Origin of the sequence: Streptomyces sp. NPDC056835, assembly GCF_042789485.1 — a bacterium.
Taxonomy (GTDB): Bacteria; Actinomycetota; Actinomycetes; order Streptomycetales; family Streptomycetaceae; genus Streptomyces.
In genome coordinates this window covers 1-43,084 of record NZ_JBHUBB010000051.1, presented here as the reverse complement: position 1 = coordinate 43,084, position 43,084 = coordinate 1, and the positions used below count along the sequence as shown (strand labels likewise).

At 70.9% G+C, this 43,084-nt stretch carries 38 protein-coding genes, 1 tRNA gene and 1 riboswitch; of the genes, 8 read left to right on the top strand and 31 right to left on the bottom strand.

Translation table 11 applies throughout. The features are described from left to right. Window positions 1-567 precede the first annotated feature (567 nt). From ACFRMN_RS36180 to clpS, 10 genes are all read right to left on the bottom strand, one after another. A complete protein-coding gene (locus ACFRMN_RS36180; RefSeq protein ID WP_383028167.1) occupies window positions 568-1,518 on the bottom strand; it encodes a PLP-dependent cysteine synthase family protein in 951 nt (316 codons plus the stop codon). Next, on the bottom strand, window positions 1,518-1,820 hold the full coding sequence (locus ACFRMN_RS36175; protein WP_383028164.1) for a MoaD/ThiS family protein: 303 nt from the start codon (window positions 1,818-1,820) through the stop codon (window positions 1,518-1,520). The genes ACFRMN_RS36180 and ACFRMN_RS36175 overlap by 1 nt, the downstream gene beginning before the upstream one ends. A 101-nt stretch (window positions 1,821-1,921) precedes the next feature. Next, the gene (locus ACFRMN_RS36170) at window positions 1,922-2,035 is read right to left on the bottom strand and encodes a putative leader peptide (RefSeq protein ID WP_326612102.1); all 114 of its coding nucleotides are present in this window, start codon (window positions 2,033-2,035) and stop codon (window positions 1,922-1,924) included. Window positions 2,036-2,104: 69 nt separating this feature from the next. Further along, a complete protein-coding gene (locus tag ACFRMN_RS36165; protein ID WP_383028161.1) occupies window positions 2,105-2,881 on the bottom strand; it encodes an ABC transporter ATP-binding protein in 777 nt (258 codons plus the stop codon). Next, entirely contained in the window at window positions 2,878-3,918 is a 1,041-nt protein-coding gene (locus ACFRMN_RS36160; RefSeq protein ID WP_383028159.1) for a FecCD family ABC transporter permease, read from the bottom strand. Before ACFRMN_RS36160 ends, ACFRMN_RS36165 begins: the two co-directional genes overlap by 4 nt. A 9-nt stretch (window positions 3,919-3,927) precedes the next feature. Beyond that, window positions 3,928-4,923, bottom strand: coding sequence for an ABC transporter substrate-binding protein (locus ACFRMN_RS36155; RefSeq protein WP_383028172.1), 996 nt, complete (start codon window positions 4,921-4,923; stop codon window positions 3,928-3,930). Window positions 4,924-4,971: 48 nt separating this feature from the next. Then, window positions 4,972-5,104: riboswitch (cobalamin riboswitch) on the bottom strand. Window positions 5,105-5,122: 18 nt separating this feature from the next. Next, a complete protein-coding gene (locus ACFRMN_RS36150; RefSeq protein ID WP_129769061.1) occupies window positions 5,123-5,536 on the bottom strand; it encodes a Mov34/MPN/PAD-1 family protein in 414 nt (137 codons plus the stop codon). Window positions 5,537-5,621: 85 nt separating this feature from the next. Continuing rightward, the gene (locus tag ACFRMN_RS36145; protein WP_383028156.1) at window positions 5,622-7,088 is read right to left on the bottom strand and encodes an amino acid permease; all 1,467 of its coding nucleotides are present in this window, start codon (window positions 7,086-7,088) and stop codon (window positions 5,622-5,624) included. A 335-nt stretch (window positions 7,089-7,423) separates the two neighbouring features. Continuing rightward, window positions 7,424-8,002 (bottom strand): DUF2017 domain-containing protein, encoded by a 579-nt coding sequence (locus ACFRMN_RS36140; protein WP_383028153.1) that lies wholly within the window; start codon window positions 8,000-8,002, stop codon window positions 7,424-7,426. After that, window positions 8,002-8,307, bottom strand: coding sequence for an ATP-dependent Clp protease adapter ClpS (gene clpS / locus ACFRMN_RS36135; RefSeq protein WP_030355090.1), 306 nt, complete (start codon window positions 8,305-8,307; stop codon window positions 8,002-8,004). The genes ACFRMN_RS36140 and clpS overlap by 1 nt, the downstream gene beginning before the upstream one ends. Before the next feature lie 140 nt (window positions 8,308-8,447). On the opposite strand from clpS, the gene ACFRMN_RS36130 reads away from it, so the two are divergent. Continuing rightward, entirely contained in the window at window positions 8,448-9,776 is a 1,329-nt protein-coding gene (locus tag ACFRMN_RS36130) for a nicotinate phosphoribosyltransferase (RefSeq protein ID WP_383028151.1), read from the top strand. A gap of 215 nt (window positions 9,777-9,991) precedes the next feature. Further along, complete coding sequence (locus ACFRMN_RS36125) at window positions 9,992-10,594, top strand: isochorismatase family protein (protein WP_383028148.1); 603 nt, start codon at window positions 9,992-9,994, stop codon at window positions 10,592-10,594. Window positions 10,595-10,703: 109 nt separating this feature from the next. Here the strand turns inward: ACFRMN_RS36125 and ACFRMN_RS36120 are convergent, their stop codons facing one another. Beyond that, the gene (locus ACFRMN_RS36120; protein ID WP_383028145.1) at window positions 10,704-11,021 is read right to left on the bottom strand and encodes a hypothetical protein; all 318 of its coding nucleotides are present in this window, start codon (window positions 11,019-11,021) and stop codon (window positions 10,704-10,706) included. A gap of 124 nt (window positions 11,022-11,145) precedes the next feature. Next, window positions 11,146-13,560, bottom strand: coding sequence for an immune inhibitor A domain-containing protein (locus tag ACFRMN_RS36115; protein ID WP_383028142.1), 2,415 nt, complete (start codon window positions 13,558-13,560; stop codon window positions 11,146-11,148). A gap of 415 nt (window positions 13,561-13,975) precedes the next feature. Here ACFRMN_RS36115 and ACFRMN_RS36110 point away from each other — a divergent pair, with 415 nt between their 5' ends. After that, a complete protein-coding gene (locus tag ACFRMN_RS36110) occupies window positions 13,976-14,266 on the top strand; it encodes a hypothetical protein (protein ID WP_383028139.1) in 291 nt (96 codons plus the stop codon). Here the strand turns inward: ACFRMN_RS36110 and ACFRMN_RS36105 are convergent. Beyond that, window positions 14,252-14,989, bottom strand: a complete 738-nt coding sequence (locus ACFRMN_RS36105; protein WP_383028137.1) for an RDD family protein — start codon at window positions 14,987-14,989, stop codon at window positions 14,252-14,254. The genes ACFRMN_RS36110 and ACFRMN_RS36105 overlap by 15 nt on opposite strands. A 220-nt stretch (window positions 14,990-15,209) precedes the next feature. After that, window positions 15,210-16,772 (bottom strand): RDD family protein, encoded by a 1,563-nt coding sequence (locus ACFRMN_RS36100; protein WP_383028134.1) that lies wholly within the window; start codon window positions 16,770-16,772, stop codon window positions 15,210-15,212. Window positions 16,773-17,084: 312 nt separating this feature from the next. Between ACFRMN_RS36100 and ACFRMN_RS36095 the strand changes: the two genes are divergently transcribed. Further along, entirely contained in the window at window positions 17,085-17,561 is a 477-nt protein-coding gene (locus ACFRMN_RS36095) for an SsgA family sporulation/cell division regulator (RefSeq protein ID WP_383028132.1), read from the top strand. 115 nt (window positions 17,562-17,676) lie between these two features. Here the strand turns inward: ACFRMN_RS36095 and ACFRMN_RS36090 are convergent, their stop codons facing one another. Next, window positions 17,677-19,044, bottom strand: coding sequence for an FAD-binding oxidoreductase (locus ACFRMN_RS36090; RefSeq protein ID WP_383028129.1), 1,368 nt, complete (start codon window positions 19,042-19,044; stop codon window positions 17,677-17,679). 98 nt (window positions 19,045-19,142) lie between these two features. Between ACFRMN_RS36090 and ACFRMN_RS36085 the strand changes: the two genes are divergently transcribed. Then, entirely contained in the window at window positions 19,143-20,675 is a 1,533-nt protein-coding gene (locus ACFRMN_RS36085) for a tetratricopeptide repeat protein (protein ID WP_383028126.1), read from the top strand. 66 nt (window positions 20,676-20,741) lie between these two features. On the opposite strand, the gene hppD is transcribed toward ACFRMN_RS36085, so the two are convergent. Then, window positions 20,742-21,896: a 4-hydroxyphenylpyruvate dioxygenase gene (gene hppD, locus ACFRMN_RS36080; protein WP_383028123.1), complete on the bottom strand. Its 1,155-nt coding sequence runs from the start codon at window positions 21,894-21,896 to the stop codon at window positions 20,742-20,744. A gap of 141 nt (window positions 21,897-22,037) precedes the next feature. Between hppD and ACFRMN_RS36075 the strand changes: the two genes are divergently transcribed. Further along, on the top strand, window positions 22,038-22,559 hold the full coding sequence (locus ACFRMN_RS36075; protein WP_383028120.1) for an Lrp/AsnC family transcriptional regulator: 522 nt from the start codon (window positions 22,038-22,040) through the stop codon (window positions 22,557-22,559). 141 nt (window positions 22,560-22,700) lie between these two features. Here ACFRMN_RS36075 and ACFRMN_RS36070 read toward each other — a convergent pair whose 3' ends face one another. The 5 genes from ACFRMN_RS36070 to ACFRMN_RS36050 all read right to left on the bottom strand — a co-directional run bounded on the left by ACFRMN_RS36070 (window position 22,701) and on the right by ACFRMN_RS36050 (window position 29,314). Then, window positions 22,701-23,489, bottom strand: a complete 789-nt coding sequence (locus ACFRMN_RS36070; protein WP_383028117.1) for a S16 family serine protease — start codon at window positions 23,487-23,489, stop codon at window positions 22,701-22,703. Between the two features lie 156 nt (window positions 23,490-23,645). Continuing rightward, window positions 23,646-24,287 carry a helix-turn-helix domain-containing protein gene (locus ACFRMN_RS36065; protein WP_351397610.1) on the bottom strand — a complete coding sequence of 214 codons (642 nt, stop codon included), beginning with the start codon at window positions 24,285-24,287 and terminating at the stop codon, window positions 23,646-23,648. Between the two features lie 375 nt (window positions 24,288-24,662). Then, a complete protein-coding gene (locus tag ACFRMN_RS36060) occupies window positions 24,663-26,450 on the bottom strand; it encodes a DEAD/DEAH box helicase (RefSeq protein ID WP_383028114.1) in 1,788 nt (595 codons plus the stop codon). 360 nt (window positions 26,451-26,810) lie between these two features. Next, a complete protein-coding gene (locus ACFRMN_RS36055; RefSeq protein WP_383028111.1) occupies window positions 26,811-27,659 on the bottom strand; it encodes an aldo/keto reductase in 849 nt (282 codons plus the stop codon). A gap of 92 nt (window positions 27,660-27,751) precedes the next feature. Next, on the bottom strand, window positions 27,752-29,314 hold the full coding sequence (locus ACFRMN_RS36050) for an MFS transporter (RefSeq protein ID WP_383028109.1): 1,563 nt from the start codon (window positions 29,312-29,314) through the stop codon (window positions 27,752-27,754). A gap of 173 nt (window positions 29,315-29,487) precedes the next feature. Between ACFRMN_RS36050 and ACFRMN_RS36045 the strand changes: the two genes are divergently transcribed. Continuing rightward, window positions 29,488-29,562, top strand: a tRNA-Cys gene (locus ACFRMN_RS36045). 21 nt (window positions 29,563-29,583) lie between these two features. On the opposite strand, the gene ACFRMN_RS36040 is transcribed toward ACFRMN_RS36045, so the two are convergent. The 10 genes from ACFRMN_RS36040 to ACFRMN_RS35995 form a co-directional block, all read right to left on the bottom strand. Further along, window positions 29,584-30,162 (bottom strand): AAA family ATPase, encoded by a 579-nt coding sequence (locus ACFRMN_RS36040; RefSeq protein WP_383028107.1) that lies wholly within the window; start codon window positions 30,160-30,162, stop codon window positions 29,584-29,586. Between the two features lie 67 nt (window positions 30,163-30,229). Further along, window positions 30,230-32,545, bottom strand: a complete 2,316-nt coding sequence (locus ACFRMN_RS36035; protein WP_383028104.1) for a xanthine dehydrogenase family protein molybdopterin-binding subunit — start codon at window positions 32,543-32,545, stop codon at window positions 30,230-30,232. Further along, the gene (locus ACFRMN_RS36030) at window positions 32,542-34,170 is read right to left on the bottom strand and encodes a 2Fe-2S iron-sulfur cluster-binding protein (protein ID WP_383028101.1); all 1,629 of its coding nucleotides are present in this window, start codon (window positions 34,168-34,170) and stop codon (window positions 32,542-32,544) included. The genes ACFRMN_RS36035 and ACFRMN_RS36030 overlap by 4 nt, the downstream gene beginning before the upstream one ends. Continuing rightward, complete coding sequence (locus ACFRMN_RS36025; RefSeq protein WP_383028099.1) at window positions 34,167-35,063, bottom strand: FAD binding domain-containing protein; 897 nt, start codon at window positions 35,061-35,063, stop codon at window positions 34,167-34,169. Before ACFRMN_RS36025 ends, ACFRMN_RS36030 begins: the two co-directional genes overlap by 4 nt. Before the next feature lie 277 nt (window positions 35,064-35,340). Continuing rightward, the gene (locus ACFRMN_RS36020) at window positions 35,341-36,984 is read right to left on the bottom strand and encodes a beta-N-acetylhexosaminidase (protein WP_383028096.1); all 1,644 of its coding nucleotides are present in this window, start codon (window positions 36,982-36,984) and stop codon (window positions 35,341-35,343) included. Between the two features lie 11 nt (window positions 36,985-36,995). After that, entirely contained in the window at window positions 36,996-37,829 is an 834-nt protein-coding gene (locus ACFRMN_RS36015; RefSeq protein WP_383028169.1) for a carbohydrate ABC transporter permease, read from the bottom strand. A gap of 2 nt (window positions 37,830-37,831) precedes the next feature. Beyond that, complete coding sequence (locus tag ACFRMN_RS36010; protein WP_383028094.1) at window positions 37,832-38,821, bottom strand: carbohydrate ABC transporter permease; 990 nt, start codon at window positions 38,819-38,821, stop codon at window positions 37,832-37,834. 5 nt (window positions 38,822-38,826) lie between these two features. Next, window positions 38,827-40,131, bottom strand: a complete 1,305-nt coding sequence (locus tag ACFRMN_RS36005) for an extracellular solute-binding protein (protein WP_383028092.1) — start codon at window positions 40,129-40,131, stop codon at window positions 38,827-38,829. A 222-nt stretch (window positions 40,132-40,353) separates the two neighbouring features. After that, complete coding sequence (locus ACFRMN_RS36000) at window positions 40,354-40,656, bottom strand: DUF3039 domain-containing protein (RefSeq protein ID WP_249953356.1); 303 nt, start codon at window positions 40,654-40,656, stop codon at window positions 40,354-40,356. Between the two features lie 204 nt (window positions 40,657-40,860). Further along, window positions 40,861-41,421, bottom strand: coding sequence for a YqgE/AlgH family protein (locus ACFRMN_RS35995; RefSeq protein WP_383028088.1), 561 nt, complete (start codon window positions 41,419-41,421; stop codon window positions 40,861-40,863). Between the two features lie 275 nt (window positions 41,422-41,696). On the opposite strand from ACFRMN_RS35995, the gene murA reads away from it, so the two are divergent. Further along, window positions 41,697-43,037, top strand: a complete 1,341-nt coding sequence (murA, locus tag ACFRMN_RS35990; RefSeq protein WP_249953358.1) for a UDP-N-acetylglucosamine 1-carboxyvinyltransferase — start codon at window positions 41,697-41,699, stop codon at window positions 43,035-43,037. Window positions 43,038-43,084 lie beyond the last annotated feature (47 nt).

Below are 43,084 nucleotides of genomic sequence, written 5' to 3'. Positions count from 1 at the left end.
TTTCCTCACCGCGCTTCGCGCGTGCTGCGACGCTTTACGTCCGGACACGCACCTCCTCCGACCCCGACCCCCTCCCCCCGGCGGTCGCCTACCCCGCCGCCCGGCTGGGGGGATTGGGGGTGGGTGCGGCCCGGTGGCCCCGGCCATTCGCCGCCCTGGCTGGGGGGTGGGGGTGGGTGCGGCCCGGTGGGCCCCGCCATTCGCCGTCCCGGCGGGGGTGAGTGGGCCGGGTGCCGGGGCCTCCCCCGCTCGCCCTCGCGCACGGACGCGTGGCTTGTGCGGGCGGTGAAGGGGGGCGCGCAGGGGTCGTGTCCGGGACGTAGAGCGTGATTTGTGGCGCGCGACCGCCAGTCTCTAAACGCTCGGCAGCTGCGCGCCGTAAATCATGCAGTCCCGGGCGCGAGCCCGGAGCGCACCCCGGCAACAACCCGCACCCCGACCACCGGCCCCACCCAAAGACGGCCGGACCGCACCCCCCGCCGGACGGCGCACCCCGGCAACAACCCGCACCCGGACCACCGGCCCCAGCCAAAACGCGCCCGAACAACGACCCCTCGCCGGGAGGCGTTACGCCCAGAGTTGTCCGTGCAGCGTTTCGATTGCCTCTTCCGTCGTCGCCGCCGTGTAGACGCCCGTCGACAGGTACTTCCAGCCCCCGTCCGCGACCACGAAGACGATGTCCGCGCTCTCGCCGGCCTTCACCGCCTTCCGGCCGACGCCGATCGCCGCGTGCAGCGCCGCTCCCGTCGAGACGCCCGCGAAGATGCCTTCCTGCTGGAGCAGTTCACGGGTACGCGTGACCGCGTCCGCCGAGCCGACGGAGAAGCGGGTCGTGAGGACGGACGCGTCGTACAGCTCCGGGACGAAGCCCTCGTCCAGGTTGCGCAGGCCGTAGACCAGGTCGTCGTAGCGTGGTTCCGCGGCGACGATCTGGATGCCCGCGACGTTCTCGCGCAGATAGCGCCCCACGCCCATCAGCGTGCCCGTCGTGCCCAGGCCGGCTACGAAGTGGGTGATGGAGGGCAGGTCGGCCAGGATCTCCGGGCCGGTGGTGGCGTAGTGGGCGCCCGCGTTGTCCGGGTTGCCGTACTGGTAGAGCATCACCCAGGACGGGTTCTCGGCCGCCAGTTCCTTGGCGACCCGTACGGCCGTGTTGGAGCCGCCCGCCGCGGGGGACGAGACGATCTCCGCCCCCCACATGGCGAGCAGGTCGCGCCGCTCCTGCGAGGTGTTCTCCGGCATCACGCAGACGATGCGGTAGCCCTTGAGCCTGGCCGCCATGGCGAGTGAGATGCCGGTGTTGCCGCTGGTGGGCTCCAGGATCGTGCAGCCCGGGGTGAGCCGTCCGTCCTTCTCGGCCTGTTCGACCATGTGCAGGGCGGGCCGGTCCTTGATCGAGCCGGTCGGGTTGCGGTCCTCCAGCTTGGCCCAGATCCGGACGTCGTCCGACGGCGAGAGCCGTGGGAGCCGGACCAGGGGCGTGTTGCCGACCGCCGCCAGCGGGGAGTCGTACCGCATCAGGCCGTGTACGTGTCGAGCGCGCCGCCGGCCACGGCCGGGAGGATGGTCACGCTGTCGCCGTCGGCGAGCTTGGTGGAGACGCCGTCGAGGAAGCGGACGTCCTCGTCGTTGAGGTAGACGTTCACGAAGCGGCGGAGCTGGTTGTCCTTGGCCGGGTCGATGAGCCGCTCCCGGATGCCGGTGTGCCGGGATTCGAGGTCGTCGAAGAGCTCGGAGAGCGTGTCGCCGCTGCCCTCGACGGCCTTGGCGCCGTCGGTGTAGGTGCGGAGAATGGTCGGAATGCGGACCTCGATGGCCATGACATGGGCTCCTGATCGGGAGATGGCGTGACGGGCGCGCGGCTCGGGCCCCCGCGCGAGGGGGTGGTGCGAATACGGAAAGCTGCGCTCCGGGTCGTCGCTCAGCCGGCGGCGCTGGGACAGATGGCACTGGCGAGGCGGCACAGGTCGACGTGCAACCGCGCCACGAGCAGCGGGGTGCTCGGCGTCTTGTCGCTCACGTCGTGGAAAACCATGCGGTCATCGTATCGATTCCCGGTTGGCGTTCCGGCATGTGATCTCGTATCCCGGACGGTCCGTATCCGTCAGGCGGACGGCGGGAGATAGACGACGGTGGGCGCGCCGGTGGCGGGGTGCGTGCTGACCTCGGCGGTCACCCCGTAGACGGTGGCGAGGAGATCGGCGGTCAGAACCTCGTGCGGGGTGCCGGAGGCGACGATCCGGCCTTCCTGGAGGACGTAGACGCGGTCGCAGTAGTACGCGGCGAGGTTCAGATCGTGCAGGGCGAGCAGGTTGGTGGTCCCGGCGTCCCTGATCAGGGTGAGGATGTCGAGCTGGTAGCGGATGTCGAGGTGGTTGGTCGGCTCGTCGAGTACGAGCAGGGCGGGCCGCTGGACCAGGGCGCGGGCGACCAGCGCGCGCTGGCGTTCGCCGCCGGAGAGTGAGGGGAAGGCGCGGTCCGCGAGGGCGGCGATCCCGACGCGGTCGAGGGCGGCTTCCGCGAGGGCCGCGTCTTCGGCGGTGTCCGCTTCCCAGAAGCGTTTGTGCGGGGAACGGCCCATCGCGACGACCTCGCGGACGGTCAGCTCGAAGTCCAGCTGTCCGTCCTGCGGGACGGTGGCGACGCGGCGCGCCCTGGCCTTGGGGGTCATGGTGAGGAGGTCGTCGCCGTCGAGCAGGGCCCGTCCGTGGTCGGGGCGGAGCGTGCCGTAGACGCAGCGCAGGAGGGTGGTCTTGCCGCTGCCGTTGGGACCGACGAGTCCGACGGTCTCGCCGGGGGCGGCGGTCAGGTCGGCGCTGTCGACGAGCCGGCGGCCGTCGGCGGCGTAGGAGAGTCCTTCGAGCCGGAGTGTCGCCGTCATACGGGGGCTCCTTCGGGGCGGCGGCGCATCAGCCACAGGAGGGCGGGGCCGCCGGTGAGCGCGGTGAGTACGCCGACGGGCACGTCCTGGGGCGCGGCGACGGTACGGGCCGCGAGGTCCGCGACGACGAGGAGGACCGCTCCGCCCAGGGCCGCGACCGGCAGCAGGGCGCGGTGGCTCGCGCCGACGGCCATTCTGGCGGCGTGCGGGACGAGCAGTCCGATGAAGCCGACGGCGCCGCTGGCGGCCACCATCACGCCGGTGACCAGGGAGGCGAGGACGAAGACCGCGGCGCGGAAGCGTGAGGTGTCCAGGCCGAGTACGGTCGCGCCCTCCTCGCCCGCCAGCAGCAGATCGAGCGGTCTGGCCAGCGCCATGAGCAGCACGGTGCCGAGGGTGAGGACGACCGCGGGCAGGAGCAGGGTGGACCAGCGGGCGCTGCCGAGGCCGCCGAAGGTCCAGTAGATGGCTTCCTCGAAGTGCTCGGGGCGGGCCGAGATGATCAGGATGAGGGTGGTGAGCGCCGAGAGGATGTACGAGACGGTGACCCCGGCGAGGACGAGCCGGCCGCCGGTCATCGTGGAGCGGCGGCGGGCCAGCCCGTACACCAGCGCCAGGGCGAGGAGCGAGCCGGCGAAGGCCGCGGCGGGCATGGCGAGGGTGGTGGTGATCCCGCCGCCGATGCCGAGGACCATGACCAGCACGGCGCCGGCGGACGCGCCGGAGGAGATGCCGAGGAGGAAGGGGTCGGCGAGCCGGTTGCGTACGAGCGCCTGGAGGACGGCGCCGACGACGGCGAGCCCGGCGCCGACGATCACACCGAGCAGCACGCGGGGCAGCCGTACGTCGAGCACGATGGTGCGGTAGGGGCTGGGGTCGGCGTCGCCGGTGAGGATGGTGATCACCTGGCCGGGCGGAATGCGTACGGAGCCGAGGGCGAGGCCCGCGACGACGGCGGTGGCGAGCGCGGCGGCGAGGCAGCCGAGCACCAGGGTGTAGCGCAGCCGCCCGTGGCCGGGCGGGGTGGTCCGGGTCATGGCCGGGGCCTACTTGACGGACTCGGGGTGGAGCTGCGCGGCGAGCCGTTCGATGGCGTCGGGGGCGCGTACGCCGAGGACCACGTCCGAGAGCGGCATGACGGCGAACCGCTTGTTCTTGATGGCCGGTACGTCCTTGAGCACGGGGTCCTCCAGCAGCCGCTTCTTCTTCTGGGCGACGGTGGTGGAGCCGTAGTCGTGGATGACGATGACGTCGGGCTTGCGGGCGACGACCTGTTCCCAGGTGGCGTCGGCGAAGGACTTGCCGAGGTCGGCGAAGACGTTGCGGCCGCCGGCGCGGGTGATCAGTTCGTTGCCGATGCCCTTGCCGCCGGCGGTGAAGGCGGTCTTGTCGCCGCTGTCGTAGACGAAGACGGAGACCGGCTCGACGCCCTTGAGCGGGGCGGCGGTGTCCGTGACGGTGGTGCGGGCTGCGGCGATCCACTTCTCGGCGCGGTCGGGGACGCCGAAGGTGCGGCCGGTCTCGCGGACCTCCTGGTAGACGTCGTCGAGGGAGGTCTTGTCCTCGGGGCAGTTCTCCAGGTTGAGCCGGGTGTGGATACCGGCGGCCTTGAGGTCGTCGCGGCTGCGGCCGTCCTTGGCGGCGAAGGCGCTCGCGTAGCCGCCGTAGACGAAGTCGGGGTTGGCGGCGAGCAGCCGCTCCTTGGAGGGGTACTCCTTGGCGAGCACCGGGACGCTCTTGTACGCCTTCTCGTAGGCGGGGAGGATCCGGTCGTCCAGATAGGCGGTGCCGACGAGGGACTTCTCCAGGCCGAGCGCCAGCATCACTTCGGTGACGTGCTGGTTCATGGTGACGACCCGCTTCGGCGGCGCCTGATAGGTGGTTTTCACCCCGCAGTTGGTGACGGTGTACGGGAAGCCGGGCGCGGTGGTCGCGGCCCGCGCGCCGTCCTTCGCGTCCGTGGAGGCGGAGCCGCCGCAGGCGGTGAGCGGGAGCAGCAGGGCGGATATGACGGCGGGCATGAGCGCACGGCGCCGGGACAGCACAGACACGGCAGGGCCTCCTCCGGGGGATTTCCGCGTCCCCTGGCTGGTGGGAGAAGGGCGGCAGGTCAGTTCCTGGCTGCCAAGCTGGGCTTGGTCACAGTGGCGGGACCGCGCCGGATTCACACCGGCTTCCTGATCCCCACCGCCTCGGTTCGGCGCTCAGTTTGTCAGACCGTGTGAGCGCCGCGGACAGGACCTAGACGATCTCGACGTCCTCTTCCGTGACCTCGCCCTCGACGATGCGGTACGAGCGGAACTGGAAGGGGCCCGAGTCGTCGTGGTCGGCGGTGGAGACGAGGACGTAGTGGGCGCCCGGCTCGTTGGCGTACGTGATGTCCGTACGGGACGGATACGCCTCGGTCGCGGTGTGCGAGTGGTAGATGATCACCGGCTCTTCGTCCCGGTCGTCCATCTCCCGGTAGAGCTTGAGCAGATCCGCCGAGTCGAACTCGTAGAAGGTGGGCGAGCGCGCGGCGTTGAGCATGGGGATGAACCGCTCGGCCCGGCCGGTCCCGGCGGGACCCGCGACCACGCCGCACGCCTCGTCGGGATGGTCGGCGCGCGCGTGCTCGACGATCTTGTCGTGCAGGGCCTGGGTGATGGTGAGCATGGAGAAAATATAAAGGGACGAGTACGGCCCCCGGATCCGGGAGGGAGTTTCCCGGTTCCGGGGGCCGTCCTGGGTCCTCGCGGCCCTACTCGGCGGAGGCGTACTCCCGGGGGGAGTCGCCCGCCGTGACGCGCGGGGCGCGGCGCTTGAGGTACTGCCAGCCGATGAGGAGACAGACCGCCCAGACCGCCCCCACGTAGAGGGAGACCCGCGCGTCCTTGTCGTACGCGATCAGACAGGTGACGAGGGCCAGGAAGCCCACCGCGACCCAGCTGAACACCGAACCGCCCGGGGCGGGGAACGACGAGGCGGGCAGCAGGCCCGCCCGTACCCCGCGGCGGTAGCGGATATGGCTGAGCAGGATCATCATCCAGGTCCAGATGCCTGCGGCCGTGGCCACGGACGTCACATAGCCGAAGGCCTTCTCCGGGACGATGTAGTTGAGGACCACACCGATGCCCATGAGGGCGACGGAGACGGTGATGCCGAAGGCCGGGGTCTTGCGGGAGTTGAGCTTGCCGAAGAGTTTCGGCGCCTCGCTGTTGGCGGCGAGGTCGCGCAGCATCCGGCCGGTGGAGTACATGCCCGAGTTGCAGGAGGAGAGCGCGGCGGTCAGCACGACGAAGTTGACGATGCCGGCCGCGAGCGGGATGCCCATCTTCTCGAAGGCGTGGACGAAGGGGCTGGCGCCCGCCGAGAACTCGGTCCACTTGACGACCGCGAGGATGACGGACAGCGCGCCCACGTAGAAGACGATGATGCGCCAGGGCAGGGTGTTGATCGCCTTGGGGAGGGTCTTCTCCGGGTTCTCGGACTCGCCCGCGGTGACGCCGACCAGCTCGACGGCGAGATAGGCGAACATGACGCCCTGGAGGGTCATCAGGCTGGAGCCGATGCCGTTGGGGAAGATCCCGTCGTGTGCCCAGAGGTTGGAGGCGGCGGCGGTGTCACCGGCGTCGGAGAAGCCGAGGGTGAGCACGCCGAGACCGATGACGATCATTCCGATGATCGCGGTGACCTTGATCATCGAGAACCAGAACTCGACCTCGCCGAAGATCTTCACCGAGATCAGGTTGACGCCGAAGAGCACCACCAGGAAGACCAGGGCGCTGACCCACTGCGGGATCTGGGGGAACCAGAAGTGGATGTAGATGGCCGCGGCGGTCAGTTCCGCCATCCCGGTGACGACCCACATCAGCCAGTACGTCCACCCGGTGGCGAAGCCGAAGAACGGGCCGAGGAACTCTCTGGCGTACTCCGCGAAGGAGCCGGAGACCGGCCGGTAGAGGAGCAGCTCGCCGAGCGCCCGCATGATGAAGAAGATCACGACGCCGGCGAGGGCGTACATGAGGATGATGCTGGGTCCGGCCTTGGCGATATTCGCTCCGGCGCCCATGAAGAGCCCGACGCCGATGGCGCCGCCGATGGCGATCATCTGGACCTGACGGCTGCCGAGCCCGCGCTCGTAGCCCTCCTCCGGGGCGCTGCCGCCGGTCGGTCCTCCGGCGGTCCCGTCGCCGCCGTACTCCTTGTCGACCTGCGCAGAGGTCATGGTCGTGCGCCCTTTCTCCATGCAGATCCGCGCCGTGCTCGGCCGCGGACCAGTTCCCGATCCCCCCCGGATATGGATGGAGTGCCGCCGGCGGTCGGCCGGCCGAAGCACCCCCGGGGACAGGGGTGGCGTCCCCGGGGGGTCGTGCAGATCTATCACGGCGAACCCGGCGTTCAGCGGTGCGCGTTGTGGCACAGGCCACAGGGAGAAGCGGACGAATCGCACCGCGAACCGCAAAGGTCGCCGGAGCGGTGACGGGATCGTTATGCCGAATTGAGCGTCACCTGAGCGTACGGAAGGGGGCCTGCCGGGAACCGGCATATGACACGCGGGAGTCAGGGCATCAGACTCTCGACGAGCGATTCCTGGAGCGCGCCGAGCCAGAGGTACGCCATCACCATCGGCTTGCGCGGATCGGAGTCGGGCAGCCGGTACAGCTCGCCGCTCTCGTCCTCGTCGGTGACCTCCAGGCGCGTGCCGATGGTCAGCCGCAGATCGTTGAGCGCGCCGAGCCAGCGCCGGCAGTCGTCGGGGGTCAGCTTGAGTACGGCGGCGCCCCCCTCCTCCACGGCGAGCGCGTCCAGCGTGCGGACGAGCGCCATGCCGTCCTCCCGCTTGCGGTCGCGCAGGTCGTTCTCCGTGAACCGTCTGAACTCCGAGGAGAATTCGCGCAGTTCGTCGTCGTCATCGCCGTACGCGTCCGGGAAGAGCCGGGCCAGCGCCGGGTCGGCGGGCGGCTCGCTGGGGCCCTCGCTGAAGAGCGAGGCGAGCGGGTCCTCGCCCTGGGCCGGCTCGTCACCCGGCCCTATCAGCTCCAGCAGTTGTACGGCGAGCGAGCGCAGGATCGAGATCTCGACCTCGTCGAGGGCGACGGCCGCGCCGCCGCCCGGGATCGCCTCGAACTGCCCGGCCATCAGGCGCGGTCCTGCGAGAGGGTGGCCCACAGCCCGAAACCGTGCATCGCCTGTACGTCGCGCTCCATCTCCTCGCGGCTGCCGCTGGAGACGATGGCGCGGCCCTTGTGGTGGACGTCGAGCATCAGCTTGTGCGCCTTGTCCTTCGGATAGCCGAAATAGGTCTGGAAGACGTACGCCACATAACTCATCAGGTTGACCGGGTCGTTGTGCACGATCGTCACCCACGGCACATCGGGTTCGGGGACGGCGAAAGTCTCCTCGGCCGATTCGGGGCGTTCGATCTCAGTCGGGGCAACACTCACGGTTCGGGACGACCTTCTTCTCTGCGGGGGCGTGCCGGAATTCACAGCCTCACATGAACCATGCTGCCACCCGTCGCGGCGTGTCGCACAAACGGCCACGAGAAATCGTCAAAGTGACGAGTATTGGGTAGCATCGTCATATGAACACTGCGGACCTTGGGCTGCCGGTGGATGTTCCGTCGACCGCGCTCTTCACCGACCAGTACGAGCTGACGATGCTCCGGGCAGCGCTCCAGGCCGGGACGGCCGACCGGCGCTCGGTCTTCGAGGTCTTCACCCGGCGGCTGCCCTCGGGGCGCAGGTACGGGGTCGTGGCCGGCACCGGACGCGTCCTGGACGCCGTGGAGAACTTCCGGTTCGACGCGGATGTCCTGGGCTTCCTCCGGGAGCAGGGGATCGTGGACGAGGCGACGCTCGGATGGCTGGCCTCGTACCGCTTCAGCGGCGACATCTGGGGCTATCCGGAGGGCGAGGTGTACTTCCCGGGCTCACCGATCCTGCGCGTCGAGGGCTCCTTCGCCGAGTGCGTGCTGCTGGAGACCGTCATCCTCTCGATCCTCAACCACGACTCGGCGATCGCCGCGGCGGCCTCCCGGATGGCGGCGGCGGCGAACGGGCGCGGGCTGATCGAGATGGGCGCGCGCCGTACGCACGAGCTGGCCGCGGTCGCCGCGGCGCGCGCCGCGTACGTCGGGGGTTTCGACACCACCTCGGATCTGGCGGCCGGGTTCCGTTACGGCATTCCGACGGTGGGCACCAGCGCGCACGCGTTCACCCTGTTGCACGACAGCGAACGGGACGCCTTCCGGGCGCAGATCGACTCGCTCGGCCGGGGGACGACGCTGCTCATCGACACGTTCGACGTGGCGGAGGCCGTACGGACCGCCGTGGAGATCGCGGGGCCCGAGCTGGGCGCCGTCCGGATCGACTCCGGCGATCTGCTGCTGGTCGCGCACCGGGTACGGCAGCAGCTGGACGAGCTGGGCGCGGTGAACACCAAGATCGTGGTGACCTCGGACCTGGACGAGTACGCGATCGCCTCACTGGCGGCGGCGCCGGTGGACGCGTACGGCGTCGGCACCCAGCTGGTCACCGGTAGCGGGCATCCGACCTGCTCCATGGTGTACAAGATCGTCGCCCGCGCCACCTCCGCCGACCCGAAGGCCCCGCTGCACCCCGTGGCCAAGAAGTCACTGGGCGGCAAGACCTCCATCGGCGGCCGCAAGTGGGCCGCGCGGCGCGGGGACGCCGAGGGGTACGCCGAGGCCGAGGTGGTCGGTACCGGCCCCGTACCGCCCGAGCTGCTGGACCGGCAGCTGCTGGTGGAGCTGGTCAAGGGCGGCGAGATCGTCGCGCGCGAGCCGCTGGACGCCGTGCGCGACCGGCATGTCGCGGCGCGCGCGGGGCTGCCGATGTCGGCGATCCAGCTGTCGCGCGGCGAGCCGGTGATCCCGACCGAGTACGTGTGAGACCGGGCAGGTGGCGGAACGCGTACGTGTGAGGCGGATGGGGCGGTGGTAGCGGTGGGACGACGGGACTCCGCGGACACGCCCGGACAGGGCCGCCCCCTCCCGCGACGGGGACGGAGTCTCTAGGCTCGAAAACGTCCCCGAACAGTCCCCGTCACCCGCCCCGGCGCCACCCGCTCCCGGCACCACCCGCTCCCCATCGAAGGATGACCGCCATGCACCGCGCATTGATCGTCGTAGACGTGCAGAACGACTTCTGTGAGGGCGGCAGCGTCCCGGTGGCGGGGGGCTCCGAGGTGGCCGCCGCCGTCACCGATCTGATCGGCCGTGCGACCGCCGGATACCGGTATGTGGTCGCCACCCGTGATCACCACGTCGACCCCGGTGATCACTTCGCGAAGCCCCCGGCCGTCCCTGACTTCGTCCACAGCTGGCCGGTGCACTGCGTGGCGGGCACGGAGGGCGTGGGTTTCCACCCGAATTTCGCCCCGGCCGTCGCCTCCGGCGCCATCGACGCGGTCTTCGACAAAGGCGCGTACACGGCGGCGTACAGCGGCTTCGAGGGCGCCGACGAGAACGGCGTCCCGCTGGCGGACTGGCTGCGGGCGCGCGCGGTCGCCGAGGTCGATGTGGTCGGTATCGCCATGGACCACTGCGTACGCGCCACGGCCCTGGACGCGGTGCGTGAGGGCTTCGTCACGCGCGTACTGCTCGATCTGACCGCGGGTGTGGCCACGGAGACCACGGAGCGGGCCATGGAGGAGCTGCGGACGGCGGGCGCGGAGCTGACCGGCAGCCCGGTCGTCCACGCCGCCTGAGGCTTTCACCCGAGCCTTCCCGAAGCCCTCCGACAGCCCGCCGGAAGCCCTCCGGAAGGCCTCCCGAAGCCCCCTCGGGCCCTTCCGGCGTCCCTCCGCTGCCCGGTGGCTACCCCGCCCGCGCCGCGGGCCTCAGCAGCGCTCGTATCGGCTGCCAGAGCTGCTCCAGACACTCCGGTGTGGTCCGCCACAGCAGGCCGTCCGGGTGATGGAGCACCGCGGTGATCTCGTCCGGCGTCGGGGGCTCCGCGTTGCCCCGCAGATAGACCGCCCGCAGCCCGAGGTTCCGCAGCCTGGTCAGGGCGCGGGCCCGGTTCGCGGCGTGCACGAGAACGCGCACCGTGCCGCCCTCGGCCGCCGGGCTTGGCAGGGTCAGTGCCACCACCACCGTGCCGTTCGGGAGCTTGCTGAAGCCTCCGCCTGCCATGTCCTTCATCTCCCCCGTGAGACATCGTGTCAATAAGAGATCGTAGGACGCACCTAAACACGAACGGCCGCCGCCCGCTAGAGGGCGACGGCCGATCACATGCTTGACCTGCGGTTACTTGGGGTTACTTCCCCGAGGGGCCCACCTTGACCGTCATCGTCTGCCCGTCCAGGGGCTGGCTGACGATGCTGATCCTGGTGTTCGTGTCAGTTACCTGGACGCTTCCGCCCTTGTTCTCCTCGCTCCAGTAGGTGCCCTTGCGGTCGTCGAAGACCGGGGCGCCGAGCTGCGGAGCGATCCGCGTCAGCTTGTCCGCCTTGTGCAGCGACAGACCGGACGTCGGCCACCAGCTGAACGTCGAGTCGTACGCCTGGACCCTGTTGCGCATCAGCGTGCCGTCCGCCCACTTCAGCGGCTTGGCGTGCGCGTCGATCGGCAGGATCAGACCCTTGCCCGGGTGCTGGCTGGTGTTGTTGTCCTTCTGCGAGGTGTCCCACTGCCAGATCAGCAGACCGGGCTGGTACGGGAAGTGCTCGACCTTGCCGTCGTTCGGCGCGGTGAAGCCGAAGTTGTACGGGCCGACCTTGAGGGTCTTGTCGTACGAGACGTACTGACGGTTCTCGGCGATGTAGTACTGGTCGTAGTCCTGGGTGAAGGACTCACCGATACGCGAGAAGCCCTTCGCGGTCCAGCCCGCGTCGTCGCCCTCGGCGTTGTCCGTGAACACCGGCGCGCCGTCCGCGATCAGGTTGATCTCGTCCGCGGTGAAGCCCTTGCCGCCCGCGCCGCCGTCCGTCTGGTAGCGGAAGCGGAGGTCGACCTTCTTGCCCGCGTAGGCGTCCAGCGAGTAGACGAGCTTCTTGTACGCGCCCGAGACACCGGTCAGCGCCGGCTTGTCGGCGGCGTCACGCGTGATCGCCTTGCCGTCGGCCGTGCCGTCGACCGGCGTGTAGTTGGCGCCGCCGTCCGTCGACACCTCGGCGTAGAGGTAGTCGTAGTCGGCCTCGATGTCCCACCAGCCCTGGAGCTCCAGCGACGCCGCGGACTTGCCGGTCAGATCGACCGAACGGGTGAGGGTGTTCTTGAGGTCGTCACCCATGTCGCTCCACCACTGCTTGGAGCCCTCGGTGGGCTTCACCACGGTGGTGGTCGTCGACTTCTTGGGCAGGTCGACGATGAGCGCCTGCGGGTTCTTGGTGTTGTACGCCGAGACACCCAGCTTGTGGGTGGAGTTCGTCGCGGCCTTGGCCTTGGTGTAGTCGAGCCAGCCGAGCTGGAGCTTGTCCCAGGCGGTCATGTCGCCCGGCAGGTCGCCTATCGCGTCCTTGCCGGTGCCCAGCCAGGAACCCGACGACATCAGGGTCCAGAAGGCGGTGGAGTTCTCGCCGCCCGCGGTGTCGTAGAGGTCGGGCAGGCCCAGGTCGTGGCCGTACTCGTGGGCGAAGACACCGAGGCCGCCGTTCTCCGGCTGCATGGTGTAGTCGCCGACCCAGATGCCGGTGTCGCCGATCTGCGTGCCGCCGGCCTTGTTGTCGGCCGGACCCGTGCTGCCCGCGTTCGTGCCGTACGCGTACCAGCGGTGCGCCCACAGGGCGTTCTCGCCCTCGGCGCCGCCGCCGGCCGACTCGTCCTCGCCCGCGTGCACGATCTGGAAGTGATCGATGTAGCCGTCGGGCTCGTTGAAGTCGCCGTCGTTGTCGAAGTCGTAGCGGTCCCACTGGTCGTACTGGGCGAGGTCCGCCTTGATCTCGGCGTCCGTCTTGCCCTGGGCCTTCTGGTCCGCGGTCCAGGCGGTGACGCCGTCGCGCACCGCGTCCCAGACGTTGGCGCAGTTGCTGCTGCCGCAGTAGTTCGAGCCGTAACGGGCCTCGTTGTAGTCGACCTTGACCCAGTCGGAGACCTCGCCGTCGACCGAGTAACGGCCGGAGGAGGTCTTCTCGTAGTACGTCTTGAGCGACTCCTTCTGCTTGCCGCTCGCGTCCTTGCCCTCGCCGAAGTAGAGGTCCTGGAAGTGCGCCTGGTTGTAATCGGCCTGCCAGGCGGTGGAGTTGTCGACCTTGCGGTCGGGCTCGGCTATCTCGTTGTGCTGGGGGCCGGGCTCGCCGCCGTACTTCTTGACGGGCGGCAGCGGTCCGTCGGCGCCGTCCGGGTCGTACATCGTGGTGTCGTCGACCTTGTCGCCGAACTCCACGAGGATGGTGAAGATCTTGTCGGTCTTCTCCCGGCCCAGCTCGACGTACTTCTTGTTGTCGAGCTTGACCACCTGGGAGCCGCCGCGCTTCTGCACGGTGGCGTCACCGGCGATGACCTGCTGGAGCGCCGCCTCGCGCTGCCGTTCCTGCTGCTTGCTGAACGGGCCGTCCAAGTCGTGTTCGACCTGGCCCTTCTGGGGCGCCGGGTCACGGCGCTCGACGTCCGCGGAGCCGGACGCGGGGTTGCTCTGGGCCTGTGCCGTGGTGAAGGCTGAAGCCGTCGCCGCGGTCGCGGCCAGCGCCACGACCACAGCGGACAGTCTTCTCGCCCGTCGATTTCTGATCACTTGATGCTGTTCCTCCCCGGCGCACGCAATCCGCGGACCGGGGGTGAGGGATCCGCGCGCGTTGCGCGTCATAAGTGACGACATTGGACCGGAGTTGAAGAAGAAAAGACAGACCTTGACTTGGACTGGTCAAGTGCATTATGCGCCCTTCCGGTTCCGCTATCCGGACATGGCCTCGGAGTTGGAGGATTTCGGACAACCGGCGCACCGATCCGGCCCGTCGGCAGGGGGCGTGACTCGATGCGCCCCCCGTGCACCGGCACCGTGGGTGAGGTCACGCTTACTACTCGCTCCACTCGGGCATCCACCGTCGTAGAGTCGCTTGGCAGTGCGACCCGCCCTGCGGCGTACGTGCGAGATATGCGAAACACCCCCAACACCCCCGAATATGAAGCCCCGAGGGACGGATTCCGCCATGCCGCGTCCGACTGCCGCACAGCTCGCCTATGGCACCGCCACCGTCGTCTGTTCCACCCTCGTCATGCTGCTGCTCTCCGGCACCACCGCCGGTCTCGGCATCGCGGTGATCGGGCTCGCCGCTCTCAGCCTGGGACTGCTGGTCGCGGTGACCCTCCCGGCCAACGGCCGTACCGCGAGGGCGCGTACGGCCCCCGCCCCACGCCCCGCCACACCCCCGGCGCCGAGCGCACAGCGGCCCGGCCCGCGCACCGAGGCCCGGATGGGCCAGCCCTCACTGCGCCGCTGACACCACGACCGTCCTGGCGGCCTTGTCGTGCAGTCCCTGCCGGTAGGGCCTGCTGGTCACGATCGACACGATGATGATGGCCCACCAGATACAGAGGCAGCACAGCAGCGCCGGCACCCAGAGCACCACCGCGCGCAGCAGCGATGAGCCGGTATCGGGGACCGAACCGTCGTTCAGCATCGCGACGCGCAGCTTCAGCCAGCGCTTGCCGAGGGTCTGCCCGTACTTCCGGTTCATCAGGGTGTCGTAGCCGACGTACAGCACGATCGAGACGACCGACCAGATCCACTGCGTACCGGTATTCACCTGATTGGTGACTTCGTCCCACGCACCGGTGTTGTTCGCGGTGTTCCAGCCTCCGACGAACAGCGACACGATCCCCAGCGGGATGAAGATGATCAGGGCGTCGATGACCCGGGCCAGGAACCGCGTGCCGAACGGCGCGAGCGGCGGCATCCCGGCGAGCGGATCCGTGCCGCCGTACGGTCCCTGCCCATAGACGTTCGAGTCGTACGGGGAGCCCGGTGGCGGCTGTCCACCGGCGCCGCCGTAGGGGGCACCGTACGGGGAGTCGTACGGTGCCCCCTGCGACGGGCCCTGCGACGGGCCCTGCGACGGCGGAGGCCCCTCGGGCGGAGGCTCCTCGGGCGGGGGCCCCTTCGGCTGCTTGAGGAAAGGGTCTTCCTCGGGGGGCTCGCCGGGCGGCGGCTGATCATGGCTCATACGGGCAGTGCACCGCGCCGGGCAGGGGCCCGCAACGGCTTGCCCGCCGTTCGGAGGAACGGCCCGGCCGACGACGGGACGGGTGTCAGGTCACCGGCCGTCTCGTCACAGCCGTCTCGTCACAGCCGTCTCGTCACAGCCGTCTCGTCACAGCCGTTTCGTCACCAGGCGTCTCGTCACCGGCCTTCTCGTCACCGGCCTTCTCGTCACCGGCCGTCGCTCAGCCCGACACGAAGGTACGGGCCGCCTTGTCGTGCCAGCACTGCCGCCAGGGCCGGTCGATCAGACACCAGAGCACATTGACGACGCCCACGACGAGCACTCCCAGCACACCGTAGACCAGCCAGCGGCGCAGCGCGGCGCCGAACGCAGGGGCCTCGTGGGACTCGATGTCCCGTACGTCGAGACCGCACAGCTTCTTGCCCAGTGTGCGGCCCCATTTGGCGGTCGGCAGCGCCTCGTAGAGCATCCCGACGACCAGCAGCGCGGCGAGCGCGGCGCCCAAACACGCCCCGGTCGTGCCGTCGAGCAGCCAGACGGTGACGGTCTCACCGGTCCGCTCGGCCACCGCGATCTTGTCGTCGATATGGGCGAGGGCCTTGGACACGAGCGGGAAGACGAGGGCGCCGACGATCGCGCCCAGCACGACGGTGTCGATCAGCCGGGCCACGAAGCGCTTGCCGAGGGCCGCGGGCCTGGCGTTCGCCTGGGCCTGGGCCGCTTGCAGGAACGGGTCGTTGACCGGGGGCTTCCACGGCACGACGGGCTGGTCCGGCTGATCGGGCCGCGCGAGTTGGTGCGCCTGCTGGGCCCAGGACGCGGCGCCGCCCCCGGCACCGGGGCTCACCGGCGTGCTCCGGCCGCCCGCCGGCGGGGAGTGCTGCGGTGCGGGAAGCCGCGGCCGCTCCGCCGCCCGGCCCGTGCCGTCGGCGCCCTGGGCCGGAGTGCCGAGGGTCATGGTGCCCTCGGGCCGCTGCGTACCGCCGGCCGGGGCGTCCTCGTCCTTCGCGCGGCGCGCGGCGCGCAGGGCGCGGATGGCCATGGTGCTGTCGACGGCCGGCTGTCCGCCTTCGTGCGGCGCCGGTGTGCCGCGCGGACCGGTCGGGCCTTCGGCGCCGCCGGTCCCGGAGCCGGCTCCCGCGCCCTCTCCCGAGCCGGGCCTGACGCCACGTCGTATGGCGCGGATCGTGACCGTACCGTCCGTGAGCGGCGGACCGTCGCCGGCGCCGGACCCGGAATCCGGGCCGGACCCGGAATCCGGGCCGAAGCCGGAAGCGGGGACCGGCCCCGAGACCGGCCCCGAGCCGGAGCCCGAGCCGGGACCCAGCGCGCGTACCCCGGGCAGGGCGCCGCCGGTCGGATCGCCGGGCGTGGGCGCGGGCAGTTCACGGGCGGGTTCGGGCGCCGGGCCCGGAACGCGCGGATCCGGCCGGGCCGCTCCCCAGGACACCCGGGCGTCGCGCTCGCCGCCGAAGCCGGTCTGCCGCGAGGCGTCGGCCTGCCACGCGGACGCCGGTTCCTGACGGGGCTCCTGGCGGGGTTCCTCGGGCGGGTCCTCGTCGAAGAAGACCGGTCCGGTCTCCTCGACCGCGGCGGCCGGCGCGGAGGCGGCCGGGGCCGCCGTGGTGGTACCGGGCGTCGCCTCACCGTCCCGCGGCGCGGGCCGACTCGTACCTGGCACCCAGGCGGCGCCGTTCCAGTACCGGACATATCCAGGGATGGACGGGTCCGGGTAAAACCCTTCCCGGGGTACGTTCCCGCCGTCACCAGGAGGAGTAGCCACTGACCCCAACTCCGTTCACTCACACCATTGTCCAAGGAGGACAGTAACGAAGAACACGAGGCCCTGAGGAAGGAGACCGGCGGAATCGGCCGCGTTCCCGCGGCGGACCGTGGACGCCGATGCGAAGCGTGAAGTTGCCGGGTGGGATTCGTTCGTCAGGGTGTACGGAACACCGTACGCATGTGCCCGCCCGGGACGAGCCGGAAGTCCCGGAAATTCATCGCCGAAGTCGCGTCATAGTCGGCGGGGTAGCGCCTCTCGACTGGTACGGCCCCCGCATCGGGCCGCTCGCCAGGAAAGGAAGTGCCGCTCATGCACACCGTGGTGGAACGCGAACTGGAACTGAATCTGGTGCTGTCGCCCGAGCGCAGCATCCCCGTCCCGGCCCGGCTGGTCTACCGCACGGACGATCCGTACGCCGTGCACATCACCTTCCACATCGGCTCGGACAACCCCGTGAACTGGACCTTCGCCCGCGAGCTGCTGGTGGAAGGGGTGTTCAGGCCCTGCGGGCACGGCGATGTGAGGATCTGGCCGACGAAGGTCGACGGGCGCACCGTCCTGTGTGTCGCCCTCTCCTCGCCCGACGGTGACGCGCTGCTGGAGGCGCCCTGCGCGGCGGTGTCCGCGTGGCTGGAACGGACGCTGCGGATCGTGCCGCCGGGTACGGAGTCCGAACAGCTCGGGCTCGACGACGGGCTGGCCACGCTGCTGGCCCCGACGCCGGCCGACGATCTGTGGCTGCGGGACCCCTGGCCCTCGGACGAGTCGGTGGACGACGAGGCGTAGACGATGTCGTTCGGAGCCGTCGGACCCGCCGGTCCCGTCGGACCCGTCGGACCCGCCGGACCCGTCGGAGCCGTCGGAGCCGTCGGGCGCGCGGGCCGTCACGCGTGCGACCGCCTCAGAAGAGTTTTCCCGGGTTGAGCAGGCCCAGCGGGTCGAATGTCCGCTTGATGCCCCGCTGCAACTCCAGTCCCACCGGCCCCAGTTCGCGCGACAGCCACTCCTTCTTGAGGGTTCCGACACCGTGCTCGCCGGTGATCGTGCCGCCGAGTTCGAGACCGAGCGCCATGATCTCGTCAAAGGATTCCCGGGCCCGCCGTGACTCGTCCGGGTCGGCCTGGTCGAAGCAGACGACGGGGTGGGTGTTGCCGTCGCCCGCGTGGGCGCAGACACCGATGGTCAGGTCGTACTTCCCGGCGATGGCCGCGGTGCCGTCGAGCATTTCGGCGAGGCGCGAGCGGGGCACGCACACGTCGTCGATCATGGTGGCCGACTTGATGGTCTCCAGCGCGGTGAGCGACAGCCGACGGGCCTGGAGCAGCAGTTCCGACTCGGCCGCGTCCTCGGCGGGGACCACTTCGGTGGCTCCGGCCGCGGTGCACAGCTCGCCGACGGCGGCCAGATCGGCCGCGGGGTCGGGGGTGTCGAAGGCCGCGAGCAGCAGCGCCTCGGTGGTGTCGGGGAGGCCCATGTTGGCCATCGCGTTGACGGCGCGGATGGTCGTACGGTCCATGAGTTCGAGGAGTGACGGGGTGTGACCGCGCTCCATGATCCGGCACACGGCGTCGCAGGCCGCGGCGGCGGAGGCGAACTCGGCGGCCAGGACGAGCTGCTGGGGCGGCTTCGGACGCAGCGCGAGCACGGCCTTGACGACGATGCCGAGGCTGCCCTCCGAGCCGACGAAGAGCCGGGTCAGGTCGTAGCCGGCGACGCCCTTGGCGGTGCGGCGGCCGGTGCTGAGGAGCCGGCCGTCGGCGAGGACGACCTCCAGGCCGAGGACATACTCCGCGGTGACGCCGTACTTGACGCAGCACAGCCCGCCGGACGCGGTGCCGATGTTCCCGCCGATGGTGCACATCTCCCAGCTGGACGGGTCCGGCGGGTAGTAGAGGCCCTGCTCACCGACGGCGCGGGAGAGCGTCGCGTTGATGACACCCGGTTCGACCACGGCGATCCGGTCGACGGGGTTGATCTCCAGGATCCGGTCCATCTTCGTCAGGGAGAGGACGATGCACCCGTCCGAGGCGTTCGCCGCGCCGGACAGCCCCGTACGGGCCCCCTGCGGGACGACGGGGACGCGCAGCGCGGTCGCCGTGCGCATCACATGCTGGACGTGCTCGACCGTACGCGGCAGCACGACCACGGCGGGCGTGCCCGCCTCGCAGAAGCTCGCCATGTCGTTGGCGTAGGAGACCGTGACGTCGGGGTCGGTGATCAGGGCTTCGGCGGGGAGCCCGGCCCGCAGCTGTGCGAGGAGATCGTCCATGATCCCAGACTCGCATCCGGGGCCATCGGTGTGAACCCGTCTGCGATCCACAACGGCAAGCATGGGTGTGCTCTTCATATTGACGCACAGTAATCGCCATGAACGCCATGAAAGCGGAGCAGGTCAGACAGGTCAGAAGGGCGGCGCTGGCCGCCGGGGTAGGGGCGGTGCTCGTCGGGGGCGTGCTGCTGTTCGTCCCCGACGACGAACAGGCGCCCCGGCTGGGCCCCGAGGCGCGGGCGATGGCCGCGGTGGGCGTGGGGGCGCCGGCCGCGCTGTCGGATCTGACCGCGCTCATCCGCGAGCGGGAGCGCTGGCTGCGGACACACCCCGAGGACGGCCAGGCATGGGCGCTGCTCGGCTCGGCGTATGTGGAGCGCGGGGTCGCGGGGGCGGATCCGGCGTACTACCCGAAGGCCGACCGGGCGCTCCAGCGGTCGCTGGCGGTGCAGCCGGGCGGCCTCGCCGAGGGGGCGGCGAAGGGCTCCGGGTCCGGCGGGGACGGCGGGGGCGAGGAGGACGCCAAGCCCGGCAAGGGCAGCAGGACGGGGAATCCGGAGGCGATGGTGGGGCTCGCCTCGCTGGCCAACGCGCGCCATGACTTCGTCGCGGCCAAGCGGTGGGGCGAGTCGGTGCGCGCCGAGCGGCCCGCGGCGTGGACGTCGTATCCGGTGCTGATCGACGCGTACACCGGTCTGGGCGACTACAAGGAGGCGGGCAGGGCGCTGGAGAAGCTGCGCGAACTGCACACGGGGGCGCCGGTGCTGATCCGCGCCGCCGAGGTGTACCGCGATCGCGGCCGGCGCGAGGACGCGCTGTCCAAGGCCACCGAGGCGGCGGCGCACGCCGGATCACCCGCGGAGCGCGCGAAGGCGCTGGAGACGCTGGGCGAGCTGGCCTGGGAGCGGGGCGAGCCGACCGAGGCGCTGGGCCACTACGAGGCGGCGCTGACGGCTTCGCCCGGCCGGGCCCAGTCGCTGGCCGGCCGGGCCAGGGCGCTTGCCTCACTGGGCAGGGCGGAAGAGGCGACACGCGACTATCAGCAGGCACTCGACAAGCTGCCGCGGCCCGAATACGCCCTGGAACTGGGCGAGCTGTACGACTCGCTGGGCCTGGACGGGGACGCGCAGACGCAGTACGAGACGTTGCGGGAGCGGGCCGAGCGTGCCCGGGGGAACGGGGTGAACGAGGAGCTGGTCCTCGGCCGCTTCGAGGCCGACCACGGCGATCCGCGGGCGGCCGTCTCGCGGCTGCGCGCGGAGTGGGCGCGGTCGCACCGGAGCATGGAGGTCGCGGACGCGCTGGGCTGGGCGCTGCACCGGGCGGGCCGGGGGCGCGAGGCGCTGGTGTACGCGACGAAGGCGACCGAGCCGGGGCGGCGGAGCGCGCTGTTCTCGTACCACCGCGGGGAGATCGAGCGGTCTCTGGAGATGTACGGTCCGGCCCGCCGCCGTATCGAGGATGCCCTGCGGACCGACCCGCACTTCTCGCCGCTGCTGGCGCCGAGGGCCCGGGAGGCGCTGGAGGCGCTCGGCGAGCCGGAGGAGGGCGGGCCGAAGGACTTCTACGGCTCGGGGCCCGAGAAGCCCACGCTGGAGCGGCGGGAGCCGGCGCCGCCGCCGCAGGTCTGAGAGTCCGGACGCGTGCCGGGGCCATCGGTCGGCCCCGGCACGCGTCGCGTCCGCGTCCGTACTCCGTCAGAGGTTTCCGCGCTTCTCCTGCTCGCGCTCGATCGCCTCGAAGAGCGCCTTGAAGTTGCCCTTGCCGAAGCCCATCGAGCCATGGCGCTCGATCATCTCGAAGAAGACCGTCGGCCGGTCCTGGACGGGCTTGGTGAAGATCTGCAGCAGATACCCGTCCTCGTCGCGGTCCACCAGGATCTTCAGCTCGCGCAGCGTCTCCACGGGCACCCGCGTCTCGCCCGCCCACTCGCCGAGCGTGTCGTAGTACGAGTCGGGGGTGTCGAGGAACTGCACGCCCGCCGCCCGCATCGCCCGTACGGACGCGACGATGTCGTTCGTGGCCAGCGCGAGGTGCTGGACGCCCGCCCCGCCGTAGAACTCCAGATACTCGTCGATCTGGGACTTCTTCTTGGCGATCGCCGGCTCGTTGATCGGGAACTTCACCTTGAGCGTGCCGTCCGCGACGACCTTCGACATGAGCGCGGAGTACTCGGTGGCGATGTCGTCGCCCACGAACTCCTTCATGTTCGTGAAGCCCATGACCTCGTTGTAGAAGCCGACCCACTCGTTCATCTTCCCGAGCTCGACATTGCCCACGCAGTGGTCGATGGCCTGGAAGGTGCGCTTGGCGGCGGGCTCGACGAGCGGGTCCGCGACGGCGAAGCCCGGCAGATACGGGCCGTCGTACCCGGAGCGCTCGACAAGGGTGTGGCGGGTCCTGCCGTACGTGGCGATCGCGGCGAGGACGACCGTGCCGTGCTCGTCCTTGAGCTCGTACGGCTCCTGGATGCCGCGGGCGCCGTGCTCGGTGGCGTACGCGTACGCGGCCCGCGCGTCCGGCACCTCGATCGCGAGGTCGACCACGCCGTCGCCGTGTTCGGCGACATGGTCGGCGAGGAAGCGGCCCCAGTCGGTGGACGGTTTGATGACGGACGTCAGGACGAAGCGGGCCGCCCCATTGGTGAGGACGTAACTCGCGGTCTCGCGGCTGCCGTTCTCCGGTCCGGAGTAGGCGACGAGCTTCATGCCGAAGGCCGTGGAGTAGTAGTGCGCGGCCTGCTTGGCGTTACCGACGGCGAAGACGACCGCGTCCATTCCCTTGACCGGGAAGGGGTCGGCCTCGCGCGCGGTGCGGGGAGCGGTCTCGTTGTGCATCGAGGTGTCAGCCATGGCCTCAGCGTCCCGCCGTTCCACAAGGTGCGCAACAGTTCGCTGATTCACTGGGCAATGTGTAGAGCGGATGGCGAGACTGGCGAGGCTATCTGCACAGTATGACTACGTTTGATTCGGCAACGCCTTGGGGAGCGGACCATGAGCATCGACGGACTCGACGGCCGGCTGATCGTGCTGCTCGCGCGGGAGCCCAGGATCGGGGTGCTGGAGGCTTCGCGCCGGCTCGGGGTGGCCCGCGGCACGGTGCAGGCGCGGCTCGACCGGCTCCAGTCGAACGGGGTGATCAGGGGATTCGGCCCGACCGTGGATCCGGCGGCCCTCGGCTACCCCGTCACCGCCTTCGCCACGCTGGAGATCAAGCAGGGCCAGGGCTCCGATGTACGGGCCCATCTGGCGACCGTGCCCGAAGTGCTCGAACTGCACACCACCACGGGCCAGGGAGACATGCTCTGCCGGCTCGTGGCCCGCTCCAACGCCGATCTGCAACGGGTGATCGACCGGGTCGTCGGTTTCGAGGGCATCGTGCGGGCCGCCACGGCGATCGTCATGGAGAACCCCGTACCGCTGCGGATCATCCCGCTGGTCGAGCAGGCCGCCGAGGACTCCGCCGGGGACGCCGCCAGGGGCGCGGCCGGGGAGGGGTTCATCAAGAAGGGGTAACCCTTCGCCCTGAGCTCTGAGCTGCTGAGCCCGTACTTCGACCTGATGAAGCGTCGACTGGAGGGTGGTCATGGGGGCGGGGGCACAGGGCGTCACAGGGCTCGCCGAGTCGCTGACCCCTGACAGCGACGGCTGACGCTGTCAGCAGCTGGGGACGTCGCCGCCCCGCTCCAGCGCCCGGAGCGCCGACACCGCGCCCTTCAGCGTGCTGACCGGGATCAGCCGCATCCCCTTCGGCAGCTCGGTTCCGGCGTCGCCACACTCCGCCTTCGGGACGAGGAAGACCGTAGCCCCGTCGCGCCCCGCGGCCTGGGTCTTCAGGGACACCCCGCCGACCGCGCCGACCTCGCCGTCGCCGGTGATCGTGCCCGTACCCGCGATCTTGCGGCCGCCGGTCAGATCGCCGCCCGAGCCGTCGCCGTCGAGTTTGTCGACGATGCCGAGGGCGAAGAGCAGCCCGGCGCTGGGGCCGCCGACGTCGGCGAGATGGAGGCTGACGTCGACGGTCTTCGGGTTCTTGCCGAGCAGGCCGAGGGCCGCCTCGGTCGCGGAGTTCTGGGACTCCACCATGTCCTGCGTGTTGTGCCGCTCGATCTCCTTGTCGGACTCGCCGGACGGGTAGACCGCGTCACGCGGCAGCACGGCGCGGTCCGTACGGAACCAGCCCTCGACCACATCGCCGAAGTCGACATCGGCGGAGGGGCCGGTCGCCACGATGGTCGTCATCCGCAGCTGCCCCTCGGTCTTCCTCGTGGGCGCCCCGCTGATCGTGATGATCTGCCGGCCCTGGTCCGTGCCGAGGACATTCGCGGTCATCCCCGGCTGTGCCACGGAGTACGGCAGCGGCGCGGCCCCGACCACGGCGAACAGGGCGACGATCGGGACGGCGCAGAGGGCGAGGGCGCCGGGGCGCGAGAGACGAGAGAACACGGGTGTCAATCTATCTGGCGCGATCCGGCGCGCGGGACGGTGTGCCCGTGCGGCCGGGCGGTGCGAGCGGGCGGTACGAGCGGTGCGGGCGGTACGAGCGGCCGGCCCGGCCCGGCGGTGCGAGCGGTGCGACCGGTCGGACCGCCCGGCCGGTCCTCAGCGCAGTGCGTCCGCCACCTCCCGGGCCGCGTCCACGACCCGCGGCCCCACCCGTTCGGGTACGGCGTCCGCGAGCATCACCACACCCACGCTGCCCTCTATCCCGGTCACCCCGACCAGCGCGGCGGCGGCCCCGCTGGCACCGGCCTCCAGCTCGCCGTGGGTGAGGGTGCAGCGCGGCTCGGTGAGAGCGGCCTGGCGGGCGGCGAGTATCGCCTTGCCCGCGGCGCCCCGGTCGAGCGGATGACGGAAGCCGGCCCGGTAGGCGACGTGGTAGTCGGTCCAGGTCGGTTCGACGACCGCGACGGCCAGCGCCTCCGCCCCGTCCACGAGCGTCAGATGCGCGGTGGCGCCGATGTCCTCGGCGAGCGAGCGCAGGGCCGGCAGGGCGGCCTCCCGTACCAGGGGATGCACCTGGCGGCCCAGACGCAGTACGCCGAGGCCCACCCGGGCCCGGCCGCCCAGGTCGCGGCGGACCAGGGCGTGCTGTTCGAGGGTGGCGAGCAGTCGGTAGACCACCGTCCTGTTGACACCGAGCTTGTTGGACAGCTCGGTGACCGTCAGACCGTGATCGGTGTCGGCGAGCAATTTGAGGACGCGCAGTCCCCGGTCGAGCGTCTGGGAGGTCTCCGCGGTCACGACGCCTTCTCCTTCGGAGTGAGGCCGCCGGCGGGCCTCGGCACCACCGGCTGCGCTACGCGGCGGAGTTGCCACGGAGCGTTTACATTGCGGGGACACTAACCATGGACACCGCTCAGCGGAAGCCCTCGTCCAGAATCCGGGCACAGAAGGGGAGTTGATCCCTATTCGCGGACAGAATCCGACAGAACGGCGACATGCTCCGATCATTCACGCTATGCCGGGCGGTGCCGAGACGGTCCTGATGCGGCTTTGGGGCGGTTTCGGGAGCGATAGTGGCCGCCGCCTCCGGACCCGGCGGCGGTCACGGCGTACGGAAATCGCTACGACCTCTCTCGATCACCACTACGGCCTCCGCCGGAAACCTCCACGGCATCACCGCATCCGGGTGGCCCACTCCCGCACCTTCGCGATCCGCTCCCGGATCTGCCCCGCCGTCGCCTCGGCGCTCGGCGGCCCGCCGCACACCCGGCGCAGCTCCGTATGGATCACGCCGTGCGGCTTGCCGCTCTGGTGGACGTACGCGCCGACCAACGTGTTCAGCTGCTTGCGCAGCTCCAGCAGCTCCTTGTGGGACACCACGGGCCGCCGCTCGGCGGGCAGCTCCAGCAGATCCGCCTCGGCGTCCGGCTTCTTGCGGCTGTGCGCGATCTGCCGCGCCTGCCGCTTCTGGAGGAGCAGCTGCACCTGGTCGGGCTCCAGCAGCCCGGGGATCCCGAGGTAGTCCTGCTCCTCCTCGCTGCCCGGGTGGGCCTGCATGCCGAATTCGGCGCCGTCGTAGAGCACCCGGTCGAAGACGGCGTCGGACTCCAGCGCCTCGAACGGGAGCATGTCCTGCTCGCCGGTGTCCTCGTCCTGCTGCTTCTCGGCCTCCGCCATCTCCTTCTCGGACTCGGCGTAGGGGTCCTCCTCGCCGTTCTTCTTCGGCTTGTCGAGTACGTGGTCGCGCTCGACCTCCATCTCGGCGGCGAAGCCGAGCAGGCCCGGGATGGTGGGCAGGAAGACGGACGCGGTCTCGCCGCGCCGTCGTGACCGTACGAAACGGCCCACGGCCTGCGCGAAGAAGAGCGGGGTCGAGATGGTGGTGGCGTACACGCCGACGGCCAGGCGCGGTACGTCGACGCCCTCCGACACCATCCGGACCGCGACCATCCAGCGGTCGTCGCTCTCGCTGAACTCGTCGATCCGCTTCGACGCGCCGGTGTCGTCGGAGAGGACGACGGTCGCCTTCGAGCCGGTGATCTCGCGGATGAGCTTGGCGTACGCGCGTGCCGAGTCCTGGTCGGTCGCGATGACCAGACCTCCGGCGTCCGGGATGCCCTTGCGCACCTCGGTCAGCCGCTGGTCCGCGGCGCGCAGCACATTGGGCATCCAGTCGCCGCGCGGGTCGAGCGCGGTACGCCACGCCTGCGAGACGGCGTCCTTGGTCATGGGCTCGCCGAGCTTGGCCGCGATCTCGTCACCGGCCTTGGTGCGCCAGCGCATATTGCCGCTGTAGCTGAGGAAGATGACGGGCCGGACGACGCCGTCGCCGAGAGCGTTGCCGTACCCGTAGGTGTAGTCGGCGGACGAACGGCGGATGCCGTCGTTGCCCTCCTCGTACGCCACGAAGGGGATGGGGTTGGTGTCGGACCTGAACGGCGTACCGGTCAGCGCGAGGCGCCGGGTCGCGGGCTCGAACGCCTCAAGACAGGCCTCGCCCCAGGACTTGGAGTCCCCCGCGTGGTGGATCTCGTCGAGGATGACCAGGGTCTTGCGCTGCTCGCACCGGTTGCGGTGCAGCATGGGCCGCACCCCGACGCCGGCGTAGGTGATGGCGACGCCGTCGTACTCCTTGCTCACCGGCCCCGCGGAGTAGTCGGGGTCGAGCTTGATGCCGATCCGCGCGGCGGCCTCCGCCCACTGCTTCTTGAGGTGCTCGGTCGGCGCGACGACGGTCACCTGCTGGACGACATGGTGATGCAGCAGCCAGGAGGCGAGCGTCAGCGCGAAGGTCGTCTTCCCGGCGCCGGGGGTGGCGACGGCGAGGAAGTCACGCGGCTGCTGCTCCAGATAGCGGCCGAGCGCACCCTCCTGCCAGGCACGCAGCTTGTTGGCGGTGCCCCAGGGGGCGCGGCCGGGGAAGGCGGGTGAGAGGTGGTGGGAGGAGGCTGTAGTAGTCACGGTCTCCGGTTCGGGCGCGGGTTGGCTGGGTGGGGCGGGGTCGGCTGGGTGGGGCGGGGGTACGTACGACAACCGGGCCACCCTACCGGTGGCCCGGCGCGACCCTCGTACGAAAGGGGCGGGGGACCGCCAGGTGCGACAGGCGCCACATTGCGCGGGGCCCGCGGGGCGGGGACGGAGCCGCTAGGTCCTGTCTTCAAAGTAGCGCCGTCCGCCCGGAGGGTGGGCTCGGAGGCGTCCGGTGCGTGCGATCGCAAGGCGGAGGGTCGCCCCAGTACTGGATGTACTGGGGTGATCCCGACAACGCGGCGAGCGTGCGTGCCGGACGCCTCCGAGCAGGCGGGACTTTGAAGACAGGGCCTAGGCCCCCTCGGCAGGCCGGCCGAGCGAGTCGAGGCGGTCGCGGTGGGCCGGGGTCAGCCGGAGGTCCGCGGCGGCGACGTTCTCCTCCAGATGGTCGATCCGGGCGGTGCCCGGGATCGGGAGGATGACCGGCGAGCGGTCGAGGAGCCAGGCGAGCGCGACTTGCGAGGGGGTGGCGTCGAGCTCGGCGGCCACGGCGGCGATCTCGGCATCGTCCCCCGACTTCCCCCAGGCGACGGGCCGCCAGGGCAGGAACGCTGTCCCCGACGCCTCGCAGGCAGCGAGCACGGGCTCGTGCTCGCGGTCGAGCACGCTGTAGCGGTTCTGTACGGACGCGACGTCGATGATCTCCCGCGCCTCTTCGAGTTCGGCGACGGTGATCTCGGACAGCCCGAGCCGGCCGACCTTGCCCGCGGTCTGCAACTCCCGCAGCGCGCCGAGCTGGTCGGCGAGGGGCACCTCCGGATCGATACGGTGCAGCTGGAGCAGTTCGATTCGCTCGACGCGCAGCCGGCGAAGGGCGTTCTCGACCTGGTCGCGCAGGACGTCCGGCCGGCCGTCGAGCCCCCACTCGCCCGACTCCGCCGATCGCGCGACGCCGACCTTGGTGGTGACGAGCAGCCCGTCCGCGTAGGGGTACAGGGCCTCGGCGAGCAGTTCCTCGTTGGCTCCCCCGCCGTACAGATGGGCGGTGTCGATCAGGGTGACGCCCAGCTCGACGGCCCGCCGGGCGACGCCGAGGGAGACCTCGCGGGCCGGGCCCGGCTCGGTCGGCAGCCGCATCGCTCCGAATCCGAGCCGCCGTACGCTCAGGTCCCCGCCGATTCGAAACGTGGTCGCTGTCATCGTGCTGTCTCCGCCCCCTCGGTCAAGGGGCCCACGCTAACAGGGCAGTTGAACGTGGCAAGGGCACTTCTCAGCGGCTCCGTATCCCCGACTCAGCGGGTCCGTCCGCGCTCAGCGGGTCCGTCCGCGCTCAGCGGCTCCGTATCCGCACTCAGCGAGCGGGTCCGTATCCGCGTCGCCACCCACACCCCGACCAGCGCCACCGCCGCCATCGGCAGGAACACCGCGGCGAAGGCCGCCGGGTGGGAACCCCCGGCGCCCGACGCGGCCGTGGCGGCGTGGCCGCCCACCGCGCCGCCGCCCAGGGCCGCGAAGGCCGCGCCGCCCGCCGCCAGCAGGAGGACGTTCGACAACCCGTCGGAGATCTGGAGCGCGGCGGAGTTCGCGCCCGCCTCCTCCGGCGCCGACAGCTTGAGCAGCAGCACGCTGGTGGAGGCGATCACGGCGCCCATGCCGAGACAGCCGAAGGCCCAGGCGACCGCGACGGTCCACACCGGTACGGACTCGATGAGCACGCTCGGCGCGGTCGCGATCGACAGGGCGACCAGCACCATCCCGCCCGCCATCAGCCGTTCGCGGTACGGCTCCAGGCGCGGCCGGGACTGGACGTACGAGCCGAGCGCCCAGGTCGCGCCGCCCACCGCGAGCGAGAGGCCGGCCATCGTCGGCGACAGCCCGCGCTGGGTGACGAGCATCAGCGGTACGAAGCTCTCGGCGGCGATGAAGGCCCCGGCGGCGACCCCGCGCAGCAGTACTACGGAGGGCAGTCCGCGCGCCGCGCGCCAGGTGCCGTGCGGCAGCAGCCCGAGGACGGCGGGGACGAGGAACGCGACACCGGCCAGGGCCGGGAGGAACGAGAGCCAGCGCAGATCCTGGCCCGCGTACTGGAGCAGCCCCGCGCCCAGCGAGATCCCGAGCGCGAGCCGGATCCGGCGCCGGTCGAAGGCCGGGACGGGCCCCTCGGCATCGGCGGGCCCCGACGCCTTGCGGCGTATCGCGGGCAGCGCGAGCGCCAGCGGCAGCACGACCAGGGCCGGGATGCCGATGAAGACCCAGCGCCAGCCGAGGTGTTCGGTGACGGTGCCGGAGGCGAGCGGTCCGACGACGGAGGGGATCACCCAGCTCGCTGCGAACGCGGCCATGATCGAGGGCCGCAGCCTCTCCGAATAGGCCCGGCTGACGACGACGTAGAGCGCGACGATGACCAGCCCGCCGCCGAGGCCCTGGACGGCACGGCCGAGGATGAACAGCCACATGGTGCCCGCCGTGCCCGACAGCAGCAGCCCGGCCCCGAAGGCGCTGATCCCGGTGGCGAGCGGCGCGAGCGGCCCGCTGCGGTCGGCCCACTGGCCGGAGAGCACCATGGCGAAGAGGCTGGTGGTGAAGTACGCGGAGAAGGCGAAGGCGTACAGCGGAATGCCGTTCAGCTCCCGCGCGGCGACCGGCATCGCGGTACCGACGGCGGTCGCCTCGAAGGCGATGAGCAGGACGACGGAGACGATGCCGATACTGAGCGCCCGATGCTCGGGCCCCAGCACACCGCCCTGGTCAGAGGCACCGCCCTGGTCGCGGGCCGGGGATTGCGGTATGGGTTCCGCTACGGCGGATATGTCGGCGGGAGCGACATCGGCGTCGCGTGGGTCCAGGGCGGTCATGGAGCCAGGGTAAGGGGCACGACCACGATTCGGCCCTGTCGTAGGGCTGATCGGATCTGGTCCCTTGGACGTACGCCCACCGTGAACGGAGTGTGGCAGTCGCGTTGCGTCCCGCCCGGACACCTTGAGCCCCGCGCACCACCGGCCTACGGTCATGAACAGGAGTAAGGCACGGCCGTGTGCCCGAGTGGTTCAGGGGCTCGCCTGCAAAGCGAGTTACGCGGGTTCGATTCCCGCCACGGCCTCCAAAGACGAGAGCGGCCGCGCCCTCAGTCCACCCGCGCCCGGTCGAGGCCCGCCAGGATCGTGTCCACCGTCTCCGACACGTCCAGGCCCGATGTGTCCAGCCAGAGACCGAGGCGGGGAGTCTCCTCGCGGAGCGCGTGGTCCAGTGACTCGACCGTCCAGCCTGCTCCGTAGCCGGTCTTGCCGCGCCCGGCCTCGCGCTCGGCGACGGTCCGCCGGTCCGGCGCCAGTACGACGACGTACAGCGGGCGGGTGCGTACGAGGGAGACGTACTCCGCCAGATCCGTACCGAGGACGACGTCCTGCACCACGGCGGCCCAGCCCTCGTCCGCGTAGGTGTCGGCGACGGACGCGGAGAGGCGGTATCTCAGTCGCAGCTGGGCCGCGGCCTCCTCGTCCGCATCGGGAAGCGTCTCCGCGCGCCCCGAGACGACCATCCGCCGGAAGACGTCCCCGCGCACATGCACGGCCCGTGGCAGCCGCTCGGCGAGTGCCTGTGCGACGGTGGACTTGCCGGCGGCCATGATCCCGGTGATCAGGACGACGGCGTGGGCCAGACCGGTGTCCGGTGAACTGCCTTGATGCGGGGCGTTGCTGACCATCTTCAGAACCTGTCTGCCGTCTGCCGTCTGCTGAGCCCGAAAGCCTACCCGCTCCCGTACCACCGCGTTACGAGCCCGAAGGCGCCGCCGCCACCGCCGCCTGGGGGCGGATCGGGAGGCGGCTGATGGGTCGGCCCGTGGCCGCCCGGACCGCCGAGGCGACCGCCGCCGGGGACGTGACCACCGGGGCCGCGCTCGCGGGCTTGGCGCCGAAGGGGGCCACCACGTCGCGCTCCTCGACCAGCTTGACGATACGGATGTCCGGGGCGTCCAGGGAGGTCGGAAGCGCGTAACCCGTGAGGTCGGGGCGGCGGACCACGCCGCGGGTCGTGCGGAGGTTCTCCGTCAGGGCCGTTCCGATGCCCTGGGTGACGCCCGCCTCGATACGGATGGCCAGCTGCGCCGGGTTGAGTACGCGCCCGACGTCCTGGGCCACGGCCATCTCGACGACCCGGATCGAGCCCAGCTCGATGTCGACGTCCACGACGGCGCGGATCGCACAGAAGGCCAGGCCCACGAAGGCGTCGCCCTGTCCCGAGGCGTCGAGGGGTTCGGTGGGGTGGGGGCGGCACTGTGCCGTCGCCCAGAGTTCCTTGCCGTCCATCGCCTCGGTGACCGTCGTGGACAGCACACCGTCGTACGAGGTGATCTTGCCGTCCGTGATCTGGAGCAGTTCGGTGGACATCCCGAACTTGTGGGCCAGCGGCTGGAGCAGCTGCGTACGGACCATCTTCGCCGCCCGCTCGACCGCGCCGCCCGAGACCCAGGTGTGCCGGCCGTGCGCGGCCGGGCCCGCCGGGGGCTGGTCCGTGTCGACCGAGGCGACATGGACCTCCTCGATGCCCAGCGTCTCCTGCACGATCTGCCGGGCGAGGGTGGCGAAGCCCTGGCCGGTCTCGACGGCCGCGCAGATGACCGTGGCCACGCCGTCGTGGACCTTGACCGTGGCCGTGGAGACCTCGTCCGCGCCCTCCGCACCGAGCATATGGACCATGCCGAGCGCGTAGCCGACACCCCGGCGTACGGCCCCCGGCTCGCCCGCGCCCTCGGGGCCGCCGGGCAGCAGCCAGGCCGCCTCGGGGGTGTCCTTGGGGAGCGGGGGCAGCGGGAAGTCGCGTACGGAACGGAGCAGTTCGGCCACGGGTGCCGGGCAGGTCACCGTCTGGCTGGTGGGCAGGATGTCGCCGGTGGCCAGGACATTGCGCAGACGCAGCTCGGCCGGTTCCACGCCTAGCTTGGCGGCCAGCTTGTCCATCTGGCCCTCGTACGCCGCGCACACCTGCATCGCGCCCTCGCCCCGTACATGGCCGGAGGGCGGGTTGTTGGTGCGTACGGCCCAGCCCTCGATGAAGGCGTGCGGGACGACGTACGGGCCGCAGGCGAAGGCGACCGCCGCCGCCAGGGACTCGGACGAGGCGTCCGCGTACGCGCCCGCGTCCAGCAGGATCTGGGCCTCGACCTTGACGAGCCGGCCCTCGGCGTCCGCGTGGTGGCGGTAGCGCAGCAGTGTCGGGTGGCGGTGGGCGTGGCCGAGGAAGGACTCCTCGCGGGTCGCGGCGAGTTTGACCGGGCAGCCGGTGCGCAGCGCGAGCAGGCCGAGGGGGATCTGGAAGCCCGGGTCCTCGCGGTCGCCGGTGGCGCCGGGGACGCCCGTGACGACGACCTTGACCCGGTCCGGGTCCAGGCCGAAGCAGGCGGCGGCCAGATCGCGGTCGGTGTGCGGGTCGGTGGAGGCGGTGTAGATCTCGACGCCGCCGTCGGGTCTCGGTACGGCGAGGCCCGCCTCGGCGCCGATGGGCGCCGGGTCCTGGCGGCCGATGCGGTACAGCCCCTCCACGACGACCTCGCCGGTGATCTCCGGATCGCCGTAGCTCAGCGGGATATGGCGGATCAGATTGCCGTCGGGGTGCAGCGGCTCGGCGGCGAACGCCTTCTCGGGATCGGTCACCGGGTCGAGCACCTCGTACTCGACGGCGATCGCGGCGGCGGCGAGCCGGGCCGTGTCGGGGTGGTCGGCGGCGACGGCGGCGATCGCCTCGCCGTGGTGGCGTACGACCTCCGAGGCGAAGACGGGGCGGTCGGCGATCCGCCTGCCGTACGCCGAGTCGCCCGGGACGTCCTCGTGCGTGACGACGGCGCGTACGCCCGGCATCTCGGCGGCCGCGGCGGTGTCGATCGAGACGATACGGGCGTGCGGGTGCGGCGAGCGCAGGATCGCGGCCCACAGCAGGCCCTCGGCCCACAGGTCGGCGGCGTACGGGAACGTGCCCTCGGTCTTCGCCCGCGCGTCGGCCGGGAGGAGGGATGCGCCGAGGCCGTGCGCGGGCGGCTCCTGCTGGGGGCCGTCGAGCGTGGGGGTCCCGGTGGCCGCGTCGTTGCTCACGCCATGCCTCCGTCGGGCGAGTGCGGGTGCGGGTTGCTGTGCGGGGTGGTGTGCGGATTCACGTGCGGGGGCTGGACGCCGCCGGCCCCGGGGGGTGCCTGATGCGGGATACGGGCTTCCTCGGAGGCCGCGGCGGCGGCTTCCGCGCTCGCCCTGCGCCCGGCGACGACCTCGCTCACGGCGTCGAGCACGCCGCGGTAGCCCGAGCAGCGGCAGAGGTTGCCGCAGAGCGCCTGGCGGGTCTCCAGCTCGCTGGGGGCGTGGTTGCCCTCCAGGAGGTCGTGGACGGTCATGGCCATACCGGGGACGCAGAACCCGCACTGCACCGCTCCGCATTTCGCCAGCGCCCGCTGGACGTCGGAGGGTTCGCCGTCGGCGGCCAGCCCCTCGACCGTACGGACCTCGGAGCCGGCGGCGGTCGCCGCGGGGACGAGGCAGGAGGCGACGAGCCGGCCGTCGACCTGGACGTTGCAGGCGCCGCATTCACCCTGGGAGCAGCCGTCCTTGGCGCCCGCGAGGCCAAGGCGCTCGCGCAGCACGTACAGCAGCGACTCGCCGATCCAGGCGTCCGTGACGGGGCGGTCGGCGCCGTTGACGCGCAGGACGTAGGAGCCGGAGGGGTGTTCGGCGCTGTCGTTGCTGCTGGTGAGGGGTGCGGGCTCGGGCTCGGGCTCGGCCTCCGGCGCGGGCTCGGGTTCCGGCGCGGACTCCGGCCCGGTCTGCGCCACGGGGTCAGCGGCGTGTTCGGGCTCGGGCTCGGCCGAGATCTCGGGAGCCGCCTCGGGGGCGGTCCCGGGCGCCGCCTCCGGCACGGTCCCGGAGCCGGGCTCGTGCCCGAGATCCGGTACGGCGTCCGGCAGGGGCGGCTCAGGCAGGGCGGCGGACGGCTCGTGCTCCACGGCCACCGCCGTCGCGGCCTCCGGGACCCCCGGTGCCTGGACTCCCTCCGGGGCGGTGAATCCGCCGACACCCGTGCCGGGTGGTGCCGGTTCCGTCGCCCACGGCGCGGCGGCGCCGCCCGGCAGGGTCGCCGGCGGGCTGCCGCCGTTCCACTCGGCCGCCAGCGTCGGCGTACTGAACTCGCCCGACTCATCCGGAAGATCACCCTGGGCGACCGGGATCGTCCACTGGCCGGTCAGCTCGGACCCACCCGCGGAGTCCCCCGCCGCGGCCTGTCCCGCACCCGCGACCGCTCCGGCGTCGGCGCCGTTACCCGCGCCCGCGCCCGTGTCGGTGAAGTGCCACTGTCCCGTCGCCTGCGGGTCGTAGCCACCACCGGGCCCGTAACCGCCGTGGCCGTAACCGCCCTGCGCGTACCCGCCCTGGACATAGCCGCTCTGCGGATACGGCGTGTGGTCCTGCGCCCCGCCCTGCTGCGGGTCCGGCCAGTGCACCCCGCCCTGGGCGTCGGCCGCCGACGGATCCGCCGGCGTCGGCGGCACGATCTGCGGCGGTACGTATCCGTGCCCCGGCGCGGCCAGCGGCGCGTCGAAGACGTCCTCCGGGGGCAGGTGCACGAAGGCGGTCGACTCGCCGTCGTACTCCCCGCCCTGCGGGACCGGCTGCCAGCCGCCCTGGCCCTCGGGGGCCCCGGAGCCGCTACCGGAGTTCTCGTTGGTGGTCACGACAGCGCCCTCCCCAGTGCTCGTCGGGCCAGCGCGGCGACGGTGCGCCGCAGATGCTGTACGGCGGGCGACGGCGGAGGCGCTTCGCCCCCGTCGTCCGGCGCCGGCGGGTCGGGGATACAGGCCGCGGCGACGTACTCGCCGAAGGCGGCCAGCGCCTCCTGCGCGAGCCCGCGCGCGCCGTCCCAGTCGATCAGTGAGGCGATCCAGCGCTCCGCCTCCAGCGGGCGCAGCGGCATCGGGGCGATCGCGCCGACCGCGCACCGCACCCCGCGCCGCGCCGGGTCGAGCACGACGGCCACGGACGCGGTAGCCCTGCCGGGCCCGGTCCGCCCCGTCGCCTTGAGGAAGACCTGGGGGGCGTGCAGCAGGGGCACCCGTACGAAGCCGATGAGTTCGGCGGGCGCGAGCATGTCCCGGCCGGCCAGCAGATGCGAGACGGGGATCTCACGGCGCGCGCCGCCGGGCCCCCCGATCACCAGATCGGCTTCCAGCGCGGCCAGTACGGGCAGCGCGTCGCCGGTCGGGGCCGCGGTGGCGATATTGCCGCCGAGCGTCCCGGCGTTACGGATCTGCGGCGGGCCCGCCGCGCGCGCGGACGCGGCGAGCGCGGGGATGAGGGCCGCGAAGTCCGGTCTGCCCATGCGCGCGTGGGTGAGACCGGCGCCGAGCAGGGCGTGACCGTCCTGGTAGTGCCAGCCGCGCAGCTCGCTGATCCGGCCGAGGCCGACGAGTCCGGCGGGCCGCAGCTGGCCCTTGTTGACGGCCGCCATGAGATCGGTTCCACCCGCGACGGGCACGGCGGCAGGCATCGCGGTGAGCGCCGCCACGGCCTCGTCCAGCGAGGCCGGCAGCGTCACGAACTGCGCCGTCTGCGGTGCGTGCGTGGTCAACCCAGCTGCCCCTTTCCGGTGTCCCGGTGTCCCGCCCGTGTTGCCGTACCGTACGTGCTCACAGACCGGACGTGGCAACTCTGGCACATCTTCCGGTCCGCCCGACGCGAGGGTCCGCGAAGGGAGGATCCGTCCCCCACCAGGGGGAAGGTCCGGTTTCGCACCTCTTCGCCGTCACATACGGAATGCCACTCTTCAGCGGTCGTTGTACGACTTATCCTTACGGACTACCACGGTCCCAGGGACACCGGCTCGGGGCGGTCATCTCCGCGTGGGCTCACACGTTTGGGGGCGCCCCCTCGATCGGGCGGCCGAGTACGCCGGGGCGGCGCTGCCAGGGCAACGGACCGCCGGGCGGGCGGTATTCGACCCCGAGCGCGTCCAGGCGCCGGTAGTGCTCCGCCATGCGCTGCTCGAAGTCGGCGAAATCACGTTCGGCGGGGGCCGGAAGGTCCGACCAGGCGACTTCGGCGAAGGCGGCGAGCCGCGGGAAGACCTGGTAGTCGACGCGGGAGCTGTCGTGCATCACCTCGGTCCAGACATTGGCCTGGGTGCCGAGGACATGGGCCGCCTCCTCCTCGGTGAGCTCGGGCGGCAGGGGCTCGAAGCGGTAGACGTCCTCCAGGGTGCGTACGTAACCGATGGGCATCGGCTCGTCGTCGCCCGCCGCCTGACGGTGGTCCAGATACACCTGCTGCTCGGGGCACATGACGACGTCGTGGCCCGCCTTCGCGGCGGCGATCCCGCCCGCGTATCCGCGCCAGGACGACACGGCGGCGCCCGGCGCGAGCCCGCCTTCCAGGATCTCGTCCCAGCCGATCAGCCGCCGGCCGCGCTCGGCGAGCCAGCGGTCGAAGTGCCTGATGAACCAGGACTGGAGCCCGTCCTCGCCGTCCAGACCGAGCCGCGCGATCGTGGCCTGGGCCGCCGGTGACTCCTTCCACTGGTCCTTGAGGCATTCGTCCCCGCCGATGTGGATGAAGGTGGAGGGGAAGAGCGTGAGCAGTTCCTCGAAGACGTCCTCGTAGAACCGCAGGGTGCTGTCAGTGGGGGCGAGTACGTTCGCGGTAATGCCCCAGGTGTCCCAGACGGTGAGGGAGGTCGTGTCGATGACATCGGTGTTGCCGAGTTCCGGATACGCGGCGATGGCGGCCTGTGAATGTCCCGGGATATCGATCTCGGGGACGACGGTGATATGCCGCTCGGCGGCGTACGCGACGATCTCGCGGATGTCGTCCTGGGTGTAGTAACCGCCGTGCGGCTTCTCCTCCCAGAGCTCGGAGGCGCGGTGGCCCCATTTGGTGCGCGAGCGCCAGGAGCCGACTTCCGTCAGTCTCGGATGCTTCTTGATCTCGACGCGCCAGCCCTGGTCGTCGGTGAGATGGAAGTGGAAGACATTCAGCTTGTGGGCGGCGAGCAAATCCAGATAGCGCAGGACGCCGTCCTTGGGCATGAAGTGGCGTGCCACGTCGAGCATCAGCCCCCGCCAGCCGAAGCGGGGCGCGTCCTCGATGAGGGTCATCGGTACGGACCACTCGCGCGCGGGGTCGAGCGGCGCCCTGCGGTACGCGTCGGGCCCGAGCAGCTGGCGGACGGTCTGCGCCCCCCAGAAGACCCCGGCCGGGGCGCCGCCCTCGATACGGATCGCCGCGGCGTCGACGCTGATCCGGTACCCCTCGGGGCCCAGTTCGCGCGCGATGTCCGGGCTGATGCCCAGGACGATCCGGTTGTCGTCGGCGCCGACGACACCGGCGTCGTCCGCGAACGGCAGCCCCGTCGCGGCTCCGACGTCGGTACGGAACCACCGCGCCACGCCCTCCGTACCGGGCTCCGCCTCGATCACGGTCGCGCCGTCGACCGGGAAGACACCCGCTCCCGGATGCGTCGGCCAGGCCCGCCTGGGGTCCGGGATCAGATCCATGAAGTCCACCTCTAATCCTTGACGGCGCCGCCCAGTCCGGAGACCAGGCGCCGTTGTACGAGTACAAAGAAAACCAGCACGGGAACGGTCATCACCGTAGACGCGGCCATGATCCCGCCCCAGTCGTTCTCGTCCGGTTTGAAGAAGACCAGCAGCGCCATCGGAAGGGTCGACTGGGAGGTGTCGCTGATGATGAAGGACTTGGCGAAGAGGAAGTCGTTCCAGGTCGAGATGAAGGAGAAGACACTCGTCGCGACAAGCCCGGGGAAGACCAGCGGGAAAAGGATCTGCCACAGGAACCGGGTACGGCTCGCGCCGTCGATGTACGCGGCCTCCTCCAGCGCCTCGGGGACGGCCTTGACGAATCCGCGCAGCATCCAGACGGCGAACGGAAGCGAGAAGGCGAGATGGGGCAGGACCAGCGAGCCGAGCGTATTGAGCAGCCCGGCGTCCCGCATCAGGAAGAACAGCGGGATGGCCAGCGCCTCGATCGGCACCATCTGCGCGACGAGGAACATGATGAGGAGGGTCGTACGGAATCGGAAACGGAACCGGGTCACGGCCGTCGCGGCCAGAAACGCGATGAGCGCGGAGGCGATCACGACCGTTCCCGCGACCGCCAGGCTGTTGAGGAAGTACCGCCCGAATTCCTCCTGTTCGAAGACCCGGCGGAACGAGTCGAGCGACGGCGAGAGCGTCCAGGGACGGGCTTCCGTGGACTGGATCTCGCCGGCCGGTTTGAACGCGGACAGCACCATCCAGTACAGCGGAAAGGCCACGATCACGGCGATGACGAGGGCCGATGCCTCAGCGAGCAGCCGCCAGGGACGGCGAATACCGAGCAGGTTCACAGTTCTTCTCCCCGGCGCCGGATCAGTCGCAGATAGACGAGTGTGACCGCCAGCAGAATCAGCAGCATGACCACGCCGATCGCCGAGCCCAGGCTGTACTGCGAGGACGCGAAGGCCTTCTGATAGGCGTAGACATTGAGCACGAGATTCTGGCCGGCGATTCCGCCGCCGTTGGTCATCACATAGATCTGGGTGAAGACCTTGAAGTCCCAGATGATCGACTGGATGGTGACGACCACCAGGATCGGCCGCAGCATGGGCGCGGTGATCGACCGCCAGGTCCGCCACTGCGAGGCACCGTCGAGCGAGGCGGCCTCCAGCACCTCGCCGGGGATGGCCTTGATGCCCGCGTAGACGGTCACCATCACGAACGGGAAGGAACACCACACCACTTCGAACAGGACGAGCGCGAAGGCGCTGTAGCGGCCGTACGTCCAGGAGAAGTCGCCGAGCCCCAGCAGCCGGTTGACGGGGCCGTAGTCCGGGTCGAAGAGGAACACCCAGACCGTGGAGCCGGTGATCGCCGGGGTGGCCCAGGCGCCGAGCGCGGCGAGCATCAGCGCGAGCCGCGGCACGGCCCGTACGCGCGTCAGCAGGACGGCGAGCGCGCAGCCGACCGCGAGGGTGGCGACGACACACGCCGCGGCGAACAGCACGGTCGCCAGCAGCACCTGCCAGAACTGGCTGTCGCCGAAGAGCGCGGTGTAGTTGCCGAAGCCCTTGAAGGAGGTCGGTTCCCCGCCGCTGACCTGCGCCTGGGTGTACTCCAGGAAGGAGATCAGGCCGAGTTGGTAGATCGGGTAGACCAGCAGCCCGCCGAGGACGACGAGCGCGGGCGCGAGATAGAGCCAGGGGGTCCAGCCCGCCCGGCCGGCCCGGCGGGGGGTCCGCCGGGCCTTCCGGGGTGCCTGCCGGGCCTCGCGTACGGGCCCCCGGCCCCCGGTGGCCGTACGGCCGGAGTCGATCCGGCCGGTTTCGGTCGTCATGGCGCTCAGCCCGCGGACGAGAACGCCGCGTCCATCTTCTTCGCCGCGTCGTCCGACGCCGCGGCGACGTCCTTACGGCCGCTGACGATCTCCTGGAACATCGTCGGCAGGACGAGCGAGGAGTCGATCTGCGCCCAGCCCGGCGACGCGGGGACGAACTTGGCGCCCGCGCCCAGGGTCTTGACGAAGGGCTCGATGAACGGCTGCTTCTTCGCCGAGTCGGCCAGTACGTCGGTGTACGTCGGCAGGAAGCCCATCGCGTCGAACAGCTTGGCCTGGGTCTCCTTGCCGGTGAACGACTTCATCAGGTCGACGGCGAGCGTGCGGCGCGCGCTGCTCTTCAGTACGCCGATGTTGTTGCCGCCCGCGAAGGCCGGTGCGACCGAGCCCGCCTCGACCCCGGGCAGCGGCACGACCGCGTACTTGCCCTTCACCGTGCCCGCCTCGACGGCCTGGTGGCTGAAGTCGCCGCCGATCGCCATGGCGGCCTTCCCGGACGCGAAGGCGGTCACCGTCGCGTTGCCGCCCATCGAGGCGCACTTGGCGGCCGGACAGTTGTCGTCGCCGAAGAGGGAGGTGTACGCCTCGATGCCCTTGCGGGCGGCCGGGCTGTTGACGGCGGCCTTGTACGTACCGCCGCTCTCCTCGGCCAGTTCGCCGCCGTTCGCCCACAGGAACGGCATCGCGCCGTAGGTGTACGCGCCGCCGACCGCGAGCCCGTACAGCTCCGGCTTCGCCTTGCGGACCTTCTTGGCCGTGGAGATCAGTTCCGCCTGGGACTTGGGGGCGGCTATCCCCAGCTCCTTGAAGACATCGGTGCGGTAGTAGAGCGCGCGGACGCCGACGAAGAGGGGCGCTCCGTAGATCTTGCCGCCGACCGTGACGGACTGCCGGGCGGTCGGGTCGGTGTCCTTGGCCTCGTCCCAGGCGTTGAACTCCTCGGTGACGTCGGCGAGTCCGCCGTCCTTGACGTATCCGGCCGTGTCGGTGTTGCCGTATTCGATCAGGTCCGGGGCGCTCTTCGGGTCGTTGAAGGCGGCCTTGATGCGCTGGGCGCGGGTCTCGACCGGGATGTACTCGATCTCGACCTTCGTCCCCTCGTGCTTCTTGCCGAAGGCTGCGACGGCGGCGTCGACGACCTGCTCCTTGGGCTTGTTGTTGACCTCCTGGAAGAGCCAGACGCGCAGCGTGCCGCTCTTCTCGTCCTTCGTCGCGCTGGTGTCGGAGGTCTGCGGGGCGCAGGCGGTGGCGGTGAGGCCGGTGAGCGCGAGCGCCGCTACCGGGACGGCAATGCGGGAGGAAAGCTTCATCCGGGATCCCTACAGGTCGGCGTTGCAGCATGCGCAACGAACGTTTCGTGCTGCACAACTCGCAGGAGATTAAGCGCGGCTGGAAGTCGCCGACAAGTGGTCTCAACCAATCTGTGACGCGAAGCCCCCGGCGATGCCCCGCGTACAACACGAGACGGCCTCCGGGGCGCGCGTACGCACGCGCGTCCCGGAGGCCGTCCGTCGGCAGTGGATCAGCGGTCGCTACTTCTTGCCGCTGTCCTTGCCCTTGCCCTTGTCCTTACCCTTGTCCCCGCCGGGACCCATGGACTCGTAGATCTCCTTGCACATCGGACAGACCGGGTACTTCTTGGGGTCGCGCCCCGGTACCCAGACCTTTCCGCACAGTGCGACCACGGGAGTGCCGTCGAGGGCACTCGCCATGATCTTGTCCTTCTGGACGTAGTGGGCGAAGCGCTCGTGGTCACCGTCGCCGTGCGACACCTGCGGTGTCGGCTCCACGAGGGTGCCCGTACCTGCCCCGCGCTCGGGCTCAAGAGTGCTCATAGCAGCCAAGGGTACCCACGCCCGGGGCATCCCGGAGGCTCCGGGTCCATGCACTCCGGAGCCGTACGCTCACGCATCGCGCCGACACGCCGACGACACGCCGAGCGGCGACCGCCGGAGCGATCGGCGCGCCGACGGGCGGGCCGCCGGCGGAACAGGGCGCCACCGGATCGCCGTGCGGCACGGGCCCGGCCGGCCGTACGGTCAGTTGAGGGAGGGGTCGTCCGGATAGGTCGCGACCATGGCCAGCTCGCCGCGCTGTCTGCGCAGCACCGCCCGCCACAGGCTCTCGGGCCTCGGCGACGACACATCGCCCGGCTCCGACTCCACGACGTACCACGCCCCTTCGCCCAGCTCCTCCTCCAGCTGACCGGGTCCCCAGCCCGCGTATCCGGCGAAGATCCGCAGCGAGCCGAACGCCCGCGCGAGCAGTTCGGGCGGCGTATCCAGATCGACGAGACCGATCGCCCCGTACACCCTGCGCCACCCCAACGGGCCCTCGCCGCCCGGGATCACGGCCAGGCCGAGGGCCGAGTCCAGCGAGACGGGACCCCCCTGGAAGACCACACCGGGCTCACCCGCGAGCTCCCCCCAGGACTCCAGGATGTCCGCGACGCCCACGGGCGTGGGCCTGTTGAGGACCACGCCGAGCGAGCCCTCCTCGTCGTGATCGAGCAGGAGCACCACCGCGCGGTCGAAATTCGGGTCGGCCAGGGCGGGAGTCGCGACAAGCAGCCGCCCTGTGAGCGAGGACACCTCGGTCATGCGAGACATGATCTCGCATATTCGCCGTCCGCGGGGGCGCGCCCGGCACAGTGTGCGTGAACGCAGCTCAGAACGCGCGGCGGTGACGGGAACGCGCGATTTCCCGGAAATTGAAATGGTGACCCTCCGCGAGTAAGACGGAACCGTACGTGTCGAGCCGCTTCAATTACGTGTCCCTTGTACGCCGGCCGCTCCCCGGGCCTTACGGGACGGGGGGCCCTGCCCCTTACCCTTTTCCTTGGCCACCTGCCCGCCCACTCCGGAACGCGAGATTCATGACCGGCACAGACGATGTAATGCTTGTCCACGGCGGAACCCCGCTGGAGGGCGAGATCCGCGTCCGCGGCGCGAAGAACCTGGTGCCGAAGGCCATGGTCGCCGCGCTTCTCGGCAGCGGTCCGAGCAGACTGCGCAATGTGCCCGACATCCGCGACGTACGGGTCGTACGGGGACTGCTGCAATTGCACGGCGTGACCGTACGCCCCGGTGACGAACCGGGTGAGCTGATCCTCGACCCGACCCATGTCGAGAGCGCGAATGTCGCCGACATCGACGCCCACGCGGGCTCGTCGCGCATTCCGATCCTCTTCTGCGGACCGCTGCTGCACCGGCTCGGCCACGCGTTCATCCCGGGTCTCGGCGGCTGCGACATCGGCGGCCGGCCGATCGACTTCCACTTCGACGTGCTGCGCCAGTTCGGCGCGACGATCGAGAAGCGCGCGGACGGCCAGTATCTGGAGGCGCCGCAGCGGCTGCGTGGCACGAAGATCCGGCTGCCGTACCCCTCGGTCGGCTCGACGGAACAGGTGCTGCTGACGGCCGTACTCGCCGAGGGCGTCACCGAACTGTCCAACGCGGCCGTGGAACCGGAGATCGAGGACCTCATCTGCGTCCTGCAGAAGATGGGCGCGATCATCTCCATGGACACCGACCGGACGATCCGGATCACCGGCGTCGACCGGCTGGACGGCTATGCGCACCGCGCGCTGCCGGACCGTCTGGAGGCGGCTTCCTGGGCGTCCGCCGCGCTGGCCACCGAGGGCAACATCTACGTCCGCGGCGCGCAGCAGCGCTCGATGATGACGTTCCTCAACACCTACCGCAAGGTCGGCGGCGCCTTCGAGATCGACGACGAGGGCATCCGCTTCTGGCACCCGGGCGGCTCGCTCAACGCCATCGCGCTGGAGACGGACGTGCACCCCGGCTTCCAGACCGACTGGCAGCAGCCGCTGGTGGTGGCGCTGACGCAGGCGTCGGGGCTCTCCATCGTTCACGAGACGGTGTACGAGTCGCGGCTGGGCTTCACCTCCGCGCTCAACCAGATGGGCGCGCACATCCAGCTCTACCGTGAATGCCTGGGCGGCTCGGACTGCCGCTTCGGGCAGCGCAACTTCCTGCACTCCGCGGTCGTGTCGGGCCCGACCCGGCTCCAGGGCGCGGACCTGGTCATTCCCGACCTGCGCGGCGGTTTCTCGTATCTGATCGCGGCGCTGGCGGCACAGGGCACGTCGCGGGTCCACGGCATCGATCTGATCAACCGCGGCTACGAGAACTTCATGGACAAGCTCGTCGAGCTTGGCGCGAAGGTCGAGCTGCCGGGCGGCGCGCTCGTCTGACGCACCGTCACACCCGTCACGCCGTCGGCCCCGCTCTCCCCGGAGCG

Excerpts from the sequence above, each read along its gene's own strand:
- ACFRMN_RS36180 (WP_383028167.1), bottom strand. The coding sequence starts at position 1,518 with ATGCGGTACGACTCCCCGCTGGCGGCGGTCGGCAACACGCCCCTGGTC.
- ACFRMN_RS36175 (WP_383028164.1), bottom strand. The coding sequence starts at position 1,820 with ATGGCCATCGAGGTCCGCATTCCGACCATTCTCCGCACCTACACCGAC.
- ACFRMN_RS36170 (WP_326612102.1), bottom strand. The coding sequence starts at position 2,035 with ATGGTTTTCCACGACGTGAGCGACAAGACGCCGAGCACCCCGCTGCTC.
- ACFRMN_RS36165 (WP_383028161.1), bottom strand. The coding sequence starts at position 2,881 with ATGACGGCGACACTCCGGCTCGAAGGACTCTCCTACGCCGCCGACGGC.
- ACFRMN_RS36160 (WP_383028159.1), bottom strand. The coding sequence starts at position 3,918 with ATGACCCGGACCACCCCGCCCGGCCACGGGCGGCTGCGCTACACCCTG.
- ACFRMN_RS36150 (WP_129769061.1), bottom strand. The coding sequence starts at position 5,536 with ATGCTCACCATCACCCAGGCCCTGCACGACAAGATCGTCGAGCACGCG.
- ACFRMN_RS36145 (WP_383028156.1), bottom strand. The coding sequence starts at position 7,088 with ATGACCTCTGCGCAGGTCGACAAGGAGTACGGCGGCGACGGGACCGCC.
- ACFRMN_RS36140 (WP_383028153.1), bottom strand. The coding sequence starts at position 8,002 with ATGGCCGGGCAGTTCGAGGCGATCCCGGGCGGCGGCGCGGCCGTCGCC.
- ACFRMN_RS36130 (WP_383028151.1), top strand. The coding sequence starts at position 8,448 with ATGAACACTGCGGACCTTGGGCTGCCGGTGGATGTTCCGTCGACCGCG.
- ACFRMN_RS36125 (WP_383028148.1), top strand. The coding sequence starts at position 9,992 with ATGCACCGCGCATTGATCGTCGTAGACGTGCAGAACGACTTCTGTGAG.
- ACFRMN_RS36120 (WP_383028145.1), bottom strand. The coding sequence starts at position 11,021 with ATGGCAGGCGGAGGCTTCAGCAAGCTCCCGAACGGCACGGTGGTGGTG.
- ACFRMN_RS36110 (WP_383028139.1), top strand. The coding sequence starts at position 13,976 with ATGCCGCGTCCGACTGCCGCACAGCTCGCCTATGGCACCGCCACCGTC.
- ACFRMN_RS36105 (WP_383028137.1), bottom strand. The coding sequence starts at position 14,989 with ATGAGCCATGATCAGCCGCCGCCCGGCGAGCCCCCCGAGGAAGACCCT.
- ACFRMN_RS36095 (WP_383028132.1), top strand. The coding sequence starts at position 17,085 with ATGCACACCGTGGTGGAACGCGAACTGGAACTGAATCTGGTGCTGTCG.
- ACFRMN_RS36090 (WP_383028129.1), bottom strand. The coding sequence starts at position 19,044 with ATGGACGATCTCCTCGCACAGCTGCGGGCCGGGCTCCCCGCCGAAGCC.
- ACFRMN_RS36085 (WP_383028126.1), top strand. The coding sequence starts at position 19,143 with ATGAACGCCATGAAAGCGGAGCAGGTCAGACAGGTCAGAAGGGCGGCG.
- hppD (WP_383028123.1), bottom strand. The coding sequence starts at position 21,896 with ATGGCTGACACCTCGATGCACAACGAGACCGCTCCCCGCACCGCGCGC.
- ACFRMN_RS36075 (WP_383028120.1), top strand. The coding sequence starts at position 22,038 with ATGAGCATCGACGGACTCGACGGCCGGCTGATCGTGCTGCTCGCGCGG.
- ACFRMN_RS36055 (WP_383028111.1), bottom strand. The coding sequence starts at position 27,659 with ATGACAGCGACCACGTTTCGAATCGGCGGGGACCTGAGCGTACGGCGG.
- ACFRMN_RS36050 (WP_383028109.1), bottom strand. The coding sequence starts at position 29,314 with ATGACCGCCCTGGACCCACGCGACGCCGATGTCGCTCCCGCCGACATA.
- ACFRMN_RS36040 (WP_383028107.1), bottom strand. The coding sequence starts at position 30,162 with ATGGTCAGCAACGCCCCGCATCAAGGCAGTTCACCGGACACCGGTCTG.
- ACFRMN_RS36020 (WP_383028096.1), bottom strand. The coding sequence starts at position 36,984 with ATGGATCTGATCCCGGACCCCAGGCGGGCCTGGCCGACGCATCCGGGA.
- ACFRMN_RS36010 (WP_383028094.1), bottom strand. The coding sequence starts at position 38,821 with ATGACGACCGAAACCGGCCGGATCGACTCCGGCCGTACGGCCACCGGG.
- ACFRMN_RS36005 (WP_383028092.1), bottom strand. The coding sequence starts at position 40,131 with ATGAAGCTTTCCTCCCGCATTGCCGTCCCGGTAGCGGCGCTCGCGCTC.
- ACFRMN_RS36000 (WP_249953356.1), bottom strand. The coding sequence starts at position 40,656 with ATGAGCACTCTTGAGCCCGAGCGCGGGGCAGGTACGGGCACCCTCGTG.
- ACFRMN_RS35995 (WP_383028088.1), bottom strand. The coding sequence starts at position 41,421 with ATGACCGAGGTGTCCTCGCTCACAGGGCGGCTGCTTGTCGCGACTCCC.
- murA (WP_249953358.1), top strand. The coding sequence starts at position 41,697 with ATGACCGGCACAGACGATGTAATGCTTGTCCACGGCGGAACCCCGCTG.